Below are 56,966 nucleotides of genomic sequence, written 5' to 3' on the forward strand. Positions count from 1 at the left end.
GCCAGGATCAAACTCTCCATAAAAGAAATTTGATTAGCTCAAATTGTTTTGCTGGCATCAATTTTGATGTCCAAAATTTTGTTTCGTTCACTAACATATGTTAGTTAATAAAAACTATATTGATTACGTTTTGCTTGTTCAGTTTTCAAGGTTCATTTTGTTTCGTTTGTCGCGTCATCTCTTGGCGACTTATACATAATAACATCGATTAATCATGAAAGTCAACATAAAATCATAAGTTTTTTTAAGGAGTTTATTTTTATGTTTAAATTTATAGAAATGGGGTTTTTAATATGCTTCGTAAAACGTTGATATCACTAGTGGTCATAGTAATATTGTTTATCTTTATTAAACCAATAAATTCTACGATGATTTCTGTATTTAATATTGCTAATGCACCGACGGTTGTAACAAAAGGGCATTATGGCACTTCGCTTATTGTCGAAATTTCCTTTTCTGATGATAAACTTTTAGATTGGCTTAAAAATGTAAAAGCACCTTATCCGCTTCTTCTTTTAGATGCGGCATGGATTGAACGATCACCTGAGCATCTAAAAGTAATACAAGAAAGAAAACTGCCCACAGGATTACTAGGTCCCGAGGATTCAGTAGAAGAACCAATTGATATTGCATTGCTGCAAAAAGATGTTGGTACTTATGAAAAATATTTAAAGACAACACCACTTTGGTTTGCTACACGAAATCATCAGTATTCTCAGGATTTACAAAAAAGCTTATTTCAAAAACAAATAAATATTCTTTCTCCTTCACTCATTTGGCAAGGAGAAAAAACGCCCGAATTACAAAAAGGAGATTTTTTATTTCTTCCTTTACATCAAGACACTAAGGTCACTTTTAAAGAGTTAAATACATTATTGCAACAAAATAAATTTATGTCGATTGAAGAAAATATATTCGGTTACTCAGTACAATCAAAAAAAACCCCATAATAAAAGTAGCCTCATCTATATGTGAGGCTACTCATTTTCCACGTTAACTATGCATTTTTTGCCTGATTAAGTCGCGCTTTACGTCGTTCTTCTAATTTTTTGCGATCTTCATCGGATTTTGCGTTGTATTTTGGTAATACTAATAATTGATATGCATTTACAGCTAGTAATGGGAATAACAATAATGCAACATATTCGTTAATATTTTCATCGCGCCCCATTAATGCGATTGTCCACTCTAATGTTGTAACAACAATCATAAAAAATAATGCAGACACTAGAACATGTTTTTTTCCTGTCATTTTAACTTTTTGTACAGCTGTAGCAATTGAAGCGAAAATTAATACAATTAACAAACCTAAATAAAATACCCAGCTTTGTCCATCCTTTATACCAGGTACAAAACGGAAGAACACAATATCAAAAATGGTAATAACAATTAATAATAGCTGTACCCAATTCCATAATGTCAGTGTTCTAAAGACGTTAACACCTACCTGATGGAGCGTTAAATAAGCAAAAAAGCCTGCCTGTGCGATAACACTCATCGTAAACCCTAGGAATACCATCCATAAAATCCCTGCTAAAAATTCACCCCATTGACCATTTGCTACATATGGTTGAAAGAAGCTCCATCGAATAAACAAACTAAAAATTCCGTTGACTACGCCACCAACGAGCATTGCAAAGAAGAAAAACTTTGCCCAATTTCGTATCGTCACAACTCAAAGTCCCCCAATTTCTTCATATATCTGTAATCATTTTAACAATGCATTGTTAAAAAAGCTATTTCTCTTCGCAAGCTATACATAAAGTCATCATAAATGTGAACAATAATTGAAAGAGTCTATCTATAGAAAGGACTGATGTTTAATGCGAAAATTGACTTTATTACTGATTTTGACGCTTTTTCTTGCTGCCTGCTCTCAACAAGATAAAACCTCTACCATGTCTTATGATGAGATAAAAAAAATTATGATTGACTCTCTACAAACAGAGGATGGTAAAAAGGCGTTACGACAGCTTCTAGAGGAACCGAGTTTTCGTGAATTATTGATATTAGAACATGATGAAGTGAAAAAGGCGACAGAAGAGACTTTGCTTTCAAAAGAAGCTGAGGATTTTTGGAAAAAGACATTTGAAGATCCAAAGTTCAAAGAAACTGTAGCCAAAAGTATGCAAAAACAGCAATCGGATATTATGAAGGAACTAATGAAAGATCCGACATTCCAAAAGGATATGGAGTCATTCTTTGGTCAACCTGATATGCAAAAGCAAATGGAGACGATTTTAAAATCATCCAATCTTCGCAAGCAAATGGAAGAAGTCGTAAAGGAAACGATTGAAAGTCCACTAATGCAAGCGAAATGGCTGGAGCTTATCAAAAAAAGCGGTGAAAGTACTTCATCGGAAAGCGATAGTAAAAAAGAGGCTAGCGGTGAAAGTGATGGCAGCGCAAATAAGGATGACAAAAGCAAATAACTTCACAAAACAAAAAGGATTTCCTCGAATAGCTGAGGAAATCCTTTTTGATTATTTATTTAATTTTTCAATGATTTTCGAAGCAATATTTAAATAAGTTTGTCCTGTAGAATGATTTTCGGCATACACAGAAGGCGCGAAATCTTCATCAGTCCAATCTGGCTGACCTAGTGGAATTTGTCCAAGTAGCTCTGTACGAAGTTCTTCAGTTAATTTTGCACCGCCACCTTGGCCAAATACAAATTCACGTTCCCCTGATTTTGACTCAAACCATGCCATATTTTCAATAACGCCTAGAATCTCATGTTCTGTTTGTAGAGCCATTGCACCTGCACGAGCTGCAACGAATGCTGCTGTTGGATGAGGCGTTGTCACAACAATTTCTTTTGAAGAAGGTAACATTTGATGAATATCTAAAGCGACGTCGCCTGTTCCTGGTGGTAAATCTAATAGAAGGTAATCCAGTTCTCCCCATTCTACATCACGGAAAAATTGATCTAATACCTTTCCAAGCATTGGCCCACGCCAAACGATTGGTGCGTTATTCTCAACAAAGAATCCCATTGAAATCACTTTTACACCAAAACGGTCAACAGGGTAAATACGATTATCCACTACTTTCGGCATATCTGTAACACCCATCATATCGGGCACACTGAATCCATAAATGTCGGCATCAATTAAGCCTACTTTTTTACCAAGGCGTGCTAAAGCAACCGCTAAGTTAACAGATACTGTAGATTTCCCTACGCCACCTTTACCAGATGCAATTGAAATTACCTGCACTGTGCTTAGTGGTGATAAAATATCTTGTGCTTCTGCTTCTGTTGCTGTTCCACGGAAGCTTTGCAGTTTTTCTGTCGATAACTCTTCAAAACGAATACCAACAGTGTTAGCGCCCGCTTCTTTTAATACATCCACAATTTTCATTTGAAGCTGCATTTGTTCAGGTGTATTTGTTTTAGCAATAGCAATTTTCACACTCACATGATTTTTTTCTTCTTTAATTGATACATTCGTAATACCGTCTGTTTCTGCTAAGGTTTTATGTAAAAATGGATCTTGTAGTTGTCCCAGTTTTTCTCGTACTTGTTGTTCAGTTATCACGACGAACACTCCCCTTATTTTCTGTCAATGTTAGTATATCATAATGCTCTGATTTACATAGCAGCTGTTGCTCTATTCAATTTTCCCAAGTAAGTAGTCTTCAATACCTTCAACGATAGCAGTTGCCATTTTCTCTTGATATTTTTTATCGACTAATAGTGCACGTTCCTCATCATTACTGATAAATCCAGTCTCCACTAACGCAGCTGGTACTTCCGCCTTTTTCAACAAGTAGATTTGTTTAATCGATAATGCTTCCCGATCCGTATTTTGTAAGTTCGTTCGAATAGATTGCTGAATGCTCTTCGCTAGCAATTCCCCATCAGCATGTCCTTCTTTATGATAAAACACCTGCGCTCCACGCCACTTTGTTTCAGGAATTGCATTAGCGTGAATTGTTATAAAAATATCTGGTTGTTCTTTTGCAACAATATCCTTTCGTAAAAAGATATCCTGCTTTTTTCGTTCCCTCAATGTACCAAATTTTTCTGATGGCGCATGTTCTTCAATAACATCTCCATCCTTTGTACGTGTCATCACGACCGTAGCGCCCTTCTTCTTTAATTGCTTCTCCACATGCTGAGCAATTGCAAGTGTAATTTCCTTTTCAATTACTTCGCCCTTTGAAGCACCTCCATCCTGACCACCGTGTCCCGCATCGATGACAATTTTTATGCCACCTAGTGGGTCAGGTAAGAAGAAGTTGCGGTCCGAAGCATTCGTTTCATATGCCACGACCACTATACTCATCAGCATAATTACTCCTAGTGCAAGCCAGCGCTTCACCCATATCCACCACCCTTTATAGATAGTGTACGAAGTTCATGGTGGAACTATGCTAGAAAGTAAACAAAAAAACTCCCAAGCTTCTTGAGAGTTTAAAATGTATGATTTATGTTTCGGTACGCTCCACGCACAGCTTCTAGTCAATTAACTTTCATCTTCCCATTTCAGCTCATGTTCTGGCGCGATTAAATCTTTAAACACCTTGCCCTCAATAATTAAACGATTTGCTTCTATAAAGAAACAATCTTTATTGTTAATGTGGAAGCTAAAATTTGTAGTAGATGAAATTTCTTCAATGCCTTTTAATTCGGGATCCAAACTTTCGATTGTAATTTTGTCCAAGCCATCTGGATGATAGCTAATATCTGTTAGCAATAACTCATCCCCGTAATCGTAGTCATTTAAACGAATGCCCTCTATATCTTTGAGCTGACACATGTAGAAAGACAGTACTTGTTCAAAGAATACGATCTTTTTCAAAACTTCTTGTTTGTATTTTTTAGCGACAACTAATTTAACGGTTTCTCCAAAATAACCTATATCTACATTCATCACGACACCGAACTCTACTTCTTCCGATAAAAGCATTTGAATTTCTTCCATTATTTTTTCTTGTTCCATAATATCTCCTTCACTTAAAAGAATTCACGTTTTTAAGGAACTAACAAATTATTAAACACTTTATTATTGATTACTAAACGATTGGCTTCCAAAAAGAAATAATCTTTATTGTTTACTTGGAAATAAAAATTGGTATTTGAAGTAATTTCGATATCTTTTAAGTTGGCATTTATGTTCTCAGCTTTAATTTTACCGAAGCCATATGGGTGGTAGCTGATTTCTGACAACAATATATCATCCCCATAACCAAGCTCATTTAAACGAAATCCCTCTGCATCATCAGACTTACACATGTACAAAGAAAGTACTTGTTCAAATAATATAACTGTTTTTTCAATTAGCTTTTCACCTAAACTAACCACAATTAATTTCACATTGTCTTCAAAATAATCTATATTAATATCAACAACTATACCGAACTCAGCTTGTGTAAATAAAAGTGACTCTATTTCTTCAATTATTTTCTCCCGCTTCATAATCTATCCCTACTCTTATTTTTACTAAATTATTGAAATCAATTTAAACTTCCTACATCTAATTTAACCTCTTTTTAAAGTACTAACAAATTATTAAACACTTTATTATTGATGACTAAACGATTGGCTTCCAAAAAGAAATAATCTTTATTGTTTACTTGGAAATAAAAATTGGTATTTGAAGTAATTTCTTTAATACCTTTTAATTTTGCATTTATAGTCTCCACTATAATTTTGCCAAATCCATATGGGTGGTAGCTGATTTCTGATAATAATGCTTCGTCCTTATCATTCAGCTCTTTTAAACGAAAGCCCTCTGCATCCTCAGAATTACACACGTACACAGAAAGTACTTGTTCAAATAATAGAATGGTCTTTTTAATGCGTTTTCTGCTTGTACTAAGCACATCTAATCTTATCGTTTCCTTTAAATAATCGATTTGAACATCAAAAAGCCTTCCAAACTCTGCTTCTGTAAATAAAAGTGTCTCTATTTCTTCAATCATTTTTTCTCTCGTCATAGTATCTCCACACTACAATCAATTTTAAATATTTTTAGCTCAAGTATCCTTTTTAAACTTTAAAAGATTATTAAACTCTTTATCATTGATTACTAAGCGATTCGCTTCAAGAAAGAAATAATCTTTGTCGTTTAATTGAAAATAAAAGTTTGTATCAGCTACATTTTCTTTTATTATATTTGATTTTAAATCTATTCTGTCCAATTTAATTTTACCGAATCCATTAGGATGATAGCCTATTTCTGATAACAATACATCATCTCCATATCCTAGTTCATTTAAACGAATCCCTTCTGCTTCGTCAAACTGACACATGTATAGTGAAAGCACTTGTTCAAATAAAATCATTGTTTTTTCAATTTGTCTTCCGCTAACACCCAGCACTACTAATCTCACAGTTTTTTCGAAATAATCAATATTAAATTTATATACTCTCCCGAACTCGGCTTGTTTAAATAAAAGCTTTTCAATTTCTTCAATCATTTTGTTTCTTTCCATATTATCTCCTATTTTTTGAATTTTTTTATTAGTTTAATAATTGTAGCAGGTGAAGATTCGTCTAACTTAATATGTGTTTTTTCTTTTTTACTTTCAAAGTTACCATTTATATCTATTGATTTACTACCTACTGACATACGCCAATAAGGATCTATTAAACCCTAAATTATTACCTGCAGAACTAATAATAATCATTCCAGAATCTAAAGCTTTCTTTACTACTCTTTCTATTTCTGAATGATAACTTTGGAAACCAATACTTAAATTAAGAACATCTATTTCTTTTGTAATAGCCCATTCAACCGCATCAACAAAGTATTCTATTTCCCCCTTCCCATTTTCATTTAAATAAACAATATTAAAGAATTGAATATTCTTTTGTTCTTCTAATTCTAAGTTATTAACTATAACTGATGTAACCGCAGTACCATGCCCCAATAAATCAATTGGATTATCCACTTCCTTTTTTTCTAAAATATCGTAATTACATAAATTCAAATTTTCAAACAATTCATGTTGGACAAAAATACCACTATCAATAATGCCGACTTTTACTTTTTTATCCTCTAATGAAGTTTCATTTTCTTTGAAATATTCACAACCTAAAATTATTAATACCATTAAAAATAAAAAGAGGACGTCTTGCTTTTTAAGCATATTATTAAATACCTCTTTCCTCTATTAATTTTAGAATCAATATTTTGCATATAAAAAAAGTTAAACTTGTTTCAAGGACATCAGTTCAACCGTTAATAGTCACATAATTCAAATCTCAAATCTCAAATCTATAAATTAGCATGACCATATTTAGATGTTGTAACAAGGCTAATGGTAGATTTGTTCATAGAGAGCGAATGAAATTTCTTAGTATGGTAATGAAAGATTGATGTTTCTCTAAAGTGGATTGTTCGTAAGTTTTAAATCTAAAGGATAAAGCGACTCGAATCTTAGATTTTTATATTTTTGATTCTTTTAAATTAAGAGGTTGTTCAATCAGTGTTTTAAGCAAATCCAGATGCACTACGAGGGTCTAGTAAATAATTTTTGTTACAGTATTGTTTTAAAATCACCACCCACTATTTTTAGTTTTTCTATTTATCAATTGATTTAAAATCTAGCTAATTTTATGTAATCATAATTTTTAACTTTATAAAAATATAGTATCAATCATTTTTTTTTTAGATTTTACAAAAAAATATATGATTTATCAATATTTTTAGAATTTTTTCCAAAGATTATATTACATAAAAGTTATTCCGATTTTTTATCTTTAAATTTATAACGTAAGAATATAGCAATAAGGAAACCAATGAAGTAGCCTGTAAATCTAAACTGTTTTGAAGTAGCAAAAATTTCAGTAGTTAAGAAATTAAAAATAACAAAGCTTACTAGTAAACACTTTGCTGCAATGTCTCGCTTCTTTTCCATATTCATTAGAATGTTTACACATCCTTTGCATATTCCTTATTATTTTCTAGTTAGTAGATGCAGAGATTCATAAATAATGATATTAAAAAGAGGTGACCATACGTAAGCTTTAATTCTTAGGATTTATTCCGATTTTTTACAATCAATTTATAACGTAAAAATGCTGCGATGAGGAATCCAATGATGGGTACAGCATAATTAACCAGCCTTGAAAAAGTAAATATTTCTTTTAAGATAATGAAAACAATAAAGTAGGCGAGAATAAACTTGAAAGCAAGGTCTTGCTTCCTTTCCATATCCATAAGAAACTTACACATCCTTTGTTATGTAATTTTAAATCTCTAAATACCCTTCGCATCTAATATTCTTTTTTAAAAATTTTACTAAAAACTGCAAAGAATTTTCAATATTTTTAATAAGTGAACTTCATTAAAAACAAAAAAAAAACCCTCCCCACAAAAGTGGGAAAGGGTTTTGAAAACGTATATAATCGGTTGATTAACGTTTTGAGAACTGAGGTGCACGACGAGCGCCGCGTAGACCTGGTTTTTTACGTTCTTTCATGCGTGAATCACGAGTAAGTAATCCAGCTGATTTAAGTGCAGCACGGAAATCTGGGTCTACTTGAAGTAGAGCACGAGCGATACCATGACGTACAGCTCCAGCTTGACCAGTATATCCACCACCGTTAACGTTTACGTGGATGTCATAGCTTCCTGTAGTTTCAGTAGCTACTAATGGTTGTTTAATTACTTCACGTAATGCAGCGAATGGTACGTATTCTTCGATTTCACGTTTGTTGATAACAATTTTACCTGTACCTGGTACTAAACGTACACGAGCTACAGAGCTTTTACGGCGACCAGTGCCGATGTATTGAACTTGTGCCAAAGTAATATCCTCCTCTTAATTTATATTATCCGCGAAGCTCATAAGCTTCTGGTTTTTGTGCAGCATGTGGGTGCTCAGTTCCAGTGTAAACGTTAAGTTTACCGAACATTTTACGACCTAAAGAGTTTTTAGGAAGCATCCCTTTAATAGCTAATTCGATCATACGTGTTGGGTACTTTTCTAACATTTCACCAGCAGTACGAGTTTTTAAACCACCCGCAAATTGAGTATGGTGACGGTAAAGTTTACCCTCTAATTTGTTACCAGTTAAATGGATTTTGTCAGCGTTGATGATGATTACGTGATCACCTGTGTCAACGTTTGGTGTGAATGTTGGTTTATGTTTACCACGTAAGATTGCAGCTACTTCAGAAGCTAAACGTCCAAGAGTTTGGCCTTCTGCATCAACTACTAACCATTTACGGTCTACTTCGTGACCTTTAGCCATGAATGTTGTACGCATGTATATATCCTCCTAATCGATTCGATTACCGTTATTTTTCATTAGTCTACACTATAAGTTTCGGGGCTTATTTTGTGGTGGTAATGAAAATACCATCTGTTATCATATAATGAATGGCTTTTAAAGTCAAGCAATTTCATTAAACACCTGGTGAAGTTGTACAGGGTAACGTTTGGCATTTGCATTGGCATTTTGCCCCTCATATATTGTTCCATTTAAAGCGAAAATCCGCTCTTAGAAAACATACAATATTCTTTTAAACATTTTGCCCTAATAGAATACTTTTTCAAGGTATAAACCTTGTGGTGGCGCAGTTTTGCCAGCCTTGTCGCGATCCATCGATGCAACAACGGTCTCGACATTTCCCACTTCTCTGCGCCCTATGCCGACTTCCCATAAAGTGCCGGCAATGATGCGTACCATATTGTATAAGAAGCCACTACCTTCAATGACCATATGTAGCTCTTCACCATGCCACTCAAATTGAAGTGCGTTTACTGTTCGCACTTTATTTTGCACACTAGTATTCGCCGCGCAAAAGCATGAGAAGTCATGTGTCCCGATAATAGCACTTGCAGCCTCCTGCATCGCTTTCACGTCTGGTTTCACACCATTAGTCTCTACTGTGTAATGTCTACGGAACGGGCTTTGTACAGGCTCACAAGACCATATATAGCGATAGCGTTTTCCTGTTACACTATAACGCGCATGAAAATCATCTGCTACTTCCTCTATCGATAATACACGGATATCTCTTGGAAGCTGGACATTTAACGCCTTCATATATTTTTCTACTGGTATTGCAAGCGGCGTATCAAAATGCAGTGTTTGTCCAGTTGCATGTACTCTTGCATCAGTGCGACCACTTGCCGTTACTTTAACCTTGTTACCTTTATGCATAACAGCAAGTACACGCTCAACTTCTGCTTGTACTGTACGCTCTCCTGGTTGCACTTGATAACCAGAAAATTGCGTTCCATCATAACTAATAATTGCTTTTAATCGTCGCATAAAGCTACTCCTTTAACTTCTATAGAAAAATAATAAAACAGCCATTGCTACTAATAAGGCAAGCGCAAATGTATCACCTATATCCCACTTCAGCTTACGATAGCGCGTACGTCCTTCACCGCCACGATAACCTCGAACCTCCATTGCAGTCGCTAAGTCCTCTGCACGTTTAAAAGCACTTACAAAGAGTGGGACTAACAGTGGAACAACCGCTTTAATGCGGTCTTTTATCGGTCCTGAAGATAGATCAGAACCACGCGCCATTTGCGCCTTCATAATCTTATCTGTCTCATCCATCAAAGTTGGAATAAAGCGCAGTGAAATAGACATCATTAGTGCTAGCTCATGAACAGGTACTTTTATTTTTTTCAATGGATTTAGCAACACCTCAATCCCATCTGTAATGGAAATCGGAGATGTTGTCAGTGTTAAAATAGACGTCATAAACACTAAAACTAGGAAACGCGTTGAAATATAAATCCCTTGGCGAACGCCGCCCTCGTAGATGGAGATAAATTTCCAATGAAATAATAGGTCGCCTTCCTTCGTCATAAAGATATGTAGCAAGAAAGTAAACGCCATTAAAAAGAGAACAGGCTTCAAACCATTTATTAAAAAGTACAAGCGTATACGTGACACTAAAACAATGAGTAACGTAAAAGCTAATAGCATTGCATATGTTATTGTATTATTAGCTAAAAATACAATAATGATAAATGCAAAAACGAATACGAGTTTAGATCGTGGGTCAAGCTTATGAACAGGAGAATCTCCTGGCAGGAAGCGCCCGAAAATCATCTTCTCCATCATGACTCTGCACGCTCCTCTCTCAATAATCGAGCCATTTCAATCGCTAGCTCCTCTTCTGTTAAACATACCTTTGCTAGAGGTGTATTGATCATCTTTTCAACCTTTTGTTGGAAGCGTACAATACGTGGTGGCTCTAAACGAAATTGCTTTAATGTCTCAACATCCTTAAAAATATCACGTGGTGTTCCACTCAAGACATTTTTCCCCTCATGCATAATGACGATATTGTCAGCATAACGAGCTGCATCCTCCATACTATGCGTAACGAGAATCGTCGTTAAACTACGCTCCTGATGTAATGCATAAAACATATCCATAATTTCTTTTTGTCCACGAGGATCTAGCCCAGCTGTTGGTTCGTCTAAAACAATCACCTCTGGCTCCATTGCCAATACACCCGCAATTGCTACACGTCGCATTTGTCCACCCGATAGATCAAATGGTGATTTGTCGAGTACATTTTCAGGCAATCCAACTAATCGGACAAGCTCTCTAGCACGTATCTCGGCTTCTTTCTGTGAGACACCAAAATTCATAGGCCCGAACATAATATCCTTTAATACCGTTTCTTCAAACAGCTGATGCTCTGGAAATTGAAAAACAATACCTACACGTTGACGAACTGCCTTTAAATTCTTTGCCTTTTTACCAGCTTCCACTGTGCGCTCTCCTATTTGCACCTTGCCTGATGTTGGCTTTAGGAGTGCATTAAAATGCTGAAGAATAGTCGATTTACCGGACCCCGTATGGCCAATAATCGCTTGATACGTGTGAGATGGAATCTCAAAGTCCACATCGAATAACGCACGTTTTTCAAAAGGTGTTCCTTGAGAGTATGCATAGCTTACTTGTTGAAGTTTGATGTCCATAAATCATTCACCAACTCTTCTTCTGTCATATGTTGTCCCATTAACGGAACACCTTCCTTTTGCAATAACTTTGATAACTTCATGGCAAACGGTAGATCAAGACCTAACTCCGTTAACTTGTCCCCCAGCGAAAAAATTTCAGCAGGTGGGCCTTCTGCAAACTTTTTGCCATCATTCATGAAAAGTATACGATCCGCCAACATGGCTTCTTCTAAATCGTGTGTAATCGATAAAACTGTTAGCCCTGTTTCTGCACGTAATGTTTGTACAGTTTGTAAAACCTCTATACGTCCTTGTGGATCTAACATAGATGTTGCCTCATCTAAAATGAGCAACTTTGGCTTCAAAGCTAATGCTCCTGCGATAGCGACGCGTTGCTTCTGTCCACCTGATAAATGATGTGGCTCATGATCCAAAAAACTGCTCATCTTTACTTGTTCTAGTGATGCATGTACACGCTTTACCATCTCTTCAAACGGTATGCCGTTATTTTCAAGAGCAAAGGCAACATCATCTTGTACTGTAGCTCCTACAAATTGATTGTCTGGATTTTGAAAAACCATCCCCATTTGCGAGCGACATTCCCACAGATTATCTTCATTTAATACTTCTCGTAATATACGTACATCTCCCTGTTGCGGGAATAGTAAACCATTCATTAGTTTGGCTATCGTTGATTTACCAGAACCATTATGGCCAACTATAGCTATCCATTCACCTTCCTGTACGGCGAAGCTTACATTTTCGACAGCATTTCGCAGCTCTGGATCTTCAGGTGTATATGAAAACGTCACATTATTTAACGATAAAATTTCGGGCATTTCTAGAACTCCTCTCTACATGCTCAGCTATACTAACTAACTTACACTTTTTTATGTATGAATTCTACCACAATCAATATGTCGGTATAAGAAAAGTGCCTAAGCGCTTATTCCTATATATTAAAAAAAGCACCATCAATTGGCGCTGTTAATAATAAAAAAGCGCGCACCTCATTCGATAGAAATGCGCTAGTCGTTACATTTACAAGAAACACGGGTGCTCAAGCCCTTGCTTCTTTTGAATGAGGTGCGGAGAGCTAAACGAGACGCCACACTAAAGTGCCCGCTCATCATAACGCTCAGCTTAATTATTTGTCGTATAAATCGTTTTATAAAGAAAGAGGGTGGTGGTTCCACCCTCTTCACCACTTGTTTTCTCTTATGATTAAACTAATTCAATCACAACAACAGGTGCACCGTCACCACGACGAGGACCTACTTTAAGAATACGAGTGTAACCACCTTGACGTTCTGCGTAACGTGGTGCAACATCATCAAATAGCTTTTGTAGCGCAAATGAAGTTGTTTCGTTACCTTCTTCGTCAGTAGTTGTTACTAGTTCACGACGGATGAATGCAGCAGCTTGACGGCGTGCATGTAAATCTCCGCGTTTACCTAAAGTAATCATTTTTTCAACAGCTTTACGTACTTCTTTAGCGCGAGCCTCAGTAGTTTCGATACGCTCGTTGATGATTAAATCAGTAGCTAAGTCACGTAACATCGCTTTACGTTGAGAACTTGTACGACCAAGTTTTCTGTAACCCATGGATGTTTCCCTCCTTTATAAAAAATATCTGATCTTATAAGTTTTGTTTAAATCGCTTAGTCTTCTTTGCGTAACCCTAAACCAAGCTCTTCTAACTTCGCTTTTACCTCTTCTAATGACTTACGTCCAAGGTTACGAACTTTCATCATGTCGTCTTCTGACTTATTCGCAAGTTCTAGTACTGTATTAATACCAGCGCGTTTTAAGCAGTTGTAAGAACGAACAGAAAGATCAAGTTCTTCAATAGTCATCTCTAAAACTTTTTCTTTTTGATCTTCTTCTTTTTCGACCATGATTTCAGCAGTTTGTGCCTCATCTGTCATGCCAACGAAGATGTTTAGATGCTCGGTTAAAATTTTTGCTCCGAGCGAAATCGCCTCTTTCGGACCGATGCTACCATCTGTCCACACATCAAGAGAAAGTTTATCGTAGTCAGAAGACTGACCTACACGAGTATTTTCCACTTGGAAATTGACGCGTGATACTGGAGTGTAAATAGAGTCGATCGGGATCACGCCGATAGGAAGATCCTCACGTTTGTTTTGATCAGCAGGAGTGTAACCACGGCCGCGTTGAGCGTACATACGCATACGTAAATGACCGTTTTTAGCGATTGTTGCAATATATAGATCTGGGTTTAAAATTTCTACGTCACTGTCATGTGTAATGTCAGCAGCCGTAACTGTACCATCGCCCTTTACATCAATCTCAATAACTTTTTCTTCGTCAGAGTAGATTTTAAGAGCAAGCTTTTTCACGTTCAAAATAATTGAAGCTACATCTTCTACAACGCCTTCTACAGTAGAGAATTCGTGAAGTACACCATCAATTTGGATTGAAGTGACAGCAGCTCCTGGTAATGAAGACAGAAGGATACGACGTAAAGAATTACCCAAAGTGTTTCCATATCCGCGTTCAAGCGGTTCTACAACAAACTTTCCATATTTGGAATCTTCGCTGATCTCCACCGTTTCAATCTTTGGTTTTTCAATTTCGATCATTTCATTTACCCTCCTTCAAAACATCGAATGTATAGGTTCTTTCCATCATAGATTCGATCGTCATTGACGTATCGTTTAATATCTGCACAAGACAGTCTGTACAAAAAATGATGTTCTCATACAATATGAGACGCACCCATTACACGCGACGACGTTTTGGCGGACGGCAACCATTGTGAGGAACTGGAGTAACGTCTTTAATAGCAGTTACTTCTAAACCAGCAGCTTGAAGTGCACGAATTGCAGCTTCACGACCAGCACCAGGACCTTTAACAGTTACTTCCAACGTTTTCAGACCATGTTCAAGGGATGTTTTAGCAGCAGTTTCTGCAGCCATTTGTGCAGCGAATGGTGTAGATTTACGTGAACCACGGAAACCAAGAGCACCAGCACTTGACCAAGATACAGCGTTACCTTGCATATCTGTAATCGTTACAATTGTATTGTTAAATGTAGAACGAATGTGTGCAATACCAGATTCGATATTCTTTTTCACACGACGTTTACGAGTTTGTTGTTTACGAGCCATGTTAAGAAGGAACCTCCTTTACGTATTATTTTTTCTTGTTCGCAACTGTTTTACGAGGACCTTTACGCGTACGCGCATTGTTCTTCGTATTTTGACCACGAACAGGTAAACCACGACGGTGACGGATACCACGGAATGAACCGATTTCCATCAGACGTTTAATATTTAATGAAGTTTCGCGACGTAAGTCACCTTCAAGTTTGTAAGAATCTAATTGTTCACGGATTAGGTTTAACTGATCTTCAGTTAAGTCGCGTACGCGTGTATCTTCTGAAATACCTGCGCCAGCTAATACTTTCTGAGCTGTAGTTTTACCAATACCGTAAATGTAAGTTAATGAAATTACCACGCGTTTGTCGCGAGGAATGTCAACACCAGCAATACGTGCCATGTACGTTGTGCACCTCCTTTAGAATCAACCTTGTTTTTGTTTGTGTTTAGGATTTTCACAGATTACCATTACTTTACCGCGTCGGCGAATTACTTTACATTTTTCGCAGATCGGTTTCACAGATGGTCTCACTTTCATCTAACCTAACCTCCTTAATAGTCCGGAGCGCAAAAGATTATTTAAAACGGTATGTGATACGACCGCGAGTTAAATCATAAGGAGATAACTCGATAGTAACCTTATCTCCAGGTAGAATACGGATAAAGTGCATACGAATCTTACCAGATACGTGTGCTAAAATCACATGTCCATTTTCTAATTCTACCTTAAACATCGCGTTTGGCAAAGTCTCAACAACTGTTCCTTCGACTTCAATTACATCATCTTTCGCCATCTACTCTGTCTCTCCTCTCTATATGCAAATTAAAGTTCTCATCGTTACATCAAACGGATATCTGCTGCAACTATAGAAGCAACCTCGTTTCAACATATGTTTGGATTGTATGAGAGATGTTTGAAAGACGCTCGTCTGGTTTCGCTTCACACAATCCACGGAATATACAGGACCAGTCTGGGCACTGAATCTCCCATGTTTACACGAATACCGGAATGTCTTTGATGAGATATTCATACCCGTTACACAGATGCTTCCACGAAACCCATTATACTCTCCCAAAAGTAATGTTGCACTTTTTAAAAGAAATATATACCGGGCACAATATGCTTTTGCAACTCTCAAAAAAATTATGTTTCGGTGTTGCTCCCGCATGCCTCCCGCGGAAGCAGTATTCTGCGCCCGGAGCCGGGTATCAGCTGCGGCTGCTCTGTAAAAGAGCATCAAGATCAGCAAACACTTTATTAATATCTTGCTGTCCATCAATATTTGTTAACACACCTTTTGCTTCATAGAAGTTGAGCAAAGGTTGTGCTTGATTCATATTTACTTCCAGACGGTTTGCAACCGTTTCAGGATTATCATCCGCACGTGTGTAAAGTTCGCCGCCATCTTTATCACATTTACCTTCCACAGCTGGTGGATTGAAAATTAAATGATAAGATGTACCACATGTTTTACAAATACGACGACCTGATAAACGAGCAATAAGCTCATCTTTTTCAACTTGAATGTTTAACGTATGCTCAATAGCTTTACCAAGATCAGCTAAAATGCTATCTAATGCTTCAGCTTGTGGAACAGTACGTGGGAATCCATCTAATAAGAAGCCCTTTTCACAATCAGGTTTAGCAAGTCGCTCGCGAACAATTCCAATCGTTACTTCATCAGGTACTAGAGCACCTTGATCCATAAACGATTTAGCCTGTAAGCCTAGTTCTGTACCATCTTTAATAGCGGCACGGAACATATCTCCTGTAGAAATATGAGGAATTGCGTACTTCTCTACAATTTTATCTGCCTGTGTACCTTTACCAGCACCTGGCAGACCCATTAAAACGATATTCATCGGAAATAGTCCTCCCACAAAAGGTTTGCTGATTTTTAGGAAACGAAGATCGTTCCCTAAAAATCAACATTATTTCATAAAGCCTTTGTAGTGACGTTTAACAAGTTGGGATTCTAGCTGTTTCATCGTTTCTAGCGCTACGCCGACTACGATAATTATACTAGTACCACCGATTTGCACTGAAGCAGGTAGATTCATAAGGTTGATGAATATAATCGGCATTACAGCAATTACAGTTAAGAATATCGCACCAACAAAAGTCAGACGATATAACACGCTTGTTAAATACGTTTGAGTGTTTTCACCCGGGCGAATACCTGGAATGTAAGCACCTTGTTTTTTCAAGTTGTCTGCCACATTTTCCGGATTCACTTGTACGAATGCGTAGAAATATGTGAACGCGACGATCAATGCAACGTAAATCAACATCCCAACAGGTTTCTGATAATCAAACGTGTTTTCAATGAATGTTGTTACATCATTTTGACCAAAGAACGCTGCTAACGTACGAGGCGTAACAAGGAACGCTACTGAGAAGATTACCGGAATAACCCCTGCAGCATTTACTTTTAACGGTAAGTGCGTTTGTTGACCACCTGTTTGTTGATTGCGTCCAGTAACTCGTTTTGCATATTGAATTGGGATTTTACGAAGTGCTTGTTGCACGTAAATTACACCAACGACAATTGCAAGTAAAATCAAAGCAAGTAATGCAAGGATGATAATGTTAATAAACAGTTTATCACCAGCACCCTCTATTTGTTGTGCATAAATTTGGTTTATTCCTGTAGGTAATGCTGCAACGATACCTGCGAAAATTACAACAGAAATACCATTACCAACACCATGTGCAGTAATTTGCTCAGCAAGCCATACAAGGAAAGCTGTACCAGCTGTCAATACAATTGAAATTGTAACGTAAGTTAGAATTCCCTCTTCTTTAATCAAAGATCCACCATACATTTTGTTGAAACCAAATGACATCGCGAATGATTGGATAAAAGCAAGAATAATTGTAAAGTAGCGAGTAAATTGTGCAAGTTTACGTCTTCCGACTTCACCTTGCTTTGCCCACTCAGCAAACTTCGGTACTACGTCCATTTGCAATAACTGAACAATAATTGAGGCTGTGATGTATGGCATAATTCCCATCGCGAAGATAGAGAAGTTTTTCAAAGCACCACCGCCAAAAGTATTGAGGAAACCAACGAGGTTAAACTCATCAGTTGCCTTTAATACATTTGCGTCAACGTTCGGTACTGGTATGAATGTACCAATACGGAAAACGATTAACATTAAAAGAGTGAAAATGATTTTATTTCTTATATCTCGAACACGCATAAAGTTAGAGATTGTCTGAAACATTAAATCACCTCAGTAGTTCCGCCGGCATTCTCAATTGCTTCTTTCGCTGAAGCTGAGAATTTATGAGCTTTAACTGTAAGCTTTTTGTTAAGTGTTCCGTTTCCAAGAACTTTAATTCCAGCTTTTTCATTGCTCACAAGACCAGTTTCAAGTAATAATGCAGTTGTTACTTCTGCACCGTCTTCGAAACGGTTTAATGTGTCAAGGTTAACGATAGCGTATTCTTTACGGTTAATGTTCGTAAAGCCACGTTTTGGTAAACGACGGAATAACGGGTTTTGTCCGCCCTCAAATCCTGGGCGTACACCGCCGCCAGATCGAGAGTTTTGACCTTTATGACCTCTACCCGCAGTTTTACCGTTACCAGAACCGATACCACGACCAACGCGATTGCGTTGCTTACGAGAACCTTCTGCTGGTTTTAACTCATGCAGTTTCATAGTGGGTGGCACCTCCTTGTTCATTAATTGAAAATTAATTTTCTTTTACAGTAACTAAGTGAGCTACTTTATCAAGCATACCGCGAGTAGCTGCATTATCAGCTTTCTCAACAGTTTGATTTAATTTACGTAAACCAAGTGCTTCAATAGTTTTACGTTGTGCCGGTTTAGAACCGATCACAGATTTTGTAAGGGTGATTTCTAATTTGTTAGCCATTATTATTCCCCCCTTATCCTAATATTTCTTCCACTGATTTGCCACGTAATTTTGCAACGTCCTCTACGCGTTTTAATTCAGTTAAACCTTGAACAGTAGCACGCACCATGTTAATTGGTGTGTTAGATCCAAGTGATTTTGAAAGAATATCAGTAATACCAGCAAGTTCTAGTACGGCACGTACTGGACCACCAGCGATAACCCCTGTACCAGGAGCAGCAGGTTTGATTAGGATTTCTCCTGCACCGAAGCGACCAAGCACTAAGTGTGGAGTTGTTCCACCTACACGTGGCACTTCGATTAAGTTTTTCTTCGCATCTTCAACAGCTTTACGGATAGCATCTGGCACCTCTTGAGCTTTACCAGTACCGAAACCAACATGTCCGTTTCTATCGCCAACTACAACTAATGCTGTGAAGCGGAAGCGACGTCCACCTTTAACAACTTTAGCAACACGGTTAATAGTAACTACGCGTTCTTCAAGTTCTCCAAGTTTGTTTGCGTCAATTCGACTCATGAAATGTGTCCCTCCTTCTTATTAAAATTCTAAACCGTTCTCACGTGCAGCTTCAGCTAAAGCTTTAACACGTCCATGATATAAGTAACCACCACGGTCAAATACTATAGCAGTAATATTTTTTTCCGCAGCGCGTTTCGCGATTGTTTCACCGATTTTTGATGCAGCCTCAACGTTGTTACCAGCACCTTCAAAATCATTCTCTTGAGAAGATGCGCTAACAATAGTTACGCCTGCTACGTCATCGATAAGTTGAGCGTAGATGTTCTTGTTAGAACGGAATACGTTTAAGCGTGGACGCTCAGCAGTACCCGAAATTTTAGAACGTACTCGCGCATGACGTTTTTTACGAACTTGATTTTTATCCTGTTTCGTAATCACAAGGGTCACTCCTTTCTAATGCTTAGGCAGCATTATTTACCTGTTTTACCTTCTTTACGACGAACGTATTCGCCTTCGTAACGGATACCTTTACCTTTATACGGCTCTGGTGGACGAACGTCACGGATATTCGATGCAAGAGCGCCAACGCGTTCTTTGCTGATACCTTTAACGATGATTTTTGTGTTAGAAGGAACTTCTACTTCAAGACCATCTTCTGGTGTGAACTCAACTGGGTGAGAGTAACCTACGTTAAGTACAAGTTTTTTACCTTGTAATTGCGCACGGTAACCGACACCGATAAGTTCTAATGATTTTTCGAAACCTACAGAAACACCAGTAACCATGTTCGCTAATAGCGCACGAGTTGTACCGTGGTTTGTGCGGTGTTCTTTTGAATCAGAAGGACGAGATACAGAGATCACATTACCTTCTTGCTCAATTTTCATATCTTGGTGGAAAGAACGAACAAGTTCGCCTTTAGGACCTTTAACAGTAACAGTGTTGTCAGCTTCGACAGTAACAGTTACGTTAGCTGGTACCTCGATAATTTTTTTACCTACACGAGACATTTAGTTGCACCTCCATTCATTTATTGCTAATTACCAAACGTATGCTAGAACTTCGCCGCCAACTTGTTTAGCGCGAGCTTCTTTATCTGTTAATAAACCTTGTGAAGTTGACACTAAAGCGATACCAAGACCGTTCAGTACTTTAGGAACTTCATTTGTTTTAGCATATACACGTAGACCTGGTTTAGAAATACGTTTTAGGCCAGTGATAACGCGTTCGTTATCTTTACCGTATTTTAAGAAGATACGGATGATACCTTGTTTGTTGTCTTCCACGTATTCTACGTCACGTACGAAACCTTCACGCTTTAAAATTTCAGCGATTTCTTTTTTCACGTTGGAAGCGGGTACTTCTAACTTCTCGTGACGAACCATGTTCGCATTACGAATGCGAGTTAGCATATCTGCAATCGGATCAGTCATTGTCATTACATTTACCTCCTTCCCAAATTAGGGGATTACCAGCTGGCTTTTTTCACGCCAGGAATTTGTCCCTTATATGCAAGTTCTCGGAAACAAATACGGCAAAGTTTGAATTTGCGATATACTGAGTGTGGACGACCACAGCGTTCACAACGTGTATATTCTTGCACTTTAAACTTTTGCTTACGTTGTTGTTTAACGATCATAGATTTTTTAGCCACGTTTTCGCCCTCCTTGTTTAAATTACTTTTGGAACGGCATACCGAATTGTGTCAATAACTCGCGAGATTCTTCGTCAGAGTTCGCTGTCGTTACGATCACGATGTCCATACCGCGTACTTTTGAAACTTTATCGTAATCGATTTCTGGGAAAATTAATTGCTCTTTAACACCTAGAGTGTAGTTACCGCGACCATCGAATGCTTTTTTAGAAACACCACGGAAGTCACGTACACGAGGTAATGCGATTGCGATTAATTTATCCAAGAATTCATACATACGCTCACCGCGTAATGTAACTTTAGCACCGATAGGCATACCTTCACGTAGACGGAAACCTGCGATCGATTTTTTAGCTTTAGTTACTACTGGTTTTTGACCAGTGATAATTGTCAATTCTTCTACAGCTGCATCTAGCGCTTTAGAGTTTTGAACTGCGTCGCCAACACCCATGTTGATAACGATTTTATCAACTTTTGGAAGTTGCATTACTGATTTATATCCAAATTTGCTCATTAGAGCAGGAGAAACTTCATTTAAATATTTTTCTTTTAGGCGGCTCATGTGTGTACCTCCCTTCTTTTATTTACTAATTAGTCGATTACTGCACCTGATTTTTTTGCAACACGAACTTTTTTACCGTTTTCGATTTTATAACCTACACGAGTCGGCTCGCCAGATTTAGGATCGATTAGCATTACGTTCGAAACGTGAATTGCAGCCTCTTGGCTAACAATCCCACCTTGTGGATTCAATTGGTTAGGTTTAACGTGTTTTTTCACGATGTTTACACCTTCAACAAGAACGCGATCTTGTTTAGGGAAAGAAGCAAGGATTACTCCTTCTTTGCCTTTGTCCTTACCAGTGATAACCTTAACCTTGTCACCTTTTTTTACATGCATGCTGTCGCACCTCCTTGATTGGCACTGTCATGAAATTAAAGAACTTCTGGAGCTAGAGAAACGATTTTCATGAAGTTGCTGTCACGTAATTCACGTGCAACAGGTCCGAAAATACGAGTTCCGCGTGGTGATTTATCATCACGAATAATTACACAAGCATTTTCATCAAATTTGATGTAAGTACCGTCTTTACGGCGAACGCCTGATTTAGTACGAACGATAACAGCTTTAACAACGTCACCCTTCTTGACAACGCCACCTGGTGTTGCTTTCTTAACTGTACAAACAACGATATCACCGATGTTAGCAGTTTTACGGCCAGAGCCACCAAGCACTTTAATTGTAAGAACTTCACGTGCACCTGAGTTGTCAGCAACTTTCATACGACTTTCTTGTTGGATCACTTAGGTTACCTCCCTTCGGAAATTGGTTGTTCCGAAATAGTTATTAAATAATAACCGCTTTTTCTACAACTTCAACTAGACGGAAACGTTTAGTAGCTGATAGCGGGCGAGTCTCCATGATACGTACGATATCACCGATTTTCGCTTGGTTTTGCTCATCATGAGCTTTAAACTTTTTAGAGTACTTTACACGTTTACCATATAGCTTATGCTTTTTGTGAGTTTCAACTAAAACAGAAATTGTTTTGTCCATTTTATCTGAAACGACGCGGCCCGTGTAAACTTTGCGTTGATTACGCTCAGTCATACTTGAAAACCTCCTTTATCAGTTATTTGCACTGATTTCTCTTTCACGAATAACAGTTTTCATACGCGCGATTGCTTTACGCACTTCACGAATACGAGCTGTGTTTTCTAATTGACCAGTCGCCAATTGGAAGCGAAGGTTGAAAAGCTCTTCTTTCAGTGATTTCACTTTTAATTCAATTTCAGAAGTGGCAAGGTCACGGATTTCATTAGCTTTCATTAGATTCACCACCAGTTTCTTGACGTTTTACGATCTTACATTTCACAGGAAGCTTATGTGATGCTAAACGAAGTGCTTCACGTGCAATCTCTTCAGATACACCAGCAATTTCGAACATTACTTTTCCTGGTTTAACAACTGCTACCCAACCTTCAGGAGAACCTTTACCAGAACCCATGCGGACTTCTAGAGGTTTTTTCGTGTAAGGTTTGTGCGGGAAGATTTTAATCCAAACTTTACCGCCACGTTTCATGTAACGAGTCATCGCGATACGTGCAGATTCGATTTGACGGTTAGTAATCCAGCTAGCAGTTTGAGCTTGTAAGCCCCATTCGCCGAAAGATACTTCTTTGCCGCCTTTCGCTTCGCCACGCATGTTTCCGCGGTGTTCACGACGGTATTTTACGCGTTTAGGCAATAACATATTATTTGCCTCCTTCCACAGATTTCTTCGTAGGAAGAACTTCACCACGGTAGATCCATACTTTAACGCCTAATTTACCGTAAGTAGTGTCAGCTTCTGCGTGTGCATAGTCGATGTCAGCACGTAGAGTATGAAGTGGAACAGTTCCTTCACTATAGTGTTCAGCACGCGCGATATCAGCGCCACCTAAACGACCAGATACTTGTGTTTTAATTCCTTTTGCTCCAGCACGGATTGTGCGTTGGATCGCTTGCTTTTGCGCACGACGGAATGAAACACGGTTTTCTAATTGACGAGCGATGTTTTCAGCTACTAGACGAGCGTCAAGATCAGCACGTTTAATTTCGATAATGTTGATGTGTACACGTTTACCAGTTAGTTCGCCAAGGTATTTACGAAGGTTTTCAACTTCAGTACCACCTTTACCGATTACCATCCCTGGTTTAGCAGTGTGAATTGTAATGTTTACACGGTTTGCAGCACGTTCGATTTCAACTTTAGAAACAGAAGCGTCTTTAAGAGCCGTTTCAATATATTTACGCACTTTGATGTCTTCGTGAAGTAGAGTTGCATAGTCTTTTTCAGCGTACCATTTTGACTCCCAGTCACGAATAATACCAACGCGCAGTCCTATTGGATGTACTTTTTGACCCACGGATTAACCCTCCTTCTTCTCAGATACCACTAAAGTGATGTGGCTTGTGCGTTTGTTAATTGCGCTTGCACGTCCTTGTGCACGTGGACGGAAACGTTTTAATGTTGGACCTTCATCAACAAATACTTCAGAAACAACTAAAGAGTTGATGTCTAGATCGTAGTTGTGCTCAGCATTAGCAACTGCAGATTTTAATACTTTCTCAACGACTGGAGACGCCGCTTTTGGAGTATGACGTAAAATTGCAACTGCCTCACCTACTTGCTTACCTCGGATTAAGTCTACAACTAGACGGACTTTACGAGGAGCGATACGTACTGTGCGAGCGATAGCTTTAGCTTGTGTCATTAGGAATTACCTCCTCTCAAAATTAGCGTCTTGTTTTCTTGTCGTCTGCACCGTGACCTTTATAAGTACGTGTCGGCGCGAATTCACCAAGTTTGTGGCCTACCATATCTTCTGTTACGTATACAGGAACATGTTTACGTCCATCATATACAGCAATTGTTAATCCGATGAAGTTCGGGAAGATTGTAGAACGGCGAGACCAAGTTTTAATAACTTGTTTCTTCTCAGAAGCCTCTTGTGCTTCCACTTTTTTCATTAAGTGGTCGTCAACAAAAGGTCCTTTTTTCAAACTGCGACCCATGTAGGAACCTCCCTCTGTGATTCCACCACGGCTCTCACATAGAACCGTAGTTTAACCACGTTATTTTTTACGACTACGGATGATGAATTTATCCGATTTGTTTTTCTTGTTACGAGTTTTGTAACCAAGTGCTGGTTTACCCCAAGGAGTCATTGGTGATTTACGTCCGATTGGAGAACGTCCTTCACCACCACCGTGTGGGTGATCGTTAGGGTTCATTACAGAACCACGAACAGTTGGGCGTTTACCTAACCAACGGCTACGACCTGCTTTACCGATGTGTACAAGTTCATGTTGTTCGTTACCAACTTGACCGATTGTAGCGCGGCAAGTAGCAAGAACTAAACGTACTTCACCAGATTGTAGACGAACGATTACGTATTTGTCTTCACGACCAAGTACTTGCGCAGAAGTACCAGCAGAACGTACTAATTGTCCACCTTTACCAGGTTTTAACTCGATGTTATGGATTGTTGTACCCATTGGAATGTTTGCTAATGGTAATGCATTACCTACTTTAATATCAGCATCAGGACCAGATACGATTGTTTGACCAACCTCTAGACCTTTTGGTGCTAAGATGTAAGCTTTTGCTCCATCAGCGTAATTAATTAATGCGATATTCGCAGAACGGTTTGGATCATATTCGATAGTAGCAACTTTCGCTGGAATGCCATCTTTAATACGCTTGAAATCGATGACACGATATTGCTTCTTATGACCACCACCATGATGACGAACAGTGATTTTACCTTGGTTGTTACGACCAGCTTTGCGTTTAGTTGGTTCAAGCAATGATTTCTCAGGCTTGTTAGTTGTAATTTCCGCAAAGTCTAAAGACGTCATATTACGACGACCATTAGAGGTAGGTTTATACTTTTTAATCGCCATTGTGTTTCCCTCCTTCTTGATTGTTCAAATCATAAATCCCTAAAGGATTACATTTCGAATAATTCGATGTCTTTGCTGTCCGCAGTTAGTTTAACAATCGCTTTACGACGTTTGTTAGTATAACCACCGTAACGGCCAACGCGTTTGAATTTACCTTTGTAGTTAAGAACGTTTACTTTCTCAACGTTTACGCCAAAGATTTCTTCTACAGCGTCTTTTACTTGAGTTTTGTTAGCGCGAGTGTCTACTTCGAAAGTATACTTTTTCTCTGCCATAAGTTCTGAAGAACGCTCAGTAATGACCGGACGTTTTAAAATATCACGTGCTTCCATTATCCAAGCACCTCCTCAACTTTTTCTACTGCAGATTTAGTGAATACAACTTTTTCGTGACCTAATAGATCAAGAACGTTGATTCCGTTTGCAGTTAAAACTGTTACACCAGGGATGTTACGAGCAGATAATGCTACGTTTTCATCAAGGTCAGCAGTTACGAATAAAGATTTTTTCTCTAAAGAAAGATCTTTAAGAATTTTTGTGAATTCTTTTGTTTTTGGTGCTGCTAGTGTAAGAGCATCAAGAACTAAGAAGTTTTGTTCTACAACTTTAGCTGATAAAGCTGATTTAAGAGCTAAACGACGAACTTTTTTAGGTAATTTATAAGAGTAGCTGCGTGGAGTTGGACCAAATACCACACCACCGCCGCGCCATTGTGGAGAACGGATAGAACCTTGACGAGCACGACCAGTTCCTTTTTGACGCCATGGTTTACGACCACCACCAGCAACTTCAGAACGGTTTTTAACCTTATGATTACCTTGACGAAGAGAAGCGCGTTGTGCAACTACTGCGTCGAATAATACTGCTTCATTTGGCTCGATTCCGAAGATCGCTTCGTTTAACTCGATTTCACCAACTGAAGCACCTGTTTGACTAAGTACAGATACTTTTGTCATTCCTGTTTCCTCCTTTCTTGAAGTGATTAGTTAGCTTTAATTGCAGTTTTAACTGTAACTAGAGCTTTTTTAGAACCAGGAACATTACCTTTAACAAGTAGTAGGTTACGTTCCGCATCAACTTTAACGATCTCTAAGTTTTGGATTGTAACTACTGTGCCACCCATTTGACCAGGTAATTTCTTTTGTTTAAATACGCGGTTCGGAGCAACTGGACCCATTGAACCAGGACGACGGTGGTAACGAGAACCGTGGGCCATTGGACCACGAGATTGTCCGTGGCGTTTAATAACACCTTGGAAACCTTTACCTTTAGTAACTCCTGTTACATCAATTACATCGCCTTCTGCGAAAATTTCTACTTTGACTTCTTGACCAACTTCGTATTCTCCAACGTTCACGTTGCGGAATTCACGAATGAAGCGCTTAGGAGCAGTATTCGCTTTTGCTACGTGACCTTGTTGTGGTTTGTTAGAAAGCTTAACGCGCTTATCTTCGAAACCAACTTGGATCGCTTCGTAGCCGTCAGTATCAACAGTTTTCTTTTGAAGAACTACGTTTGGAGTAGCTTCGATAACTGTTACCGGGATTAAATCGCCGTTTTCAGCGAAAACTTGTGTCATACCAATTTTTCTACCTAAGATTCCTTTAGCCATTTGTCACACCTCCTGTAAGTTTTAAAAAGTTATATTGTTTTTACCATTAAAGTTTGATTTCGATATCAACGCCAGATGGTAAATCAAGTTTCATTAACGCATCAACAGTTTGTGGTGTTGGGTTAACGATATCGATCAGACGTTTATGCGTACGCATCTCGAATTGTTCACGAGAATCTTTGTACTTGTGAACAGCACGTAGAATTGTGTACACAGACTTCTCAGTTGGAAGTGGAATCGGACCTGATACACTTGCACCTGAACGTTTTGCAGTCTCCACAATTTTCTCAGCAGACTGATCTAAAATACGGTGATCATACGCTTTTAAACGAATACGAATCTTTTGTTTTGCCATTATTTTCCCTCCTTCTCGCCTATTTTCTAGACATTCTCCACGAAAATTCTCCAACACACCGCCATGGCAAAGCGGCCGGGTGTGTCGGCAACCTCTCGTTTCATCGCAGTCAAAGACCAACATTCAACATTATATACAATAAAAAAAGAATAAGCAAGTCTTTTCGCTAAATTCTTTTAAATGTTGTAGATTTTCTTTACTACTAATATTTCTCGCTTATTTAAGCCGTTTACTAGTATATATAATTTTTTATGATTTTGCAACACATAACCTAATAACATCAACGTTTTCGGACATTTCGAACAATTAATGTCCAACTATCAAATATAAAAGCAGTCTCTAAAGTTTAGAGACTGCTTATAAACGTTATAGAAAGTACACACACGCGATCCAGCCAAAAATAACAAGTGGAATGTTTATAAAGATAAACGTCGGTACACATGTGTCCCAAATATGATTATGCTGACCATCAACATTTAAGCCGGCTGTCGGTCCTAGCGTTGAATCGGATGCAGGTGAACCTGCGTCTCCTAATGCGCCTGCTGTACCTATTAAACACAGTATCGCTAAAGGGCTCATACCTAGTCCTTGAGCTAAAGGAACAAATAAGGTAGCTATAATCGGCACAGTAGCAAAAGAAGAGCCAATTCCCATTGTTACAATTAATCCGATTACAAGCATGATGAATACCGCTAAGCTTTTATTACCTTGAAGGATAGCTAGAGAGCTTGTAATTAAACTATCTACATCACCCGTTGCATTGATAACTGATGCAAATCCATTTGCTGCAATCATTACAAAGCCAATGAACGCCATCATTTTCATACCTTCAGATAAAATCTCATCTGCCTCTTTCCATTTAAGAGCCCCTGTGAAATACATAATCATTATTCCTGCAAAGGCTCCGACTATCATAGAATCCGTACTGATTTGTGCATATAGCGAAACAATTAACGCTATCATGGTTGAAATCATAACCGATTTACTTACCTTCACATTTAAAGTTGTTGTTTCAACATCATTATTTTGATATTTGCGTGGTTTGCGATAAACAAACAATGCTATAGCTAATCCAACCAACATACCCAAGATAGGAATCGCCATTGCTGCTGGAACATCACTTGCTTTTGCAACCATGCCAGCATTCGTAACTTGTGTTGAAACAATTTCTTGGAAAATGGCTCCGAAGCCAGCTGGCACAAAGCTATACGTACCAATCAAACCAACCGCAATCAATGTTGCTATAATTCGACGATCTACTTCAAGCATATTTAAAACCTTTAAAATAGGCGGTATTAGTAATGGGATAAAAGCGATATGAATCGGAATTAAATTTTGAGAGAAAATCGCCATCATAAAAATAAGAAGAAAAATTAATACTTTTACTAAGCCCTTTCTATTACTAGAACCATTTTTATTTAACATGTTCAAAATACCCGAAATCATTAACTCAGGTATTCCCGTCTTAGAGATGGCTATAGCAAATCCACCAAGTAAGCCATAGCTTAGCGCGATAGTGGCACCTGCACCTAATCCTTCTGTAAATGACTCAACCGTTGCTTGAATACCCATACCACTTGCTAACCCTCCTGCAAAGGCTCCTAAAACAAGCGACAGGACTACATTGATCCGAAGCAAACTTAATATTAACATGACAGCTACTGCCACAATTACCGCATTCATAAAGACACTTCACTTTCACACACTAGATTGTTAATATGTTAAACTTTAATATTCTGACAAACGAAAGTCAAGCAGTTTTTATTCATTACAAAAAGCCCGAAAAGTATGAAATCTATCCTCCAGCGTCACGTTAACAAAAAAACAGCATGACCTATATAAGATCACACTGTTTTTTGGAGTTTCTACCTATTTAAATGTCTACAGAGACTCTCTAATTACTTTTTTATAATAACCAACTGAAAGCACCGCAAAGATTGCATATAACGCTATATAACAGCTCATAGCAATCCACAATGGAGCTGTTAACTCCGTACCAAATAAAAACCATCCTGATTTCACCGCAAAATAACTATGGAGGAGTCCAATCAATAATGGAACACCAAAATTAAACGCTTGTTTCATAAAGATTCCCTTCATAATGTCTCGTTCTGAAAAGCCTATTTTTCTTAAAATTGTATAGGCTCCTCGTTCCTCTTCTGCTTCAGACATTTGTTTAAAGTACAGGATGCTACCAGTTGTCATTAAAAATGCTAAACCTAAAAACGCTGTTGTAAAAATTGTTAACCCAAGTGATTCAATATTACCTTTACGCTCTGCTTCAAACGAATCGATAATATAATTTTGGGTATTGCCATCAGTGTCTACAATAGATATAACATTCGCGCTCGTTTCTTTATATAATCTCTCAGCAAGCGCTAAGTCTTTTTTTGACTGTAACGTAATAGAAGCTTGTTTATGCCAAGGAAAAAGCTTTGCTTGAGTAGACAATTTGTCAAACAGTGTGTCTGATACTACGAAAATCGGTCCGCCGCCTCCAGCAGTAATAGTTCCACCAATAATACTTTCATCGTGAATCGCTTTGACATGCAGTGTTTCTTCAAGACCACCTGCTGACACTACTAAATCTCGATCCTTTTCTAAAGGAAACATCTCGGCCATATAGCCTCCATAGTTTGTTAAAATCACATCATTACCCGAAACTGATGCATTTGGTGTTTTTTGTTGATAATCAGAAAGCGGAATCGTGTATATCGTCCCTTTCATATTATAAAAAGGGCTATCTTGTTGTCCATCAGCCATTAATTGAGCTATTGAAGCTGTAACTCCTTGTAAACGATATTCAACCTTGTCATAAGCTATATTATTTTCCTCTAGCTTATTTAAAAATGCCTGACCTTGATCCTCATGCAAAATATAATCTCCCGGTACTCGGCTATAGGCTGATGCTTCTGAAGAATAATACGAAATATATGATAGTGTTGTAATCCCAAGAGATACACCTGTTAAAACGGTAATAAGCGTCAGTGATTTAGCATTACTTTTCATACGATGCATAATCGGAGTTAATGCTAATACATCATGGACAGACAAATGACCATTTTTCTTTAAACGAACGGTATTCATTATAAATGCTACGGAGAAACGAAAAACTAGGAACGTTCCCCCAATTGTAGTAGCCAAAATAATTATCATATTTATAAAAAGATTGCCTGCAGTATTAATATCAAATAGCTTTGTTGATGCATAGTAGCCATATGCAATAAACACTAGCCCTAAGAAGCCGATAACCATTTGTAATGGATTGAATCGTTTCACACGCTCATCTGCTTGTTTAGCAGCGCTAAATAAGGATAGCAGCGATACTCGGTGAATCATCCACGTCATTTGTAGCAATACAACTACTAATAAAATAGCGAAAACAACGATAGATTGCTGTAATGCCTGTGTACTAAAGGTCATAGTGACAAGCGTTTCTTTTTCAAGGAGACGCAATAATATCATTGCGATTAAGCGGGAGCTAAAGAAGCCTACTAGCATCCCTACAACGACAGCTCCTACAAATAATAAAATACTTTCTAACGCCAATAATCGTACAATCAGGCCCTTCGTCATCCCAATTAGCTGATATAAGCCAATTTCTTTACTGCGACGCTTCATAAATAAATGGTTAGCATACAAGACGAAAAATAAAATTATAAAATACAAAATATATGTTGCTGCTTTAAAACCTGCTGATGCTGTGCCACTCTTCTGAACTGTATTGAAAACTTCACCATTATGCTGCAATGTCACGAAGGAAAAGTAGAGTGTCACACTGAAAATAAGTGCGAAAAAGTATAAATAATAATGCTTCATATTTTTCTTCATGCTTCGGAATACAAGCTTACTAAGACTCATAACCGTCACCACCTAGCACACTTTGCGTATGCATGATTTCTTGGAAAAACGCCTGTCTAGTTTTATCACCTTTATACAACTCACTGTAAATAAGCCCATCTTTTAAAAACAAAACACGTGTACAGAAACTTGCAGCCACCGCATCATGTGTGACCATCATAATCGTCGCCTTTTTAGTTTCATTAATGCCTTGTAAGTTTTTCAGCAATGCTGTTGCTGATTTTGAATCGAGTGCACCAGTAGGCTCATCTGCAAATACCATTGATGGATTTGTAATTAAAGCTCGAGCAGCAGATGTTCGTTGCTTCTGACCACCTGATATTTCGTTCGGATATTTATTTAAAATATCTGCAATACCAAGTAAATATGTCAGCTCCTTCACGCGACTTTCTGCAACAGCTTTTGGTAGTTTTCCGATTGCTAATGGCAATAAAATATTTTCTTTGACCGTTAACGTGTCCAATAAATTATAGTCTTGGAAAATGAATCCGAGCTGCTCACGACGGAAATTAGCTAACGCCTTTTCCTTCATACCGCGTAAACTTTGGCCATTTATTTCAATTACACCTTCTGTTGCAAAGTCAATCGAACACAAAACATTTAATAGTGTCGTCTTGCCTGAGCCTGATGGACCCATAATGCCAACAAATTCACCTTCATTTACTTCTAAATCTATACCTTTCAGCACCTCTTGCGCTGTTGATTTTTTACCATATACTTTTTTTACTTTACGTCCAATTAAAACTGCCACAGGTTAACTCCCCTTTCTATACTACAAGTGTACCCCGTCTGCTTATTCTTTTCGTGCGTTTTACATGACAATATAAAAAGGTAGGTGACAATTTCGTCATCTACCTGTTAGTTTGACATATTCATTTTGTAATGGAAATCGTAGCGTAAATATCGAGCCTTCTCCTACAACTGACTGTACACTAATTCGCACACCAATTTTTTGAGCAATATTCTGTGCTAAATACAAGCCCATACCCGTTGATTGTGCAGATTCTCTTCCTACCGTACCTGTATACGATTTTTGAAAAATTCGCGGCATATCCTCTTTACGAATGCCTATACCTGCATCCTTAATGTGAAGCAAAGTTGCCCCAGTTAAATCAACTTCAGTAAAAATAAAAATCTCTGTATTTACAGGACTATATTTTATGGCATTGGATAACAGTTGTCTAACAATGAATGCTATCCATTTACTATCTGTCATCACTACTTCAGTTAATTCTCCTACATCGAAGCCAATATCTTTTTCTAAACACCAAGCCTGCATTGCACGTATTTCTTTATAGACGACTGACCGAAGCTCAATTTCTGTTAAATAATTATCTTTTTCTATAGAAGCTAGCCGTGTTTGATGTAACTGCTGATCAACCAATAGATGGAGCCTTAACCACTCCGTCTCTAATTTTCTACGTAAAGATAAATCCTCGACATGATCTAACATCAAATTTATCGTTGTTAACGGAGCCTTCACCTCATGTACCCAAGCAAGGAGCTCATCTGAATATTCTTGTAGCTGCACCTTCGCATCATTTAGTTCTGCATCCTTATCATAGAAGACATCTTCAATTTTTTTATAATAAGCCTCTTGAAATGGTGATAAAGCTAAACTTCGAGTATGGGGCTCATCAAGTCGACTATCCACATTTCCCAGGAAATCTTTCAACTGACCGACTTCTCTTACATAACGCCATAATAAAAATATAGAAAAAGTGACGACCATGATGATATTCACGTACCAAATGGATATGGCTACTAAACCAACATCTAAAGAAAATAATATGTTAAGAATAACAAGAAGAAACACAAAAAAAACAATCCACGCAAGCCGTTCTCTTAAAAACAATAATGCCATTCTCATTCACGTCACCTGCGTTACGGCAATATAACCAAGTCCCTTTTTTGTGACAATAACTTCCTGTAACCCAATATCCTCTAGCTTTGTACGTAAACGATTAACATTTACAGATAATGTATTGTCATTGACGAAACGCTCGTCGTCCCATAATTTCCTCATTAAGTCTTCTCTCGAAACAATTTGATTACCCTTCTCCAACAAAATACGTAAAATAAACAATTCGTTTTTAGTTAAGGAAACAAGCTCCCCATTAAACATAATCTCGCTTCTCGCATAATCGAGAACAGCACCATTAAAACGCGTAACATCCATTGCTTCTTCAACATAATCATAAGTACGACGTAAAATAGCTTGTACTTTTGCAAGTAACACTTCCATATGGAAAGGCTTTTGTATAAAATCATCTGCACCCATTTGCATAGCCATCACCATATCCATTGGATGATCTCGTGAGGATAGAAAGAGAATGGGTACTTTCGAAATATGCCGTATTTCACGACACCAATGAAAACCATCATATGCTGGTAATTGAATATCAATTAATACTAATTGAGGCTTCTCTTCTATAAAATCATCCATCACCTTTTGAAAATCATTCGGACCTACCACTTGTAAGGACCATTGCGAAAAACGCTCTTGAATCATTGCAAAAATTGATGGATCATCTTCTATCAACAAAACCTTCATTTCCATTTACATACACTCCTTCCACAATTATATTTTAACATAAAAAACCAATCTGTAAGCGTCCCTACAGATTGGTTTTATAATTAGCATAGGCTAAAAATTATTTTTGGATAGTAGCAACTACGCCAGCGCCTACAGTACGGCCACCCTCACGGATAGAGAATTTAGTACCTTCTTCAAGAGCGATTGGAGCGATAAGTTCTACTGTCATTTCGATGTTATCACCAGGCATTACCATTTCAACGCCTTCTGGTAAGTTACAGATACCTGTTACGTCAGTTGTACGGAAGTAGAACTGAGGACGGTAGTTAGAGAAGAATGGAGTATGACGGCCACCCTCTTCTTTAGATAAAACGTAAACTTCAGCTTTGAAGTTAGTGTGTGGAGTGATTGAGCCTGGTTTAGCTAATACTTGTCCACGTTGGATATCTTCACGAGCTACACCACGAAGTAAAGCACCGATGTTGTCACCAGCTTCAGCGTAGTCTAATAATTTACGGAACATTTCAACGCCAGTTACAGTTGTAGATTTAGCTTCTTCAGAAATACCTACGATTTCAACTACGTCACCAACTTTAACTTGACCACGTTCAACACGGCCAGTTGCAACTGTACCACGACCAGTGATAGAGAATACGTCCTCTACTGGCATCATGAATGGTTTGTCAGTTTGACGTTCTGGAGTTGGGATGTAAGAATCTACAGCGTCCATTAATTCAACGATTTTTTCTTCCCATTCTGCTTCGCCTTCAAGAGCTTTAAGAGCAGAACCTTTGATTACAGGGATATCATCGCCTGGGAAGTCATATTCAGATAGTAGGTCACGGATTTCCATTTCTACTAATTCTAATAATTCTTCGTCGTCTACCATATCACATTTGTTCATGAATACTACTAAGTATGGAACACCTACTTGACGAGATAAAAGGATGTGTTCACGAGTTTGTGGCATTGGGCCGTCAGCAGCAGATACTACTAAGATACCGCCGTCCATTTGTGCAGCACCAGTGATCATGTTTTTAACATAGTCAGCGTGTCCTGGGCAGTCAACGTGTGCATAGTGACGAGATTCTGTTTCATATTCTACGTGAGAAGTGTTGATTGTGATACCACGTTCTTTTTCTTCTGGTGCGTTATCGATATCAGCGTATGATTTAGCTGTACCACCCATTTTTTTAGAAAGAACTGTAGCGATTGCAGCAGTTAAAGTTGTTTTACCATGGTCAACGTGTCCGATTGTACCAATGTTAGCATGCGTTTTTGAACGGTCAAATTTTTCTTTAGCCATTAGAGATTGCCTCCTCGAAATTGTATGTTTTATTTTTAAAATTTATAGAATGAATGCTGATAGAGAACGGGCCCATCCTCTATCCTGCAATCATAGCTTACAAATTAGTTATACTTTATGCAAGATGAAAATTCAATTATTCACCTTTATTTTTTTTGATGATTTCAGCAGCAATTGATTTTGGTACTTCTTCATAATGATCAAATGTCATTGAGAATACACCACGACCTTGAGTTGCTGAACGAAGAGTTGTTGCGTAACCAAACATTTCCGCTAACGGAACCATTGCACGAACAACTTGTGAGTTACCGCGAGCATCCATACCCTCAACGCGTCCGCGGCGAGATGTAATGTTACCCATGATATCACCAAGGTACTCTTCAGGAATTACTACTTCAACTTTCATCATTGGTTCTAAAATTACAGCATCACATTGTTTAGATGCTTCTTTAAGAGCCATAGATGCAGCGATTTTGAACGCCATCTCATTCGAGTCAACGTCATGGTAAGAACCGAATACTAATTTCGCTTTAATGTCGATTAGTGGGTAACCAGCTACTACACCGCGGTCAAGAGAGTCACGAAGACCTGCTTCAACTGCAGGAATGTATTCACGAGGAATTACACCACCAACGATAGCGTTTTCGAATTCAAAGCCTTTACCTTCTTCATTTGGAGAGAACTCAATCGTTACGTCACCATATTGTCCACGACCACCAGATTGGCGAGTGAATTTACCTTGAACTTTTGCAGAGCTACGGAATGTTTCACGGTAAGATACCATTGGAGCACCTACGTTAGCTTCTACTTTAAATTCACGGCGCATACGGTCAACTAAGATATCAAGGTGAAGCTCACCCATACCTGAGATGATTGTTTGTCCAGTTTCTGTGTCAGTGTGAGCACGGAAAGTTGGATCCTCTTCTTGAAGTTTTTGTAAAGCTTGACCCATTTTATCTTGGTCAGCTTTTGATTTTGGTTCTACAGAAAGAGAAATTACTGGTTCTGGGAATTCCATTGATTCAAGAATAACTAGGTTTTTCTCGTCACATAATGTATCACCAGTAGTAGTATCTTTAAGACCTACTGCTGCTGCGATATCCCCAGCGAATACTTTAGAAATCTCTTCACGAGAGTTAGCGTGCATTTGTAGGATACGACCTACACGTTCACGTTTACCTTTAGAAGAGTTTTGTACGTATGAACCTGCATCTAATGTTCCAGAGTACACACGGAAGAAAGTTAATTTACCTACGAATGGGTCAGTCATAACTTTGAATGCAAGAGCTGAGAATGGCTCTTCATCAGAAGATTTACGTTCTAACTCTTCGTCACCATCAACTGAAGTACCTTTGATTGCTGGTACATCAACTGGAGATGGTAAGTAATCGATAACTGCATTTAACATTGGGCGTACGCCTTTGTGTTTGAATGCTGTACCACAGATTACTGGGTAGAATTCTACTGCAATTGTAGCACGACGGATAGCCGCTTTAAGCTCAGCAACAGTGATTTCTTCGCCTTCTAAATATTTTTCCATGATTTCTTCATCAACACTTGCAACAGCGTCGATTAATTTTTCACGGTATTCTTCAGCTAATTCGCGGTGTTCTTCAGGAATTTCACCTTCAGTTACTGCAGTACCTTTTTCGTCGCCGTAGAAAGTTGCTTTCATTTCAACTAAGTCAATGATAGCAGAGAACTGATCTTCAGCTCCGATAGGTAATTGGATTGGGTGAGCGTTTGCTTGTAAACGATCATGTAGAGTTCCTACTGAATACAAGAAGTCTGCACCTGTTTTATCCATTTTGTTAATGAATACGATACGTGGAACGCCGTATGTTGTAGCTTGACGCCATACAGTTTCAGTTTGAGGCTCAACACCTGATTGAGCATCAAGAACTGTTACAGCACCGTCAAGTACGCGTAATGAACGTTCTACTTCAACTGTGAAGTCTACGTGTCCAGGAGTATCGATGATGTTTACACGGTGGCCTGCCCATTGAGCTGTTGTAGCAGCAGAAGTGATAGTGATACCACGTTCTTGTTCTTGCTCCATCCAGTCCATTTGAGAAGCGCCTTCATGAGTTTCACCGATTTTGTGAATCTTACCTGTGTAATAAAGGATACGCTCAGTTGTTGTTGTTTTACCAGCATCAATGTGAGCCATGATCCCAATATTACGAGTATTCTCTAGAGAGAATTCGCGTTTCATTAGGTATTTCTCCTTCCATATTGGGCTTATGCTATGTTTAGATTACCAACGGTAGTGTGCGAATGCTTTGTTCGCTTCTGCCATTTTGTGCATATCTTCACGTTTTTTAACTGATGCACCAGTGTTGTTAGAAGCATCTAGAATTTCGTTAGCTAAACGCTCTTCCATAGTTTTTTCACCACGAAGACGAGAATAGTTAACTAGGTAACGAAGACCTAAAGTTGTACGGCGTTCTGGACGAACTTCAACCGGTACTTGATAGTTAGAACCACCAACACGGCGAGCACGTACTTCAAGAACTGGCATTACGTTGTTTAGAGCAGCTTCGAATACTTCGATTGGATTTTCACCAGAACGTTCTTTAACTAGTTCGAACGCACCGTATAAAATCTTTTGAGAAGTACCTCTTTTACCATCAACCATCATTTTATTGATTAAACGAGTTACTAGTTTTGAATTATAAATTGGATCTGGTAACACGTCACGTTTGGAAACAGGACCTTTACGAGGCATGTGTTTTCCTCCTTTCGAATAATTATCGATTTATTTTTATACGTTGGCCTTGTACGAAGTTATCACTTAATTCTAAATCAGCTAGCATGATTGGCATTTGGTGATATCGACGTAAGACTCAACACTAATTAACACTTAACGTGTTAAATTATTTTTTTTCTTTAGGGCGTTTTGTTCCGTATTTAGAACGTGATTGTAAACGACCGTTTACACCAGCTGTATCAAGAGCACCACGTACGATATGGTAACGAACACCCGCTAAGTCTTTTACGCGTCCGCCACGGATAAGAACAACACTGTGCTCTTGTAAGTTGTGGCCTTCACCTGGGATATAAGCTGTAACCTCAATTTGGTTAGTTAAACGTACACGAGCGTATTTACGTAACGCTGAGTTTGGTTTACGAGGTGTCATTGTACCTACACGAGTACAAACACCACGTTTTTGTGGAGATTTAACATCAGTTAAAGATTTTTTAAATGAGTTATATCCTTTGTTTAACGCTGGTGATTTTGATTTCGTGATTTTAGATTGACGAGGCTTACGTACTAATTGGTTAATTGTAGGCATCGGTATTTCCTCCCTTCATTTATTCCTTGTTAATACCACACATCCAGGTGGTTCATTTTTTGGGTAAAAACAAAGTCTTTGTGTTTTATACACAAAAACTAATCTACAGCAATAGCAACAACCGCAGCTCCAACATGGATTCCGCAGGCTTTGCCCAGTTCCTTTTTGGACTCGACAAGAATAACTGGTATACCGTTCTCTCTCGCGAAAGTTATGGCCGAATCGGTTACCCAATTGTCTGCATCAAGTGCCACAAAAAGCTCTTTCACTAAACCAGCTTGCATTGCTTTTACTGCTTGCTTTGTACCAATGATTGTTTTACTAGCCCTTACTTTATCATAAGACATTTTCATATCCTCCGAAGTACAGACAGTTAACTATCAACCTTCAATATATTATCATTATCAATTTCTACTGTCAACTAATATCTTTAAAAAGTCCGAAGAGATGCGCTTTTGCCATCTCTTCGGAGCTTAGTTAAGTTATTCAGCAGAAACTAGATCTTCTGCGTCAAGCTCATCTTTTTCAATGCGGATTTGACGATAACGTTGCATACCAGTACCTGCTGGAACAAGTTTACCAATAATTACGTTCTCTTTTAATCCTAGAAGTTCATCACGTTTACCTTTAATTGCAGCATCCGTTAACACACGAGTTGTTTCTTGGAATGATGCAGCAGATAAGAATGATTCCGTTTCTAGTGAAGCTTTAGTAATACCTAGGATTACAGGGCGACAAGTTGCAGGATTTTTGCCGTTCATAACAGCATCTACATTTGCCTCTGAGAATTGGTGAATATCTAATAATGAGCCAGGTAATAATTCTGTATCACCAGCTTCAATTACGCGAACTTTACGAAGCATTTGACGTACCATTACTTCGATATGTTTGTCTCCAATTTCTACCCCTTGCATACGGTATACTTTTTGTACTTCTTTTAGTAAATATTCTTGAACTGTTGAAACGTCTTTTACTTTTAATAATTGTTTTGGATCGATAGAACCTTCTGTTAATACTTGACCACGTTCGATTGAGTCACCTTCGATAACTTTCAGACGTGCATTATAAGGTGCTTGGTATTTACGAGTTTCTACGTCACCTTGAACTGTAATTTCTTTTAGACCTTCACGAATTTCAGTAATATCTGAAACCGTACCAGCAATCTCAGAAATGACAGATTGACCTTTTGGATTACGTGCTTCGAAAATCTCTTGGATACGAGGAAGACCTTGAGTAATATCGTCTCCGGCTACCCCACCTGTATGGAATGTACGCATTGTTAACTGAGTACCTGGTTCACCGATTGATTGAGCAGCAATAATACCAACTGCTTCCCCAACTTCAACTTTTTCACCAGTTGCTAAGTTCATGCCATAACATTTTTTACATACACCATGTTTTGTATTACATGTGAACGCTGAACGGATTGTTACTTCCTCGATACCTGCTTCTATAATAACACGAGCGACATCTTGGTCGATTAAACCGTCTTTTTCTAGAATTACATCGCCTGTTTCTGGATGGAAAATCGTTTTCTTCGTATGACGACCAACAATACGTTCGTCTAACGCTTCGATTAGTTCTGTACCTTCCATTAACGCACCGATAGTTAAGCCGCGGTCAGTTCCACAATCATCTTCACGAACGATTACATCTTGTGCAACGTCTACAAGACGACGTGTTAAGTAACCTGAATCGGCAGTTTTTAGGGCTGTATCGGCAAGACCTTTACGAGCACCATGTGTTGAGATGAAGTATTCCAATACTGTTAAACCTTCACGGAATGAAGACTTGATTGGAAGTTCAATAATACGACCAGCCGGGTTGGCCATCAGACCACGCATACCAGCTAACTGTGTAAAGTTAGACGCGTTACCACGGGCACCTGAGTCAGACATCATGAAGATTGGGTTTGTTTTCTCAAGTGACTTCATCAGTTTTGATTGAATTTCATCTTTCGCTGCACTCCAGCTAGAGATAACACGATCATAACGCTCTTCTTCTGTAATGAAACCACGACGGAATTGCGCTTGAACTTTATCTACTTTCTCTTGTGCTTCAGCTAGGATTTCACCTTTGTCTGGTAATACCACGATGTCAGATACACCAACAGTGATACCAGCGCGAGTTGAGTATTTAAAACCTAAGTTTTTCATGCGGTCAAGCATTTTAGATGTTTCAGTAATGTGGAAACGTTTAAACACTTCTGCAATGATATTTCCTAAGAATTTCTTGCGGAATGGGTTTACAACAGGTACTGATGCAAAATGTTTGCGAAGTACTGCTGAACGTTGCGCCTCTACTTTACCTTTTTCATCTAATTGGCTGTAAGCGGCATCTGCTTCAAGCTCTGCTAAAGTTTCTAAGTCAATTGTTAAGTTTGCGAAGTACTTCTCTGGCGTTACTTGCTCTAAGTTGAAATCAGTAGGTTCGTTAATGAACGGGAATGATTCAGGCAAGATTTCATTAAAGATCACTTTACCAACAGTTGTTAATAAGAACATATTATTTTGTTCTTCTGTAAATGTTGGGTTGTTCAGTGAACTTGCTTTGATCGCGATACGTGTATGCAAGTGAACATGACCTGTATCATATGCGATTAAAACTTCGTTTGGTCCATAGAAAATTGAACCTTCACCACGAGCATCTTCACGCTCAAGTGTTAAATAGTAGTTACCTAATACCATATCTTGAGATGGTGTTACAACTGGCTTACCATCTTTCGGGTTTAGGATGTTTTGGGCAGCAAGCATTAGAAGTCGAGCTTCTGCTTGTGCTTCAGCTGATAATGGTACGTGAACCGCCATTTGGTCACCATCGAAGTCAGCGTTGTAAGCTGTACATACTAATGGGTGAAGACGAATTGCACGACCTTCAACAAGTGTTGGTTCAAACGCTTGGATACCAAGACGGTGAAGCGTTGGTGCACGGTTTAGTAATACTGGATGCTCACGGATAACATCTTCTAAAACGTCCCATACGTCGTTGTTTAAACGTTCGATTTTACGTTTAGCAGATTTAATATTGTGTGCAAGACCACGTTCTACTAATTCTTTCATAACGAAAGGTTTAAATAGCTCAATTGCCATTTCCTTCGGTAAACCACATTGGTACATTTTTAAATTTGGACCTACTACGATAACTGAACGACCAGAATAGTCAACACGTTTACCAAGTAAGTTTTGACGGAAACGACCTTGTTTCCCTTTTAACATATGTGAAAGTGATTTTAACGGACGGTTACCTGGTCCAGTGACTGGACGACCACGACGACCGTTATCGATTAATGCATCAACTGCTTCTTGTAACATACGTTTCTCGTTTTGAACGATAATGCTTGGTGCGCCAAGATCTAATAAACGTTTTAAACGGTTATTACGGTTGATTACACGACGATATAAATCATTTAAGTCAGATGTTGCAAAACGACCACCATCTAATTGAACCATTGGACGAAGCTCCGGTGGAATAACAGGTAGTACATCTAAAATCATCCACTCTGGAGAGTTACCTGAGTTACGGAATGATTCTACTACTTCAAGACGTTTAATCGCACGTGTACGGCGTTGACCTTGTGCTGATTTTAGTTCTTCTTTTAAAGAATGTGTTTCATCTTCAAGATCGATTTTAGCAAGAAGCTTTTTGATTGCTTCTGCACCCATCGCTGCTTCGAAAGTTGCACCGAATTTTTCACGGTATGCACGGTACTCTTTTTCAGAAAGTAATTGCTTACTCTCTAAGTTTGTAGCACCTGGTTCAATTACAACGTAAGATGCGAAGTAAATTACTTCTTCTAAAGCACGTGGAGACATATCTAAAATAAGGCCCATACGGCTTGGAATACCTTTGAAGTACCAAATATGAGAAACTGGAGCAGCTAATTCGATGTGACCCATACGTTCACGACGAACTTTTGCACGTGTTACTTCAACACCACAACGGTCACAAACTACGCCTTTATAGCGAACACGTTTGTATTTACCACAGTGACATTCCCAGTCTTTCGTAGGACCGAAAATACGTTCACAGAATAAACCATCTTTTTCTGGTTTTAATGTACGATAGTTAATTGTTTCTGGTTTTTTTACTTCACCATATGACCAAGAACGAATCTTGTCAGGGGATGCTAAACCAATTTTCATATATTCAAATTCATTAACGTCTATCAAGGAGCCTACCTCCCTCTAGTTATAGGTCTTTATAAAGACTCTTTTACGCAGCTCGACAATCGTTTGCAAAAATACATTTTGACAAAAGATTAAAAATAGATTGATTTCATTCATAAAGAAAGTCGAGCAGGGCGTTAAATCCTGCCCGACTAATTTGAAAAATAAGTTTGACCATATTCACACGAATGTGAACTAAACCTTATCCATTATTCTAAAGACTCTACTGGCTCTTCTTCTGTTTCTGGCTGTGGCGCAATATTAAGTGCGTCAGCAGGTTGAAGGTCTTCTTCTTCGTCTAGATCGCGAAGCTCTACTTCTTCATCATTGATTGTTAACATTTTAACATCCATACCAAGAGATTGAAGTTCTTTAATCAATACTTTGAATGATTCTGGAACGCCTGGCTCTGGTACGCTTTCGCCTTTAACGATAGCCTCGTATGTTTTCACACGACCAACAACGTCATCGGATTTAACAGTTAAAATTTCTTGAAGTGTGTATGCAGCACCGTATGCTTCAAGCGCCCATACCTCCATCTCACCAAAGCGTTGTCCACCGAACTGCGCTTTACCACCAAGTGGTTGTTGTGTAACAAGTGAGTAAGGACCAGTTGAACGTGCGTGAAGTTTATCGTCAACCATGTGTGCAAGTTTGATCATGTACATGATCCCAACAGATACACGGTTATCGAACGGTTCACCCGAACGTCCATCATACAGGATTGTTTTACCGTCACGGTTCATCCCTGCTTCTTCCATCGTTTCCCATACGTCTTCTTCGTTGGCACCATCAAATACTGGTGTTGCCATATGAACACCTAAGTAACGAGAAGCCATACCTAAGTGTAACTCTAAAACTTGTCCGATGTTCATACGAGAAGGTACACCTAATGGGTTTAACATGATATCGACAGGAGTACCATCTGGCATAAATGGCATATCCTCTTCCGGTAAGATACGAGAGATAACCCCTTTGTTACCATGGCGTCCGGCCATTTTGTCCCCAACGCGGATTTTACGTTTTTGAACAATATACGCACGAACTAATTGGTTAACACCTGGTGGTAACTCATCGCCGTCTTCACGGTTAAATACTTTAACGTCAAGGATGATACCGCCCGCACCATGTGGTACGCGTAATGAAGTATCACGAACTTCACGTGCCTTTTCACCAAAGATTGCATGTAATAAGCGCTCTTCAGCTGTTAATTCTGTAACCCCTTTAGGCGTTACTTTACCTACAAGAATATCACCATCACGTACTTCCGCACCGATACGGATAATACCACGTTCGTCTAAGTTACGAAGTGCATCTTCCCCAACGTTTGGAATGTCGCGTGTAATTTCTTCAGGTCCTAATTTTGTATCACGAGATTCTGACTCGTATTCTTCAATATGAACTGAAGTATATACATCGTCTTTTACAAGGCGTTCACTCATGATAACAGCATCCTCATAGTTGAACCCGTTCCAAGTCATGAACGCAACAAGTACGTTACGACCTAAAGCAAGTTCACCGTTTTCCATAGATGGACCGTCTGCTAAAATATCGCGAGGTTTCACACGTTCGCCAACTTTTACAAGTGGACGTTGGTTGTATGAAGTACCTTGGTTTGAACGAATGAATTTTTGTAATTTATATTTTGTTAAATCGCCTTTAACTTCTTTACCGTCGACTGTTTCGATGCGACGTACATGGATTGAACGAGCTTCAACATGCTCAACAATACCATCGTATTTCGCAACTACAGCCGCACCAGAGTCACGCGCATCTACGTGTTCCATACCAGTACCAACAAACGGAGCTTCTGGATTTAAAAGAGGAACCGCTTGACGTTGCATGTTGGCACCCATAAGCGCACGGTTAGAGTCATCGTTTTCTAAGAATGGAATACATGCAGTCGCTGCAGAAACTACTTGTTTAGGAGATACGTCCATATAGTCCATTTGAGCCTTATTGAAAACTGTGTTATCTCCACGGAAACGACCTACAACTTCATCGTTAGTGAATGTCCCATCAGGATTTAATAGCGAGTTCGCTTGTGCTACATAGTAGTTATCTTCTTCGTCAGCTGTTAAGTAATCAATTTGATCCGTTACTTGACCAGTTTCATGGTCAATACGACGATATGGCGTTTCAATGAAACCAAATTTATTTACTTTAGCGAATGAAGATAACGAGTTGATTAAACCAATGTTTGGACCCTCAGGTGTCTCAATCGGACACATACGACCATAGTGAGAATAGTGAACGTCACGCACTTCGAAACCAGCGCGCTCACGCGTTAAACCACCAGGCCCTAATGCAGATAGACGACGTTTATGCGTTAACTCTGCCAGCGGGTTTGTTTGGTCCATGAATTGAGATAATTGAGAGCTACCAAAGAATTCTTTAATAGACGCAATTACTGGACGAATATTGATTAATTGTTGCGGTACGATAGCGGCTGTATCATTAATAGACATACGCTCGCGCACAACACGTTCCATACGAGATAAACCGATACGGAATTGGTTTTGTAATAACTCACCAACAGAGCGCAGACGACGGTTACCTAAATGGTCAATATCATCTGTTGCTCCTACTTGGTAAAGTAGGTTGAAGAAATAACTTACTGAAGATAATACATCAGCAGGTGTAATATTCTTCACTTCTTCGTCAATGTAGGCATTACTAATAACATTGATTTCTTTTTGCGCTTCATCTTTAGGTGCATAAATTTTAATAGATTGGATTGTTACGTCATCTTCAAGAACTCCGCCAACTTGTGATAAAGTGCGGTAGCCAATGCCTTTAGAAGAATCCTCTAGGTAAGGTAAAATCTTATCTAAAGTACGACGATCTAGCACAGTGCCCTTCTCTACTAAAATTTCGCCTGTTTCTGGATCAACAAGCGTTTCAGCAATCGTTTGGTTGAATAAACGATTTTTGATGTGAAGCTTTTTGTTCATTTTGTAACGACCAACATTCGCTAAATCATAGCGTTTAGCATCAAAGAAACGAGAATATAATAAACTTTTCGCACTTTCTACTGTTGGTGGCTCACCTGGACGTAAACGCTCGTAGATTTCTAAAAGTGCTTTTTCTGTACTTTCAGAGTTATCTTTTTCTAGCGTATTACGTAAATATTCGTTATCACCGATAATATCGATAATCTCTTGATCCGAACCGAATCCTAATGCACGAAGTAACACTGTTACTGGTAGCTTACGAGTACGATCAATACGTACATATACTACATCCTTCGCGTCAGTTTCATATTCTAACCAAGCGCCACGGTTTGGAATTACTGTCGCACCGAAGCCTTTTTTACCGTTTTTATCAGTTTTATCATGGAAATACACACTTGGTGATCGAACTAATTGTGAAACAATAACACGTTCAGCACCGTTGATAATGAACGTACCTGTTTCTGTCATTAATGGGAAGTCACCCATAAATACATCTTGTTCTTTCACTTCGTCTGTTTCTTTGTTGTAAAGACGTACTTTCACACGTAATGGAGCTGCGTAAGTAACATCTCGCTCTTTACACTCATCGACATCATATTTAGGATCACCTAATGCATAATCGATGAATTCTAATGAAAGATTACCTGTAAAGTCCTCGATCGGCGAAATGTCACGGAACATTTCACGTAAACCTTCTTCAAGGAACCACTCGTAAGACGCCGTTTGAATCTCAATCAGATTTGGAAGCTCAAGCACCTCTTTAATACGCGCAAAGCTTCTACGCTGGCGGTGTTGTCCGTACTGAACTAGTTGACCTGTCAACTCATTCACCCCTCAATAAAGCGATATTAGGTCTTTGCAAAATCATCCAAATAGTGTATGATTTCGAAAGACAAAAAGAAAACGAGTCTTCAAAAAGATCTCATTTTCGGTTAACTAAACTTATCTTGGCAAGTATACCCATATAAAATCATTCATATACCAAAAGGGCACACGACCTCAAAATAATATTTTTGCATTGTATCATGTTATCATAGCCGTTTTGTCAAGTCAATATTTTATACATATTTCATTTATTTTTTTGCACGCACTATCCAGTATCCTTTTTTCTTCTCCACAACATCGACTTCAGAAAATTTTTCTTCTAAATAGCTAACCGTTGATGGTGCACCTTGCTTCTTCTGAATTACTACCCATAACTCTCCAGAAGTGACTAACTTATCATAAGCACCGTCGTAAAAGCGGAAAACCGTGTCCTTTCCTGCACGAATTGGAGGATTGGTTAAAATAGCTGCAGCCTTCGCCTCATCATCAACATTCGATAGTCCGTCACTGACAAATATTCGTACATTTTGAACACCGTTTACTTGCGCATTTTTTTGAGAAAGCGCAACTGCTCGTTCATTAATATCCATCATCAAAATAGTGCGCTCAGGATTTGCCTTGGCAATTGATAACCCAATTGGCCCATAGCCACAACCCACATCAAAAATCGCACCATCTACATCTGGCGTTTGAAACGCATCTATTAATACACGGGATCCAAAATCTACTTCGCTTTTACTAAATACACCTGCATCCGTTTCAAAGGAAAACGTATGCCCAAGTAACTTGAACGTCCAGTGACGAGGTTTACTTTCAGTTTGAGGCTTACTTGTATAATAGTGATCTGACATTTTCACGCCTCCTCAGAATGAAGAAAAAGCTCGCCACAATGACGAGCTTCCTTTTGTATAAAAGTAATACGAGATTACTTAACTTCTACAGATGCGCCAACTTCTTCAAGTTTAGCTTTGATTTGTTCAGCTTCATCTTTAGATACGCCTTCTTTAAGAGCTTTAGGAGCGTTATCTACAACTTCTTTAGCTTCTTTAAGACCTAAACCAGTGATTTCGCGAACCACTTTGATTACTTTAATTTTTTCAGCACCAGCTGATGCTAATACTACGTCGAATTCTGTTTTTTCTTCAGCTGCAGCAGCACCGCCAGCAACTACTGCTACTGGAGCAGCAGCTGTTACACCGAATTCTTCTTCGATAGCTTTTACTAAATCGTTTAATTCAAGAACTGTCATAGCTTTGATGGCTTCTAAGATTTGCTCTTTGTTCATTATAATTTCCTCCTAATTGGATATGTTTTAGTTTTTTGCGGTCAAGCCGCGGAAGTTATGCAACGCAAGAAATTATGCGCCTTGTTCTTCTTTTTGTTCTGCAACAGCTTTTGTTGCAAGTGCGAAGTTGCGCACTGGAGCTTGAAGTACAGATAAAAGCATTGAAAGAAGACCTTCGCGTGATGGAAGTTCTGCAAGTGCTTTAACATCTTCAACAGAAGAGATTGTACCTTCAATAATACCTGCTTTAATTTCTAAAGCTTCGTTTTTCTTAGCGAACTCGTTGATGATTTTAGCAGGGGCTACAACATCTTCAGTTGAGAACGCGATTGCGTTAGGACCAGTTAATACTTCATTGATTCCTTCAACGCCAGCAGCTTCAGCAGCACGACGAGTTAAAGTGTTTTTGTAAACTTTAAACTCAACACCAGCTTCACGAAGTTGTTTACGAAGTTCAGTCACTTGTGCAACATTAAGACCACGATAATCCACTACTACTACAGAAGCAGCGCCTTGGAATTTTTCAGTGATTTCTTGCACTTGTGATTGTTTGTTTTCGATTGCTTTGCTCATGATGACACCTCCTATTAGAATGGGTCATTTATACCGACAAAAGTAAAGCCTCTGGGTCATATAGACACAGAGGCTGAAAGTCATCATCTTTAAAATAAGAATCCGAATTCCGATGTCCTCGGTAGGATCATTAAGTGACAAGTCACTCCTACTGTCTACGGTACAAATGGATGATTCACAACAGCATCCATCTTACCAAAGATACGGATAGCTGTCAATCAATTTATATAAAATTATTTTACTACTACGTTAGCAGCGTCAATTTTAATAGCTGGGCCCATTGTAGTTGTAACGTTTACAGATTTCATGTAAGTACCTTTAGCTGCAGCAGGTTTTGCTTTTTGAACAACGTCAAATACAGTTAAGAAGTTTTCTACAAGTTTTTCTGTAGCAAAAGAAACTTTACCGATAGGAGCGTGGATAATACCAGCTTTGTCAGCGCGGTATTCTACTTTACCAGCTTTGATTTCTTCGATTGCTTTCGTTACGTCAAATGTAACTGTACCAGTTTTAGGGTTTGGCATTAAGCCTTTAGGTCCTAATACACGACCAAGTTTACCAACTTCACCCATCATGTCAGGAGTTGCTACGATTACATCGAAGTCAAACCAACCTTGTTGGATTTTTTGGATGTATTCTGCATCGCCTACATAGTCAGCGCCAGCAGCTTCTGCTTCTTTAAGTTTTTCACCTTTAGCGAAAACTAATACGCGTTGAGTTTTACCAGTACCGTTTGGTAGCACTACTGCACCACGGATTTGTTGGTCATTTTTACGAGTATCGATTCCTAAACGGAAAGCAACTTCTACAGTAGCGTCGAAGTTTACTGTGCTAGTTTTTTGAGCAAGTTCGATTGCTTCTTGTGCGCCGTATACGTTGTTACGGTCAATTAATTTCACTGCATCTTGCAGCTTTTTACCTTTTTTAGCCATTATATATTTCCTCCTTGATTGTGGTTATAGCGGATTTTACCTCCCACGAATAAAGGTTGCGCGTTCACAAAGAAACTCCGCAACCTTCCAAAAACAAAAACATCAAGTAACTGGGATTAGTCTTCGATAACAATACCCATGCTTCGTGCAGTACCTTCAACCATTAACATAGCAGCTTCAACTGAAGCAGCGTTAAGGTCTGGCATTTTAGTTTCAGCGATTTCGCGAACTTTATCACGTTTAACCGTTGCAACTTTTTTACGGTTTGGTTCACCAGATCCAGATTGGATACCAGCTGCTACTTTAAGTAAAACTGCTGCAGGTGGAGTTTTCGTAATGAAAGTAAATGAACGGTCTTCGAATACTGAAATTTCAACCGGAATAATAAGACCAGCTTGATCAGCAGTACGCGCATTGAATTCTTTACAGAATCCCATGATGTTCACACCTGCTTGACCTAATGCAGGACCAACCGGTGGAGCTGGGTTTGCTTTACCAGCAGGGATTTGAAGTTTAACAACTTTAATAACTTTTTTAGCCACGAGACACACCTCCTTAAGTCCGTGATGTGGTAATTGGGTTGCCCCTCCCACTCAATATCTGTCTGTCAGCTAATTGCCGATAACATTAAAATTATCATTACAGACGTCAACCGAAGTATGACAGTCTGACCTTTGAAATGATACCACTTTTAAATTTTTTAAGCAAGTAGTAATTAACAAAATCTGCGATATACGCTCAATCATACGTAATATGGTAACTAGAATGGAAAACTATAATTTTTGAATTTGTTCAAAATCCAGTTCCATAATCGTTTCGCGACCGAACATATCTACAGATACTTTCAGTTTTCCTTTTTCAGCGTCGATTTCTTCAACACGTCCTTGGAAGTGCGCAAATGGTCCTTCTAATACTTCAACTGCTTCACCGATAGTAATATCGATTTCAACAATTTTATCAGTCATGCCCATTTGTTCTAATAGACGATCTGCTTCTTCTGGTAATAGAGGCGTTGGTTTTGCTCCGCCACCTGATGAACCGATAAAGCCAGTAACACCTGGCGTATTGCGGACAACATACCAAGAATCATCTGTCATAATTAGCTCTACTAGGACATAACCAGGAAAGACTTTACGCATCATTGTGCGCTTTTTGCCGTCCTTCATTTCTGTTTCCTCGTGCTCAGGCACGATAACGCGGAAGATTTTATCTTGCATCCCCATTGTTTCAACACGTTTTTCTAGGTTTGCTTTTACACGGTTTTCATACCCTGAATACGTATGAACAACATACCAATTTTTCTCCATAACTGCTAGGACTACTCGTCCGTCCCTCCCTTACAAATAAAAGTGAAAATGATCGCGATATGCAAAGTGCATCCTTTATTCTTTTCACAAACTTCCCAATAGAAAAACATAGCTTTCGCCTTAGCAAGCGAAAGCTCGATGATATATACCTAATTAGCATAGTCATCTATCGCTACCAACATACTTTCGCCGGTAGTCACACTTAATCATAATGAGAACATTTTACTGCTCTTCACTTAATAAAACAAACGAAAAAACCCGTTATTGTAATGGACGGGCTATTTTCAAAAGTATTAACATGCTCTTTTCTAAATTATAAATCTAAGTACCAGCGGAATAATGATGAAATACCTAAGTCTACTAACACAAAAAATAAAGCCATAATTACTACAGTTGAAATTACAACGACTGTATATTTCGTCAGTTCTTTACTTTTTGGCCAGCTAGTTTTTCGCATTTCCGACATTACGTCGCTGAAAAAACTTTTAATCTTGCCCATTCTAGCCTAACCTCCGAATCAATCATATCTGTCTATTTACAAAATATTTTATAACGTTTGTTTATGCACTGTATGTTCATTGCAATGCGAGCAAAATTTCTTTAATTCGAGACGTACAGTAGTATCTCCCTTAGCAGGAAAAGTGTAATTTCTCGATCCGCATTTTTCACAATTTAGCACGACTTTCTTTGCCATGTAATCACCTTTTCGGCACTTTGTCTTTTAAAGACTAACACCTAAAATTGTCAATGTCAACAAGGGTACGTGCCCTCTATGACATTTCCTCGAGCACTAAATGACGCTCTAATTTCCGCTTCACTCGTTGCAAAGCATTATCAATTGACTTTACATGCCGATTCAATTTTGCAGAAATTTCATGATAAGATTGCCCATCTAAGTATAGAGCTAATACTTGTAGCTCCAATTCACTTAAAATTTCACTCATTTTTTCTTCTAAATAACCAAACTCTTCTCTATGAATCATTAACTCTTCTGGATCATCCATAATAGCGCCTGTTAAAACATCCATTAATGTGCGATCTGATTCCTCATCAAAAATAGGCTTATCTAGAGAAACATAGGAATTTAGTGGAATATGTTTTTGCCTTGTTGCTGTTTTAATAGCTGTAATAATTTGTCTTGTTATACATAACTCTGCAAAAGCTCGAAAAGAAGCTAGCTTGTCCCCTTTAAAATCACGGACAGCTTTATACAAGCCAATCATACCCTCTTGTACAATATCCTCTTTATCAGCACCTATTAAAAAATAAGACCTTGCCTTTGCTCTTACTAGCAAACGGTATTTTGTAATTAAAAAATCCAACGCATCTGTATTACCTTGATGCACCATTTCAATAAGCTCTTCATCATTGAATCGTTCAAAATCTTGCGTCACTTGTACAATACTATTTTTAAACATGGTATCACCTCAGCTGCAACAGATAATTAGGAACAGTATAACGGAATTGGAAAATATGCGTCAATCAATCATTTTAATCCACGACGCCACTTTTCGAAGGCAAGTGCCACATCTGGCTTTAGCTCAATGCGTGAAGGTGGCTTGCTTTCTTGCTTTCTTTTTACATCGTGAGAAATTTTATGCTGAATAATGCTCATATCAATTTCTAGCTCTCTTGCCGATTTGCGTAGTGCACCATTACCAAAAATAACACTTTGTTCTGCCATATCGGAAGTTGCGACGTGAATTTGTACATGTCTTGCCTTTAGTTCATGTGTCATCTTTTCAATGCGTTCATCTGCTGTTTCATTTTTCCTTGTATAAATGATTTCGACACCATTCTCTATATAAGATTGTTCCACCCCCGGCACAAGATGGGCGTCAAAAACTACGATCACGCGCCATCCTATCGCCGCTTTATATTCAGCCATAAGCTCAATTAATCGCTTACGTGCATCTTCAAAATTTGTGTCACGTAATGGGCGTAGCTCTTTCCAAGCTCCAATCATATTATAGCCGTCAACAAGCAAAATGTTTTTCATCGTTACTCATTCGCTTCTTGACGTTTACGATACACTTCGTACATTAATAGTGCGGCAGCAACAGAAGCATTTAATGATGTGACATGCCCAACCATAGGCAGATGATATAAAAAGTCACATTTCTCTTTTAACAGGCGACCCATCCCCTTGCCCTCGCTACCAATAATAATTGCAAGTGGTAAGGTTGCATCCATTTTTCGATAATCCGCAGAACCTTTTGCATCTGTACCAGCAATCCATACGCCGCGCTCTTTTAACTCATCTACTGTTTGTGCTAGGTTATTAACACGCACAACTGGTACATGTTCAATCGCTCCTGTAGAAGCTTTCGCCACAACCGCTGTCAAACTCACTGAACGACGCTTTGGAATAATTATACCATGAACGCCAATTGCATCTGCTGTTCGCATAATAGAGCCTAAATTATGTGGATCTTCTAACTCATCTAATATTAAGAAAAACGGATCTTCTTGTTTTTTTTGTGCCGCTGCAAATAAATCATCTAACTCTGCATAGCTATACGCTGCAACAGAGGCAACAATTCCTTGATGATTAGCATCCGATAATTGATCGACCTTTTTTTTCGGAACAAATTGAACAATGATGCCACGTTCACGCGCTAAATCAAGCAGTTCATTGACCCCTGACTTTTTAACACCTTCTGCAATCCATACTTTATTCATATCGCGGCCTGAACGAAGTGCTTCTAACACTGGGTTTTTACCGGCAATAATTTCACCATTTTGTTCTGCCATTATTTTGACACTCCTTTTAATTCCTCGATTATTTGAATAGCGTATGCAATGATGTCATAAACGCGTTCTAATTCACCTAGTAAATACAAGCTTCCGAGTACCGCCTCAAAGCCGGAGCTATTACGGTAAGTTTGGACATCTGTATTTTTTGGAACAGAACCGGACTTGGCGTTGCGTCCTCGTCGGAACACTGCCAATTCCTGCTCTGTTAAAAAGTTTTCATCTATCATGCGATGTACAATCGTTGACTGTGCCTTTGCTGATACATAATGCGTTGCTTCTCTATGGAGTGTATTCGGCTTTACACGGCCACTACGCAGTAAATACTCGCGGACCTTTTGTTCTAAAACCGCATCTCCCATATATGCGAGCGCTAATGCATTTAATTGCTTAACATCTTCATTTCGGAGTTTATCCAAGTTACTTACCCTCGTTTCCATCTTGTCCCTTGGCGTGTATCCTCTAAAATGATACCTTGCGCCTGTAAATGGTCGCGGATTTCATCTGAACGAGCAAAGTCACGATTTTTTCGCGCTTCTACGCGTTCCTGCAAAAGTGCTTCAACCTCTTCGTCTAGCAGTTCAGCCTCTTTTGCAAATTCAATACCTAAGACGTCACCTAATACCTCAAAAGTTTCAACAAAAGTTAATAATACTTTTTCATCAGTATTTGTCTCATTCAAGTAAATATTAGCAATACGAGCTAATTCAAATAATACTGAAATAGCATTTGCTGTATTGAAATCATCATCCATCGCTTCTTCAAATTGTGCTTTTTGTGTAGCGATTTGTTGGAGCCATTCGTCCGAGTGTTCACCGAGACTTGCAGTAGCGGATAAGCGGTACTTAACGTTGTTATAAGAAGTGCGAATACGCTCTAAACCAGTAGCTGCCGCATCTACTAAATCTTTAGCAAAGTTAATTGGGTGACGGTAATGTACAGATAACATAAAGAAACGTAAAATTTGCGGATCGATTTGTTTACGTATATCGTTCACGAGCACAAAATTACCAAGGGATTTAGACATTTTTTCATTATCAATATTAATATATCCATTATGCATCCAGTAACGCGCAAATGTTGTATCGTTATGTGCTTCGGATTGCGCAATTTCATTTTCATGATGCGGGAATGTTAAATCTTGACCACCTGCATGTATATCAATTGTATCACCTAAATGCTCACGTGCCATGACCGAGCATTCAATATGCCATCCTGGACGTCCGTTGCCCCAAGGACTTTCCCAATAAATCTCACCAGGTTTTGCTGCTTTCCATAATGCAAAGTCTAATGCATCGTCTTTTTTCTCGCCTGCTTCGATACGTGCACCGATTTTTAAATCATCCACCGATTGATGTGAAAGCTTACCGTAGCCGTTAAATTTTCGAGTTCGGTAATACACATCGCCAGCCGATTCATATGCGTAACCTTTTTCGATTAACACTTTAATAAATTCAATAATGTCATCCATGTGATCCGTTACACGAGGATGTACGTCGGCCTTTTTGCATCCTAGTGCCGTAACATCTTCAAAATATGCAGCAATAAATCGGTCAGTAAGCTCATGAACTTCTTCACCAAGCTCGTTTGCTGCTTTAATAATTTTATCGTCCACATCCGTGAAATTTGATACAAATTTCACATCGTAGCCTTTATATTGAAAATATCGTCGTACCGTATCGTACACAATTACAGGACGTGAATTCCCAATATGAATATAGTTATAAACAGTCGGACCGCAAACATACATTTTAACTTTGCCTTCTTCTAGCGGTACGAAAGTTTCTTTTTGTCTTGTTAATGAGTTAAAAATTTGAATACTCATTGTGTTTCTCTCTCCTTTTGTAAGCGTCCGATTTCTTCTTGCAATGCTGCTATTTGCTTTTCGAAACCTTGACAACGTTCCTCTACAGGGTCAGGAATATTTTGATGGTCTAGTTTTTTCTCCAAACGAACACCATCTCTCATCACTACTTTACCAGGGATACCGACTACCGTAGAATTTGGTGGTACTTCTTTTAATACTACTGAACCCGCACCAATTTTACTATTCTCACCAATTGTAATAGAACCTAATACTTTTGCACCAGTGGCAACTAACACATTATCTTCTAATGTCGGGTGGCGCTTACCTTTTTCTTTCCCTGTACCGCCTAGTGTAACACCTTGATAAAGTGTAACATTATCACCTATCTCACATGTTTCCCCTATAACAACACCCATGCCGTGGTCAATAAAGAAGCGACGACCAATTTTAGCACCAGGGTGTATTTCAATTCCTGTAAAGAAGCGACTTATTTGTGAAATCACGCGTGCGATAAAATAAAAACGTCTTTTAAAAAACCAGTGTGCAACACGATGCGCCCATGTAGCATGCAGCCCTGAATATGTTAACACAACTTCAAGTACACTGCGCGCCGCTGGATCATTTTCGAAAATAGTCTCTACATCTTCCTTTATTCTTTTAAACATCAAAACTCCCCCTTTTCGATTCAATGTGTGTTTGTGATCTCGACCACGTTATTTCCAATCCTTACAATAACCCTATGCAAAATTACTTTAAAACCTATTGTTATTAGTAATGATTTCCCTTTTTCATCTAACACCCGAAAATCATAAAAAAATAATAAAAAGCGCCCCTATCATTCCTAAAAAGGAATGACAGAGACGCTGAATTTGCGCGGTTCCACTCTGATTGAAGGCATAAGCCTTCCACTTTGGACGTCCTATAACGGGAACGACCCGATAAAGCCTACTATTGTTCAGCTTTATGCTCAAAGGTGCATTTCGGTTTTGCCTTGGCTCAGACCACTTTCAGCCGGTGATGGTCCTCTCTTTAGAGCTTGCGCCACGTACTTCTCCTTATCAACGCTTTCTCAATGTACATTCATTTTACATCGAAGAAACAGTTTGTCAATAAATTTCTATTATTTCGCGTATTTTTCTACACGGTCAATTGTTTTCTCTTTACCGATTAAACAAATAGCATTCGGAAGCTCAGGACCGTGCGTTTCACCTGTCGTCACAACACGGATTGGCATAAATAAATTTTTACCTTTATGCCCTGTTTCTTTTTGCACAGCTTTAATAGCTGCTTTGACAGTTTCAGGTGTAAATTCTTCTAAATTTTCAAGTTGCACTTTAAACGCAGCCATTACCTCTGGTACCTGCTCGCCAGCTAAAACTGCTTTTGCTTCCTCATCATATTCAATATGATCGTTAAAGAATAGGCGAGATAGCTCTACGATTTCAGCACCAAAGCTCATTTGCTCATGGTAAAGGGCGATTAAATCTGTTGCCCAAGCACGCTCTTCAACTGTTAGCTCTTCTGGTAATACGCCAGCTTTTTGTAAGTGTGGTAAAGATAAAGCCACTACTTCTTCTAAAGATAATTTTTTGATGTACTGATTGTTCATCCAAGTAAGCTTTTGCTTATCAAACATAGATGGCGATTTTGATAAACGATTCTCATCAAACATTTTAATAAATTCTTCTTTTGTGAAAATCTCTTCTTCACCTTCAGGAGACCAACCTAGTAAAGCGAAGAAATTGAACATAGCTTCTGGTAAATAACCAAGGTCTTTATATTGCGTTACGAATTGAATAATTGACTCGTCACGTTTTGATAATTTTTTGCGGTTCTCGTTAATGATTAATGTCATATGCCCAAAGCGAGGATATTCCCAGCCAAATGCATCAAAAATCATCATTTGTTTTGGTGTGTTTGATAAATGTT

Annotated in this window: 72 protein-coding genes, 1 pseudogene and 2 other annotated features (1 of these 75 running past the window's edge); of the genes and pseudogenes, 2 read left to right on the forward strand and 71 right to left on the reverse strand. The window is 38.6% G+C overall.

Annotated features, from left to right (window positions below; translation table 11 throughout):
• Positions 1 to 335 precede the first annotated feature (335 nt).
• A complete protein-coding gene (locus tag ACIQXW_RS19385; RefSeq protein ID WP_402764829.1) occupies positions 336 to 950 on the forward strand; it encodes a hypothetical protein in 615 nt (204 codons plus the stop codon).
• A gap of 47 nt (positions 951 to 997) precedes the next feature.
• Here ACIQXW_RS19385 and ACIQXW_RS19390 read toward each other — a convergent pair whose 3' ends face one another.
• Positions 998 to 1,672 carry a KinB-signaling pathway activation protein gene (locus ACIQXW_RS19390; protein ID WP_402764832.1) on the reverse strand — a complete coding sequence of 225 codons (675 nt, stop codon included), beginning with the start codon at positions 1,670 to 1,672 and terminating at the stop codon, positions 998 to 1,000.
• Between the two features lie 151 nt (positions 1,673 to 1,823).
• Here ACIQXW_RS19390 and gerD point away from each other — a divergent pair, with 151 nt between their 5' ends.
• The gene (gerD, locus tag ACIQXW_RS19395) at positions 1,824 to 2,432 is read left to right on the forward strand and encodes a spore germination lipoprotein GerD (RefSeq protein WP_340821796.1); all 609 of its coding nucleotides are present in this window, start codon (positions 1,824 to 1,826) and stop codon (positions 2,430 to 2,432) included.
• Between the two features lie 51 nt (positions 2,433 to 2,483).
• On the opposite strand, the gene ACIQXW_RS19400 is transcribed toward gerD, so the two are convergent.
• From ACIQXW_RS19400 to gltX, 70 genes and pseudogenes are all read right to left on the reverse strand, one after another.
• Complete coding sequence (locus ACIQXW_RS19400) at positions 2,484 to 3,539, reverse strand: P-loop NTPase (RefSeq protein WP_402764835.1); 1,056 nt, start codon at positions 3,537 to 3,539, stop codon at positions 2,484 to 2,486.
• A gap of 72 nt (positions 3,540 to 3,611) precedes the next feature.
• The gene (locus ACIQXW_RS19405; RefSeq protein ID WP_340821793.1) at positions 3,612 to 4,325 is read right to left on the reverse strand and encodes an N-acetylmuramoyl-L-alanine amidase; all 714 of its coding nucleotides are present in this window, start codon (positions 4,323 to 4,325) and stop codon (positions 3,612 to 3,614) included.
• A 144-nt stretch (positions 4,326 to 4,469) separates the two neighbouring features.
• Positions 4,470 to 4,946, reverse strand: coding sequence for a YxiG family protein (locus tag ACIQXW_RS19410; RefSeq protein ID WP_402764838.1), 477 nt, complete (start codon positions 4,944 to 4,946; stop codon positions 4,470 to 4,472).
• Positions 4,947 to 4,978: 32 nt separating this feature from the next.
• Positions 4,979 to 5,422: a YxiG family protein gene (locus ACIQXW_RS19415; RefSeq protein ID WP_401021119.1), complete on the reverse strand. Its 444-nt coding sequence runs from the start codon at positions 5,420 to 5,422 to the stop codon at positions 4,979 to 4,981.
• 74 nt (positions 5,423 to 5,496) lie between these two features.
• Complete coding sequence (locus tag ACIQXW_RS19420; RefSeq protein ID WP_402764841.1) at positions 5,497 to 5,943, reverse strand: YxiG family protein; 447 nt, start codon at positions 5,941 to 5,943, stop codon at positions 5,497 to 5,499.
• Positions 5,944 to 5,982: 39 nt separating this feature from the next.
• Positions 5,983 to 6,441, reverse strand: a complete 459-nt coding sequence (locus ACIQXW_RS19425) for a YxiG family protein (protein ID WP_401021116.1) — start codon at positions 6,439 to 6,441, stop codon at positions 5,983 to 5,985.
• Between the two features lie 123 nt (positions 6,442 to 6,564).
• Positions 6,565 to 7,098 carry a S8 family peptidase gene (locus tag ACIQXW_RS19430; protein ID WP_401021114.1) on the reverse strand — a complete coding sequence of 178 codons (534 nt, stop codon included), beginning with the start codon at positions 7,096 to 7,098 and terminating at the stop codon, positions 6,565 to 6,567.
• 1,269 nt (positions 7,099 to 8,367) lie between these two features.
• Positions 8,368 to 8,760, reverse strand: a complete 393-nt coding sequence (gene rpsI / locus ACIQXW_RS19435; protein WP_004233744.1) for a 30S ribosomal protein S9 — start codon at positions 8,758 to 8,760, stop codon at positions 8,368 to 8,370.
• 25 nt (positions 8,761 to 8,785) lie between these two features.
• Entirely contained in the window at positions 8,786 to 9,223 is a 438-nt protein-coding gene (gene rplM, locus ACIQXW_RS19440; protein WP_173479261.1) for a 50S ribosomal protein L13, read from the reverse strand.
• Positions 9,224 to 9,493: 270 nt separating this feature from the next.
• A complete protein-coding gene (gene truA, locus ACIQXW_RS19445) occupies positions 9,494 to 10,234 on the reverse strand; it encodes a tRNA pseudouridine(38-40) synthase TruA (RefSeq protein WP_402764846.1) in 741 nt (246 codons plus the stop codon).
• 12 nt (positions 10,235 to 10,246) lie between these two features.
• Entirely contained in the window at positions 10,247 to 11,044 is a 798-nt protein-coding gene (locus ACIQXW_RS19450; RefSeq protein ID WP_340821781.1) for an energy-coupling factor transporter transmembrane component T family protein, read from the reverse strand.
• On the reverse strand, positions 11,041 to 11,913 hold the full coding sequence (locus tag ACIQXW_RS19455) for an energy-coupling factor ABC transporter ATP-binding protein (protein ID WP_340821779.1): 873 nt from the start codon (positions 11,911 to 11,913) through the stop codon (positions 11,041 to 11,043). Before ACIQXW_RS19455 ends, ACIQXW_RS19450 begins: the two co-directional genes overlap by 4 nt.
• Complete coding sequence (locus ACIQXW_RS19460) at positions 11,889 to 12,734, reverse strand: energy-coupling factor ABC transporter ATP-binding protein (RefSeq protein WP_340821777.1); 846 nt, start codon at positions 12,732 to 12,734, stop codon at positions 11,889 to 11,891. The genes ACIQXW_RS19455 and ACIQXW_RS19460 overlap by 25 nt, the downstream gene beginning before the upstream one ends.
• A gap of 385 nt (positions 12,735 to 13,119) precedes the next feature.
• Positions 13,120 to 13,500, reverse strand: coding sequence for a 50S ribosomal protein L17 (gene rplQ / locus ACIQXW_RS19465; RefSeq protein ID WP_010860588.1), 381 nt, complete (start codon positions 13,498 to 13,500; stop codon positions 13,120 to 13,122).
• 56 nt (positions 13,501 to 13,556) lie between these two features.
• A complete protein-coding gene (locus tag ACIQXW_RS19470; protein ID WP_004233733.1) occupies positions 13,557 to 14,501 on the reverse strand; it encodes a DNA-directed RNA polymerase subunit alpha in 945 nt (314 codons plus the stop codon).
• A gap of 139 nt (positions 14,502 to 14,640) precedes the next feature.
• Complete coding sequence (rpsK, locus tag ACIQXW_RS19475; RefSeq protein WP_004233731.1) at positions 14,641 to 15,030, reverse strand: 30S ribosomal protein S11; 390 nt, start codon at positions 15,028 to 15,030, stop codon at positions 14,641 to 14,643.
• Positions 15,031 to 15,055: 25 nt separating this feature from the next.
• Entirely contained in the window at positions 15,056 to 15,421 is a 366-nt protein-coding gene (gene rpsM / locus ACIQXW_RS19480) for a 30S ribosomal protein S13 (protein ID WP_024364357.1), read from the reverse strand.
• 24 nt (positions 15,422 to 15,445) lie between these two features.
• The gene (gene rpmJ / locus ACIQXW_RS19485) at positions 15,446 to 15,559 is read right to left on the reverse strand and encodes a 50S ribosomal protein L36 (protein WP_000868344.1); all 114 of its coding nucleotides are present in this window, start codon (positions 15,557 to 15,559) and stop codon (positions 15,446 to 15,448) included.
• Between the two features lie 37 nt (positions 15,560 to 15,596).
• A complete protein-coding gene (gene infA / locus ACIQXW_RS19490) occupies positions 15,597 to 15,815 on the reverse strand; it encodes a translation initiation factor IF-1 (RefSeq protein ID WP_004233690.1) in 219 nt (72 codons plus the stop codon).
• An 88-nt stretch (positions 15,816 to 15,903) separates the two neighbouring features.
• A pseudogene (locus ACIQXW_RS19495) lies at positions 15,904 to 15,981 on the reverse strand (type I methionyl aminopeptidase); the annotation flags it as partial.
• A 249-nt stretch (positions 15,982 to 16,230) separates the two neighbouring features.
• Entirely contained in the window at positions 16,231 to 16,884 is a 654-nt protein-coding gene (locus ACIQXW_RS19500) for an adenylate kinase (RefSeq protein WP_340821776.1), read from the reverse strand.
• Positions 16,885 to 16,953: 69 nt separating this feature from the next.
• Complete coding sequence (secY, locus tag ACIQXW_RS19505) at positions 16,954 to 18,249, reverse strand: preprotein translocase subunit SecY (protein WP_173479259.1); 1,296 nt, start codon at positions 18,247 to 18,249, stop codon at positions 16,954 to 16,956.
• Positions 18,249 to 18,689 carry a 50S ribosomal protein L15 gene (gene rplO, locus ACIQXW_RS19510; protein WP_173479258.1) on the reverse strand — a complete coding sequence of 147 codons (441 nt, stop codon included), beginning with the start codon at positions 18,687 to 18,689 and terminating at the stop codon, positions 18,249 to 18,251. Before rplO ends, secY begins: the two co-directional genes overlap by 1 nt.
• 34 nt (positions 18,690 to 18,723) lie before the next feature.
• Complete coding sequence (gene rpmD / locus ACIQXW_RS19515) at positions 18,724 to 18,906, reverse strand: 50S ribosomal protein L30 (protein ID WP_024364361.1); 183 nt, start codon at positions 18,904 to 18,906, stop codon at positions 18,724 to 18,726.
• Between the two features lie 13 nt (positions 18,907 to 18,919).
• Positions 18,920 to 19,423 (reverse strand): 30S ribosomal protein S5, encoded by a 504-nt coding sequence (gene rpsE / locus ACIQXW_RS19520; RefSeq protein ID WP_024364362.1) that lies wholly within the window; start codon positions 19,421 to 19,423, stop codon positions 18,920 to 18,922.
• A 21-nt stretch (positions 19,424 to 19,444) separates the two neighbouring features.
• Positions 19,445 to 19,804 (reverse strand): 50S ribosomal protein L18, encoded by a 360-nt coding sequence (gene rplR / locus ACIQXW_RS19525; protein ID WP_340821773.1) that lies wholly within the window; start codon positions 19,802 to 19,804, stop codon positions 19,445 to 19,447.
• A 32-nt stretch (positions 19,805 to 19,836) separates the two neighbouring features.
• Complete coding sequence (rplF, locus tag ACIQXW_RS19530; RefSeq protein ID WP_340821772.1) at positions 19,837 to 20,376, reverse strand: 50S ribosomal protein L6; 540 nt, start codon at positions 20,374 to 20,376, stop codon at positions 19,837 to 19,839.
• Positions 20,377 to 20,406: 30 nt separating this feature from the next.
• Positions 20,407 to 20,805 (reverse strand): 30S ribosomal protein S8, encoded by a 399-nt coding sequence (rpsH, locus tag ACIQXW_RS19535; protein ID WP_008181717.1) that lies wholly within the window; start codon positions 20,803 to 20,805, stop codon positions 20,407 to 20,409.
• Between the two features lie 29 nt (positions 20,806 to 20,834).
• A complete protein-coding gene (locus ACIQXW_RS19540; protein WP_004233656.1) occupies positions 20,835 to 21,020 on the reverse strand; it encodes a type Z 30S ribosomal protein S14 in 186 nt (61 codons plus the stop codon).
• 22 nt (positions 21,021 to 21,042) lie between these two features.
• Positions 21,043 to 21,582 (reverse strand): 50S ribosomal protein L5, encoded by a 540-nt coding sequence (rplE, locus tag ACIQXW_RS19545; RefSeq protein ID WP_340821771.1) that lies wholly within the window; start codon positions 21,580 to 21,582, stop codon positions 21,043 to 21,045.
• A gap of 29 nt (positions 21,583 to 21,611) precedes the next feature.
• Entirely contained in the window at positions 21,612 to 21,920 is a 309-nt protein-coding gene (rplX, locus tag ACIQXW_RS19550; protein WP_107925086.1) for a 50S ribosomal protein L24, read from the reverse strand.
• A 35-nt stretch (positions 21,921 to 21,955) separates the two neighbouring features.
• The gene (rplN, locus tag ACIQXW_RS19555) at positions 21,956 to 22,324 is read right to left on the reverse strand and encodes a 50S ribosomal protein L14 (protein ID WP_004233650.1); all 369 of its coding nucleotides are present in this window, start codon (positions 22,322 to 22,324) and stop codon (positions 21,956 to 21,958) included.
• Positions 22,325 to 22,367: 43 nt separating this feature from the next.
• Positions 22,368 to 22,631: a 30S ribosomal protein S17 gene (rpsQ, locus tag ACIQXW_RS19560; protein ID WP_024364366.1), complete on the reverse strand. Its 264-nt coding sequence runs from the start codon at positions 22,629 to 22,631 to the stop codon at positions 22,368 to 22,370.
• A gap of 18 nt (positions 22,632 to 22,649) precedes the next feature.
• Positions 22,650 to 22,850 (reverse strand): 50S ribosomal protein L29, encoded by a 201-nt coding sequence (gene rpmC, locus ACIQXW_RS19565; protein WP_004233646.1) that lies wholly within the window; start codon positions 22,848 to 22,850, stop codon positions 22,650 to 22,652.
• Positions 22,840 to 23,274 (reverse strand): 50S ribosomal protein L16, encoded by a 435-nt coding sequence (rplP, locus tag ACIQXW_RS19570; RefSeq protein WP_010860599.1) that lies wholly within the window; start codon positions 23,272 to 23,274, stop codon positions 22,840 to 22,842. Before rplP ends, rpmC begins: the two co-directional genes overlap by 11 nt.
• 1 nt (position 23,275) lies before the next feature.
• A complete protein-coding gene (gene rpsC / locus ACIQXW_RS19575) occupies positions 23,276 to 23,929 on the reverse strand; it encodes a 30S ribosomal protein S3 (RefSeq protein WP_340821766.1) in 654 nt (217 codons plus the stop codon).
• Positions 23,930 to 23,932: 3 nt separating this feature from the next.
• Positions 23,933 to 24,277 (reverse strand): 50S ribosomal protein L22, encoded by a 345-nt coding sequence (gene rplV / locus ACIQXW_RS19580; RefSeq protein WP_004233639.1) that lies wholly within the window; start codon positions 24,275 to 24,277, stop codon positions 23,933 to 23,935.
• 22 nt (positions 24,278 to 24,299) lie between these two features.
• Positions 24,300 to 24,578 carry a 30S ribosomal protein S19 gene (gene rpsS, locus ACIQXW_RS19585; protein WP_004233637.1) on the reverse strand — a complete coding sequence of 93 codons (279 nt, stop codon included), beginning with the start codon at positions 24,576 to 24,578 and terminating at the stop codon, positions 24,300 to 24,302.
• 60 nt (positions 24,579 to 24,638) lie between these two features.
• A complete protein-coding gene (gene rplB / locus ACIQXW_RS19590; protein WP_340821765.1) occupies positions 24,639 to 25,469 on the reverse strand; it encodes a 50S ribosomal protein L2 in 831 nt (276 codons plus the stop codon).
• 47 nt (positions 25,470 to 25,516) lie between these two features.
• Entirely contained in the window at positions 25,517 to 25,801 is a 285-nt protein-coding gene (gene rplW, locus ACIQXW_RS19595) for a 50S ribosomal protein L23 (RefSeq protein WP_036205532.1), read from the reverse strand.
• On the reverse strand, positions 25,801 to 26,424 hold the full coding sequence (gene rplD / locus ACIQXW_RS19600) for a 50S ribosomal protein L4 (protein ID WP_340821763.1): 624 nt from the start codon (positions 26,422 to 26,424) through the stop codon (positions 25,801 to 25,803). Before rplD ends, rplW begins: the two co-directional genes overlap by 1 nt.
• A gap of 26 nt (positions 26,425 to 26,450) precedes the next feature.
• On the reverse strand, positions 26,451 to 27,080 hold the full coding sequence (gene rplC, locus ACIQXW_RS19605; RefSeq protein ID WP_340821760.1) for a 50S ribosomal protein L3: 630 nt from the start codon (positions 27,078 to 27,080) through the stop codon (positions 26,451 to 26,453).
• A 46-nt stretch (positions 27,081 to 27,126) separates the two neighbouring features.
• Entirely contained in the window at positions 27,127 to 27,435 is a 309-nt protein-coding gene (gene rpsJ, locus ACIQXW_RS19610) for a 30S ribosomal protein S10 (RefSeq protein ID WP_004233624.1), read from the reverse strand.
• A 366-nt stretch (positions 27,436 to 27,801) separates the two neighbouring features.
• Positions 27,802 to 29,118 (reverse strand): Na+/H+ antiporter family protein, encoded by a 1,317-nt coding sequence (locus ACIQXW_RS19615; RefSeq protein WP_402764859.1) that lies wholly within the window; start codon positions 29,116 to 29,118, stop codon positions 27,802 to 27,804.
• A 198-nt stretch (positions 29,119 to 29,316) separates the two neighbouring features.
• Positions 29,317 to 31,296: an FtsX-like permease family protein gene (locus ACIQXW_RS19620; RefSeq protein WP_402764862.1), complete on the reverse strand. Its 1,980-nt coding sequence runs from the start codon at positions 31,294 to 31,296 to the stop codon at positions 29,317 to 29,319.
• Positions 31,286 to 32,047, reverse strand: a complete 762-nt coding sequence (locus ACIQXW_RS19625) for an ABC transporter ATP-binding protein (RefSeq protein ID WP_340821756.1) — start codon at positions 32,045 to 32,047, stop codon at positions 31,286 to 31,288. The genes ACIQXW_RS19620 and ACIQXW_RS19625 overlap by 11 nt, the downstream gene beginning before the upstream one ends.
• Positions 32,048 to 32,143: 96 nt before the next feature.
• Positions 32,144 to 33,166 (reverse strand): sensor histidine kinase, encoded by a 1,023-nt coding sequence (locus tag ACIQXW_RS19630; RefSeq protein WP_402764865.1) that lies wholly within the window; start codon positions 33,164 to 33,166, stop codon positions 32,144 to 32,146.
• Positions 33,167 to 33,850, reverse strand: a complete 684-nt coding sequence (locus ACIQXW_RS19635; protein ID WP_401021131.1) for a response regulator — start codon at positions 33,848 to 33,850, stop codon at positions 33,167 to 33,169.
• Between the two features lie 100 nt (positions 33,851 to 33,950).
• Positions 33,951 to 35,138 (reverse strand): elongation factor Tu, encoded by a 1,188-nt coding sequence (gene tuf, locus ACIQXW_RS19640; RefSeq protein WP_340821753.1) that lies wholly within the window; start codon positions 35,136 to 35,138, stop codon positions 33,951 to 33,953.
• A gap of 136 nt (positions 35,139 to 35,274) precedes the next feature.
• Entirely contained in the window at positions 35,275 to 37,353 is a 2,079-nt protein-coding gene (gene fusA, locus ACIQXW_RS19645; RefSeq protein ID WP_340821752.1) for an elongation factor G, read from the reverse strand.
• A 42-nt stretch (positions 37,354 to 37,395) separates the two neighbouring features.
• The gene (rpsG, locus tag ACIQXW_RS19650; protein WP_024364378.1) at positions 37,396 to 37,866 is read right to left on the reverse strand and encodes a 30S ribosomal protein S7; all 471 of its coding nucleotides are present in this window, start codon (positions 37,864 to 37,866) and stop codon (positions 37,396 to 37,398) included.
• A 148-nt stretch (positions 37,867 to 38,014) separates the two neighbouring features.
• Positions 38,015 to 38,434, reverse strand: a complete 420-nt coding sequence (rpsL, locus tag ACIQXW_RS19655) for a 30S ribosomal protein S12 (protein WP_010860613.1) — start codon at positions 38,432 to 38,434, stop codon at positions 38,015 to 38,017.
• 98 nt (positions 38,435 to 38,532) lie between these two features.
• Positions 38,533 to 38,781, reverse strand: coding sequence for a ribosomal L7Ae/L30e/S12e/Gadd45 family protein (locus ACIQXW_RS19660; protein ID WP_340821750.1), 249 nt, complete (start codon positions 38,779 to 38,781; stop codon positions 38,533 to 38,535).
• A 135-nt stretch (positions 38,782 to 38,916) separates the two neighbouring features.
• Positions 38,917 to 42,603, reverse strand: a complete 3,687-nt coding sequence (gene rpoC / locus ACIQXW_RS19665; protein ID WP_402764870.1) for a DNA-directed RNA polymerase subunit beta' — start codon at positions 42,601 to 42,603, stop codon at positions 38,917 to 38,919.
• A gap of 206 nt (positions 42,604 to 42,809) precedes the next feature.
• On the reverse strand, positions 42,810 to 46,385 hold the full coding sequence (gene rpoB, locus ACIQXW_RS19670) for a DNA-directed RNA polymerase subunit beta (protein ID WP_340821747.1): 3,576 nt from the start codon (positions 46,383 to 46,385) through the stop codon (positions 42,810 to 42,812).
• A 242-nt stretch (positions 46,386 to 46,627) separates the two neighbouring features.
• Positions 46,628 to 47,230: a class I SAM-dependent methyltransferase gene (locus ACIQXW_RS19675; RefSeq protein ID WP_340821746.1), complete on the reverse strand. Its 603-nt coding sequence runs from the start codon at positions 47,228 to 47,230 to the stop codon at positions 46,628 to 46,630.
• A gap of 74 nt (positions 47,231 to 47,304) precedes the next feature.
• Positions 47,305 to 47,664 carry a 50S ribosomal protein L7/L12 gene (rplL, locus tag ACIQXW_RS19680; protein WP_010860618.1) on the reverse strand — a complete coding sequence of 120 codons (360 nt, stop codon included), beginning with the start codon at positions 47,662 to 47,664 and terminating at the stop codon, positions 47,305 to 47,307.
• Positions 47,665 to 47,736: 72 nt separating this feature from the next.
• Positions 47,737 to 48,237: a 50S ribosomal protein L10 gene (rplJ, locus tag ACIQXW_RS19685; RefSeq protein ID WP_010860619.1), complete on the reverse strand. Its 501-nt coding sequence runs from the start codon at positions 48,235 to 48,237 to the stop codon at positions 47,737 to 47,739.
• A gap of 32 nt (positions 48,238 to 48,269) precedes the next feature.
• Positions 48,270 to 48,416 (reverse strand) — a sequence feature (ribosomal protein L10 leader region).
• 54 nt (positions 48,417 to 48,470) lie between these two features.
• Complete coding sequence (gene rplA, locus ACIQXW_RS19690; RefSeq protein ID WP_401012515.1) at positions 48,471 to 49,169, reverse strand: 50S ribosomal protein L1; 699 nt, start codon at positions 49,167 to 49,169, stop codon at positions 48,471 to 48,473.
• A gap of 116 nt (positions 49,170 to 49,285) precedes the next feature.
• Entirely contained in the window at positions 49,286 to 49,711 is a 426-nt protein-coding gene (rplK, locus tag ACIQXW_RS19695; RefSeq protein WP_004233593.1) for a 50S ribosomal protein L11, read from the reverse strand.
• 231 nt (positions 49,712 to 49,942) lie between these two features.
• The gene (gene nusG / locus ACIQXW_RS19700) at positions 49,943 to 50,476 is read right to left on the reverse strand and encodes a transcription termination/antitermination protein NusG (protein WP_340821742.1); all 534 of its coding nucleotides are present in this window, start codon (positions 50,474 to 50,476) and stop codon (positions 49,943 to 49,945) included.
• A 313-nt stretch (positions 50,477 to 50,789) separates the two neighbouring features.
• Complete coding sequence (gene secE / locus ACIQXW_RS19705; RefSeq protein ID WP_004233589.1) at positions 50,790 to 50,975, reverse strand: preprotein translocase subunit SecE; 186 nt, start codon at positions 50,973 to 50,975, stop codon at positions 50,790 to 50,792.
• 48 nt (positions 50,976 to 51,023) lie between these two features.
• Entirely contained in the window at positions 51,024 to 51,170 is a 147-nt protein-coding gene (gene rpmG / locus ACIQXW_RS19710) for a 50S ribosomal protein L33 (protein WP_340821740.1), read from the reverse strand.
• Between the two features lie 76 nt (positions 51,171 to 51,246).
• Positions 51,247 to 51,894, reverse strand: a complete 648-nt coding sequence (gene sigH, locus ACIQXW_RS19715; RefSeq protein WP_024364386.1) for an RNA polymerase sporulation sigma factor SigH — start codon at positions 51,892 to 51,894, stop codon at positions 51,247 to 51,249.
• A 68-nt stretch (positions 51,895 to 51,962) separates the two neighbouring features.
• On the reverse strand, positions 51,963 to 52,475 hold the full coding sequence (locus tag ACIQXW_RS19720) for an NYN domain-containing protein (RefSeq protein WP_340821739.1): 513 nt from the start codon (positions 52,473 to 52,475) through the stop codon (positions 51,963 to 51,965).
• A gap of 2 nt (positions 52,476 to 52,477) precedes the next feature.
• Complete coding sequence (gene rlmB, locus ACIQXW_RS19725) at positions 52,478 to 53,230, reverse strand: 23S rRNA (guanosine(2251)-2'-O)-methyltransferase RlmB (RefSeq protein ID WP_340821738.1); 753 nt, start codon at positions 53,228 to 53,230, stop codon at positions 52,478 to 52,480.
• Positions 53,230 to 53,649: a Mini-ribonuclease 3 gene (locus ACIQXW_RS19730; RefSeq protein ID WP_340821737.1), complete on the reverse strand. Its 420-nt coding sequence runs from the start codon at positions 53,647 to 53,649 to the stop codon at positions 53,230 to 53,232. Before ACIQXW_RS19730 ends, rlmB begins: the two co-directional genes overlap by 1 nt.
• A gap of 5 nt (positions 53,650 to 53,654) precedes the next feature.
• Positions 53,655 to 55,055 carry a cysteine--tRNA ligase gene (gene cysS, locus ACIQXW_RS19735; protein WP_340821736.1) on the reverse strand — a complete coding sequence of 467 codons (1,401 nt, stop codon included), beginning with the start codon at positions 55,053 to 55,055 and terminating at the stop codon, positions 53,655 to 53,657.
• Positions 55,052 to 55,702, reverse strand: coding sequence for a serine O-acetyltransferase EpsC (gene epsC, locus ACIQXW_RS19740; protein WP_340821735.1), 651 nt, complete (start codon positions 55,700 to 55,702; stop codon positions 55,052 to 55,054). Before epsC ends, cysS begins: the two co-directional genes overlap by 4 nt.
• Before the next feature lie 188 nt (positions 55,703 to 55,890).
• Positions 55,891 to 56,108 (reverse strand) — a binding site (T-box leader).
• 49 nt (positions 56,109 to 56,157) lie between these two features.
• On the reverse strand, positions 56,158 to 56,966 hold the 3' portion of the coding sequence (gene gltX, locus ACIQXW_RS19745) for a glutamate--tRNA ligase (RefSeq protein ID WP_402764879.1). 652 nt of this gene lie beyond the right edge of the window; only the last 809 of its 1,461 coding nucleotides appear in the window; the start codon falls outside the window, past its right edge; its stop codon occupies positions 56,158 to 56,160.

This window comes from Lysinibacillus sp. NPDC097162 (genome assembly GCF_044762185.1).
Taxonomy (GTDB): Bacteria; Bacillota; Bacilli; order Bacillales_A; family Planococcaceae; genus Lysinibacillus.

Coding starts and splice junctions, on each gene's coding strand:
- gerD (WP_340821796.1), top strand. CDS start 1,824: ATGCGAAAATTGACTTTATTACTGATTTTGACGCTTTTTCTTGCTGCC.
- ACIQXW_RS19410 (WP_402764838.1), bottom strand. CDS start 4,946: ATGGAACAAGAAAAAATAATGGAAGAAATTCAAATGCTTTTATCGGAA.
- ACIQXW_RS19415 (WP_401021119.1), bottom strand. CDS start 5,422: ATGAAGCGGGAGAAAATAATTGAAGAAATAGAGTCACTTTTATTTACA.
- ACIQXW_RS19420 (WP_402764841.1), bottom strand. CDS start 5,943: ATGACGAGAGAAAAAATGATTGAAGAAATAGAGACACTTTTATTTACA.
- ACIQXW_RS19425 (WP_401021116.1), bottom strand. CDS start 6,441: ATGGAAAGAAACAAAATGATTGAAGAAATTGAAAAGCTTTTATTTAAA.
- ACIQXW_RS19430 (WP_401021114.1), bottom strand. CDS start 7,098: ATGCTTAAAAAGCAAGACGTCCTCTTTTTATTTTTAATGGTATTAATA.
- rplM (WP_173479261.1), bottom strand. CDS start 9,223: ATGCGTACAACATTCATGGCTAAAGGTCACGAAGTAGACCGTAAATGG.
- truA (WP_402764846.1), bottom strand. CDS start 10,234: ATGCGACGATTAAAAGCAATTATTAGTTATGATGGAACGCAATTTTCT.
- ACIQXW_RS19450 (WP_340821781.1), bottom strand. CDS start 11,044: ATGATGGAGAAGATGATTTTCGGGCGCTTCCTGCCAGGAGATTCTCCT.
- ACIQXW_RS19455 (WP_340821779.1), bottom strand. CDS start 11,913: ATGGACATCAAACTTCAACAAGTAAGCTATGCATACTCTCAAGGAACA.
- ACIQXW_RS19460 (WP_340821777.1), bottom strand. CDS start 12,734: ATGCCCGAAATTTTATCGTTAAATAATGTGACGTTTTCATATACACCT.
- rplQ (WP_010860588.1), bottom strand. CDS start 13,500: ATGGGTTACAGAAAACTTGGTCGTACAAGTTCTCAACGTAAAGCGATG.
- ACIQXW_RS19470 (WP_004233733.1), bottom strand. CDS start 14,501: ATGATCGAAATTGAAAAACCAAAGATTGAAACGGTGGAGATCAGCGAA.
- rpsK (WP_004233731.1), bottom strand. CDS start 15,030: ATGGCTCGTAAACAACAAACTCGTAAACGTCGTGTGAAAAAGAATATC.
- rpsM (WP_024364357.1), bottom strand. CDS start 15,421: ATGGCACGTATTGCTGGTGTTGACATTCCTCGCGACAAACGCGTGGTA.
- rpmJ (WP_000868344.1), bottom strand. CDS start 15,559: ATGAAAGTGAGACCATCTGTGAAACCGATCTGCGAAAAATGTAAAGTA.
- infA (WP_004233690.1), bottom strand. CDS start 15,815: ATGGCGAAAGATGATGTAATTGAAGTCGAAGGAACAGTTGTTGAGACT.
- ACIQXW_RS19500 (WP_340821776.1), bottom strand. CDS start 16,884: ATGAATATCGTTTTAATGGGTCTGCCAGGTGCTGGTAAAGGTACACAG.
- secY (WP_173479259.1), bottom strand. CDS start 18,249: ATGTTTCAGACAATCTCTAACTTTATGCGTGTTCGAGATATAAGAAAT.
- rplO (WP_173479258.1), bottom strand. CDS start 18,689: ATGAAACTGCATGAGTTAAAACCAGCAGAAGGTTCTCGTAAGCAACGC.
- rpmD (WP_024364361.1), bottom strand. CDS start 18,906: ATGGCTAACAAATTAGAAATCACCCTTACAAAATCTGTGATCGGTTCT.
- rpsE (WP_024364362.1), bottom strand. CDS start 19,423: ATGAGTCGAATTGACGCAAACAAACTTGGAGAACTTGAAGAACGCGTA.
- rplF (WP_340821772.1), bottom strand. CDS start 20,376: ATGTCTCGTGTAGGTAAAAAAATTATCGAGGTACCAGCTAACGTAACT.
- rpsH (WP_008181717.1), bottom strand. CDS start 20,805: ATGACAATGACTGATCCGATTGCAGATATGCTAACTCGCATTCGTAAT.
- rplE (WP_340821771.1), bottom strand. CDS start 21,582: ATGAGCCGCCTAAAAGAAAAATATTTAAATGAAGTTTCTCCTGCTCTA.
- rplX (WP_107925086.1), bottom strand. CDS start 21,920: ATGCATGTAAAAAAAGGTGACAAGGTTAAGGTTATCACTGGTAAGGAC.
- rpsQ (WP_024364366.1), bottom strand. CDS start 22,631: ATGACTGAGCGTAATCAACGCAAAGTTTACACGGGCCGCGTCGTTTCA.
- rpmC (WP_004233646.1), bottom strand. CDS start 22,850: ATGAAAGCTAATGAAATCCGTGACCTTGCCACTTCTGAAATTGAATTA.
- rplP (WP_010860599.1), bottom strand. CDS start 23,274: ATGTTATTGCCTAAACGCGTAAAATACCGTCGTGAACACCGCGGAAAC.
- rplV (WP_004233639.1), bottom strand. CDS start 24,277: ATGACACAAGCTAAAGCTATCGCTCGCACAGTACGTATCGCTCCTCGT.
- rpsS (WP_004233637.1), bottom strand. CDS start 24,578: ATGGGTCGCAGTTTGAAAAAAGGACCTTTTGTTGACGACCACTTAATG.
- rplB (WP_340821765.1), bottom strand. CDS start 25,469: ATGGCGATTAAAAAGTATAAACCTACCTCTAATGGTCGTCGTAATATG.
- rplW (WP_036205532.1), bottom strand. CDS start 25,801: ATGGAAGCACGTGATATTTTAAAACGTCCGGTCATTACTGAGCGTTCT.
- rplD (WP_340821763.1), bottom strand. CDS start 26,424: ATGACAAAAGTATCTGTACTTAGTCAAACAGGTGCTTCAGTTGGTGAA.
- rplC (WP_340821760.1), bottom strand. CDS start 27,080: ATGGCTAAAGGAATCTTAGGTAGAAAAATTGGTATGACACAAGTTTTC.
- rpsJ (WP_004233624.1), bottom strand. CDS start 27,435: ATGGCAAAACAAAAGATTCGTATTCGTTTAAAAGCGTATGATCACCGT.
- ACIQXW_RS19615 (WP_402764859.1), bottom strand. CDS start 29,118: ATGAATGCGGTAATTGTGGCAGTAGCTGTCATGTTAATATTAAGTTTG.
- ACIQXW_RS19620 (WP_402764862.1), bottom strand. CDS start 31,296: ATGAGTCTTAGTAAGCTTGTATTCCGAAGCATGAAGAAAAATATGAAG.
- ACIQXW_RS19630 (WP_402764865.1), bottom strand. CDS start 33,166: ATGAGAATGGCATTATTGTTTTTAAGAGAACGGCTTGCGTGGATTGTT.
- ACIQXW_RS19635 (WP_401021131.1), bottom strand. CDS start 33,850: ATGAAGGTTTTGTTGATAGAAGATGATCCATCAATTTTTGCAATGATT.
- tuf (WP_340821753.1), bottom strand. CDS start 35,138: ATGGCTAAAGAAAAATTTGACCGTTCAAAAACGCATGCTAACATTGGT.
- fusA (WP_340821752.1), bottom strand. CDS start 37,353: ATGAAACGCGAATTCTCTCTAGAGAATACTCGTAATATTGGGATCATG.
- rpsG (WP_024364378.1), bottom strand. CDS start 37,866: ATGCCTCGTAAAGGTCCTGTTTCCAAACGTGACGTGTTACCAGATCCA.
- rpsL (WP_010860613.1), bottom strand. CDS start 38,434: ATGCCTACAATTAACCAATTAGTACGTAAGCCTCGTCAATCTAAAATC.
- ACIQXW_RS19660 (WP_340821750.1), bottom strand. CDS start 38,781: ATGTCTTATGATAAAGTAAGGGCTAGTAAAACAATCATTGGTACAAAG.
- ACIQXW_RS19675 (WP_340821746.1), bottom strand. CDS start 47,230: ATGTCAGATCACTATTATACAAGTAAGCCTCAAACTGAAAGTAAACCT.
- rplL (WP_010860618.1), bottom strand. CDS start 47,664: ATGAACAAAGAGCAAATCTTAGAAGCCATCAAAGCTATGACAGTTCTT.
- rplJ (WP_010860619.1), bottom strand. CDS start 48,237: ATGAGCAAAGCAATCGAAAACAAACAATCACAAGTGCAAGAAATCACT.
- rplA (WP_401012515.1), bottom strand. CDS start 49,169: ATGGCTAAAAAAGGTAAAAAGCTGCAAGATGCAGTGAAATTAATTGAC.
- nusG (WP_340821742.1), bottom strand. CDS start 50,476: ATGGAGAAAAATTGGTATGTTGTTCATACGTATTCAGGGTATGAAAAC.
- secE (WP_004233589.1), bottom strand. CDS start 50,975: ATGGGCAAGATTAAAAGTTTTTTCAGCGACGTAATGTCGGAAATGCGA.
- rpmG (WP_340821740.1), bottom strand. CDS start 51,170: ATGGCAAAGAAAGTCGTGCTAAATTGTGAAAAATGCGGATCGAGAAAT.
- sigH (WP_024364386.1), bottom strand. CDS start 51,894: ATGTTTAAAAATAGTATTGTACAAGTGACGCAAGATTTTGAACGATTC.
- ACIQXW_RS19720 (WP_340821739.1), bottom strand. CDS start 52,475: ATGAAAAACATTTTGCTTGTTGACGGCTATAATATGATTGGAGCTTGG.
- rlmB (WP_340821738.1), bottom strand. CDS start 53,230: ATGGCAGAACAAAATGGTGAAATTATTGCCGGTAAAAACCCAGTGTTA.
- cysS (WP_340821736.1), bottom strand. CDS start 55,055: ATGAGTATTCAAATTTTTAACTCATTAACAAGACAAAAAGAAACTTTC.
- epsC (WP_340821735.1), bottom strand. CDS start 55,702: ATGTTTAAAAGAATAAAGGAAGATGTAGAGACTATTTTCGAAAATGAT.